Annotated in this window: 44 protein-coding genes and 3 pseudogenes; 24 read left to right on the forward strand and 23 right to left on the reverse strand. The window is 57.8% G+C overall.

Features of this window, described 5'->3' with window-relative positions; genetic code table 11:
* Positions 1-133 precede the first annotated feature (133 nt).
* The 3 pseudogenes from JS530_RS01915 to JS530_RS01925 all read left to right on the forward strand — a co-directional run.
* A pseudogene (locus tag JS530_RS01915) lies at positions 134-250 on the forward strand (DivIVA domain-containing protein); the annotation flags it as partial.
* A 21-nt stretch (positions 251-271) separates the two neighbouring features.
* Positions 272-556, forward strand: a pseudogene (locus JS530_RS01920) (DivIVA domain-containing protein); the annotation flags it as partial.
* Positions 557-774: 218 nt separating this feature from the next.
* A pseudogene (locus JS530_RS01925) lies at positions 775-1,245 on the forward strand (very short patch repair endonuclease); the annotation flags it as partial.
* Between the two features lie 96 nt (positions 1,246-1,341).
* On the opposite strand, the gene JS530_RS01930 reads toward JS530_RS01925, so the two are convergent.
* Positions 1,342-1,674: a putative heavy metal-binding protein gene (locus tag JS530_RS01930; RefSeq protein ID WP_033891422.1), complete on the reverse strand. Its 333-nt coding sequence runs from the start codon at positions 1,672-1,674 to the stop codon at positions 1,342-1,344.
* A gap of 180 nt (positions 1,675-1,854) precedes the next feature.
* Between JS530_RS01930 and JS530_RS01935 the strand changes: the two genes are divergently transcribed.
* The 4 genes from JS530_RS01935 (at position 1,855) to dcm (ending at position 6,076) form a co-directional block, all read left to right on the forward strand.
* A complete protein-coding gene (locus JS530_RS01935) occupies positions 1,855-2,181 on the forward strand; it encodes a hypothetical protein (RefSeq protein WP_214375520.1) in 327 nt (108 codons plus the stop codon).
* 190 nt (positions 2,182-2,371) lie between these two features.
* Entirely contained in the window at positions 2,372-3,202 is an 831-nt protein-coding gene (locus JS530_RS01940) for a hypothetical protein (protein ID WP_214375521.1), read from the forward strand.
* The gene (locus JS530_RS01945) at positions 3,192-4,676 is read left to right on the forward strand and encodes a Sau3AI family type II restriction endonuclease (RefSeq protein ID WP_214375522.1); all 1,485 of its coding nucleotides are present in this window, start codon (positions 3,192-3,194) and stop codon (positions 4,674-4,676) included. The genes JS530_RS01940 and JS530_RS01945 overlap by 11 nt, the downstream gene beginning before the upstream one ends.
* Before the next feature lie 131 nt (positions 4,677-4,807).
* Entirely contained in the window at positions 4,808-6,076 is a 1,269-nt protein-coding gene (gene dcm / locus JS530_RS01950; protein WP_214375523.1) for a DNA (cytosine-5-)-methyltransferase, read from the forward strand.
* A 75-nt stretch (positions 6,077-6,151) separates the two neighbouring features.
* Here dcm and JS530_RS01955 read toward each other — a convergent pair whose 3' ends face one another.
* On the reverse strand, positions 6,152-6,913 hold the full coding sequence (locus JS530_RS01955) for a hypothetical protein (RefSeq protein ID WP_214375524.1): 762 nt from the start codon (positions 6,911-6,913) through the stop codon (positions 6,152-6,154).
* Between the two features lie 642 nt (positions 6,914-7,555).
* Between JS530_RS01955 and JS530_RS01960 the strand changes: the two genes are divergently transcribed.
* Together JS530_RS01960 and JS530_RS01965 are read left to right on the forward strand one after the other, a co-directional pair.
* The gene (locus JS530_RS01960; RefSeq protein ID WP_240541036.1) at positions 7,556-8,137 is read left to right on the forward strand and encodes a nucleotidyltransferase domain-containing protein; all 582 of its coding nucleotides are present in this window, start codon (positions 7,556-7,558) and stop codon (positions 8,135-8,137) included.
* A complete protein-coding gene (locus JS530_RS01965) occupies positions 8,137-8,511 on the forward strand; it encodes a HepT-like ribonuclease domain-containing protein (protein WP_214375525.1) in 375 nt (124 codons plus the stop codon). The genes JS530_RS01960 and JS530_RS01965 overlap by 1 nt, the downstream gene beginning before the upstream one ends.
* 33 nt (positions 8,512-8,544) lie before the next feature.
* On the opposite strand, the gene msrA is transcribed toward JS530_RS01965, so the two are convergent.
* Positions 8,545-9,615: a peptide-methionine (S)-S-oxide reductase MsrA gene (msrA, locus tag JS530_RS01970; RefSeq protein WP_214375526.1), complete on the reverse strand. Its 1,071-nt coding sequence runs from the start codon at positions 9,613-9,615 to the stop codon at positions 8,545-8,547.
* 51 nt (positions 9,616-9,666) lie between these two features.
* On the opposite strand from msrA, the gene JS530_RS01975 reads away from it, so the two are divergent.
* On the forward strand, positions 9,667-10,005 hold the full coding sequence (locus tag JS530_RS01975; RefSeq protein WP_240541037.1) for a hypothetical protein: 339 nt from the start codon (positions 9,667-9,669) through the stop codon (positions 10,003-10,005).
* Positions 10,006-10,022: 17 nt separating this feature from the next.
* Here JS530_RS01975 and yddG read toward each other — a convergent pair whose 3' ends face one another.
* The 8 genes from yddG to JS530_RS02015 form a co-directional block, all read right to left on the reverse strand.
* Entirely contained in the window at positions 10,023-10,928 is a 906-nt protein-coding gene (gene yddG, locus JS530_RS01980) for an aromatic amino acid DMT transporter YddG (protein WP_240541051.1), read from the reverse strand.
* Between the two features lie 909 nt (positions 10,929-11,837).
* Complete coding sequence (locus tag JS530_RS01985; protein ID WP_214375527.1) at positions 11,838-12,353, reverse strand: Hsp20/alpha crystallin family protein; 516 nt, start codon at positions 12,351-12,353, stop codon at positions 11,838-11,840.
* Positions 12,354-12,753: 400 nt separating this feature from the next.
* The gene (locus JS530_RS10745; protein ID WP_240541038.1) at positions 12,754-13,929 is read right to left on the reverse strand and encodes a toxic anion resistance protein; all 1,176 of its coding nucleotides are present in this window, start codon (positions 13,927-13,929) and stop codon (positions 12,754-12,756) included.
* 101 nt (positions 13,930-14,030) lie between these two features.
* Positions 14,031-15,137 (reverse strand): substrate-binding domain-containing protein, encoded by a 1,107-nt coding sequence (locus tag JS530_RS01995; RefSeq protein WP_214375528.1) that lies wholly within the window; start codon positions 15,135-15,137, stop codon positions 14,031-14,033.
* On the reverse strand, positions 15,134-15,940 hold the full coding sequence (locus JS530_RS02000) for a 6TM ABC transporter family protein (RefSeq protein ID WP_240541039.1): 807 nt from the start codon (positions 15,938-15,940) through the stop codon (positions 15,134-15,136). Before JS530_RS02000 ends, JS530_RS01995 begins: the two co-directional genes overlap by 4 nt.
* A complete protein-coding gene (locus JS530_RS11030; protein WP_214375529.1) occupies positions 15,940-17,634 on the reverse strand; it encodes a vWA domain-containing protein in 1,695 nt (564 codons plus the stop codon). The genes JS530_RS02000 and JS530_RS11030 overlap by 1 nt, the downstream gene beginning before the upstream one ends.
* A gap of 262 nt (positions 17,635-17,896) precedes the next feature.
* The gene (locus JS530_RS02010) at positions 17,897-18,988 is read right to left on the reverse strand and encodes an alpha/beta fold hydrolase (protein ID WP_214375530.1); all 1,092 of its coding nucleotides are present in this window, start codon (positions 18,986-18,988) and stop codon (positions 17,897-17,899) included.
* A 110-nt stretch (positions 18,989-19,098) separates the two neighbouring features.
* Positions 19,099-21,744 (reverse strand): prolyl oligopeptidase family serine peptidase, encoded by a 2,646-nt coding sequence (locus JS530_RS02015; protein ID WP_214375531.1) that lies wholly within the window; start codon positions 21,742-21,744, stop codon positions 19,099-19,101.
* 333 nt (positions 21,745-22,077) lie between these two features.
* On the opposite strand from JS530_RS02015, the gene JS530_RS02020 reads away from it, so the two are divergent.
* From JS530_RS02020 to pknB, 7 genes are read left to right on the forward strand one after another with little or no spacing between them, the layout of a single operon-like run.
* The gene (locus JS530_RS02020) at positions 22,078-22,779 is read left to right on the forward strand and encodes an FHA domain-containing protein (RefSeq protein WP_214375532.1); all 702 of its coding nucleotides are present in this window, start codon (positions 22,078-22,080) and stop codon (positions 22,777-22,779) included.
* Positions 22,780-22,809: 30 nt separating this feature from the next.
* On the forward strand, positions 22,810-23,331 hold the full coding sequence (locus tag JS530_RS02025; RefSeq protein ID WP_214375533.1) for an FHA domain-containing protein FhaB/FipA: 522 nt from the start codon (positions 22,810-22,812) through the stop codon (positions 23,329-23,331).
* Positions 23,332-23,335: 4 nt separating this feature from the next.
* A complete protein-coding gene (locus JS530_RS02030; protein ID WP_214375534.1) occupies positions 23,336-25,000 on the forward strand; it encodes a PP2C family protein-serine/threonine phosphatase in 1,665 nt (554 codons plus the stop codon).
* Positions 24,997-26,679: an FtsW/RodA/SpoVE family cell cycle protein gene (locus tag JS530_RS02035; RefSeq protein WP_214375535.1), complete on the forward strand. Its 1,683-nt coding sequence runs from the start codon at positions 24,997-24,999 to the stop codon at positions 26,677-26,679. Before JS530_RS02030 ends, JS530_RS02035 begins: the two co-directional genes overlap by 4 nt.
* Positions 26,676-28,142: a peptidoglycan D,D-transpeptidase FtsI family protein gene (locus JS530_RS02040; protein WP_214375536.1), complete on the forward strand. Its 1,467-nt coding sequence runs from the start codon at positions 26,676-26,678 to the stop codon at positions 28,140-28,142. Before JS530_RS02035 ends, JS530_RS02040 begins: the two co-directional genes overlap by 4 nt.
* Positions 28,139-29,089, forward strand: coding sequence for a serine/threonine-protein kinase (locus JS530_RS02045; protein ID WP_214375537.1), 951 nt, complete (start codon positions 28,139-28,141; stop codon positions 29,087-29,089). The genes JS530_RS02040 and JS530_RS02045 overlap by 4 nt, the downstream gene beginning before the upstream one ends.
* Positions 29,086-31,116, forward strand: coding sequence for a Stk1 family PASTA domain-containing Ser/Thr kinase (gene pknB / locus JS530_RS02050; RefSeq protein ID WP_425350837.1), 2,031 nt, complete (start codon positions 29,086-29,088; stop codon positions 31,114-31,116). Before JS530_RS02045 ends, pknB begins: the two co-directional genes overlap by 4 nt.
* A gap of 139 nt (positions 31,117-31,255) precedes the next feature.
* Here the strand turns inward: pknB and JS530_RS02055 are convergent, their stop codons facing one another.
* The 3 genes from JS530_RS02055 to JS530_RS02065 are packed head-to-tail and all read right to left on the reverse strand — an operon-like array spanning position 31,256 to position 33,929.
* The gene (locus JS530_RS02055; RefSeq protein ID WP_214375538.1) at positions 31,256-31,900 is read right to left on the reverse strand and encodes an anthranilate synthase component II; all 645 of its coding nucleotides are present in this window, start codon (positions 31,898-31,900) and stop codon (positions 31,256-31,258) included.
* 53 nt (positions 31,901-31,953) lie between these two features.
* On the reverse strand, positions 31,954-33,114 hold the full coding sequence (locus JS530_RS02060) for a class E sortase (RefSeq protein ID WP_214375539.1): 1,161 nt from the start codon (positions 33,112-33,114) through the stop codon (positions 31,954-31,956).
* A gap of 8 nt (positions 33,115-33,122) precedes the next feature.
* Entirely contained in the window at positions 33,123-33,929 is an 807-nt protein-coding gene (locus JS530_RS02065; protein ID WP_214375540.1) for a DUF881 domain-containing protein, read from the reverse strand.
* 88 nt (positions 33,930-34,017) lie between these two features.
* Here JS530_RS02065 and crgA point away from each other — a divergent pair, with 88 nt between their 5' ends.
* Positions 34,018-34,485 (forward strand): cell division protein CrgA, encoded by a 468-nt coding sequence (gene crgA, locus JS530_RS02070; RefSeq protein WP_214375541.1) that lies wholly within the window; start codon positions 34,018-34,020, stop codon positions 34,483-34,485.
* A gap of 801 nt (positions 34,486-35,286) precedes the next feature.
* On the opposite strand, the gene JS530_RS02075 is transcribed toward crgA, so the two are convergent.
* Complete coding sequence (locus JS530_RS02075) at positions 35,287-36,015, reverse strand: rhomboid family intramembrane serine protease (RefSeq protein WP_214375639.1); 729 nt, start codon at positions 36,013-36,015, stop codon at positions 35,287-35,289.
* Between the two features lie 159 nt (positions 36,016-36,174).
* Here JS530_RS02075 and JS530_RS02080 point away from each other — a divergent pair, with 159 nt between their 5' ends.
* Entirely contained in the window at positions 36,175-36,390 is a 216-nt protein-coding gene (locus JS530_RS02080) for a hypothetical protein (protein WP_214375542.1), read from the forward strand.
* A 371-nt stretch (positions 36,391-36,761) separates the two neighbouring features.
* On the opposite strand, the gene JS530_RS02085 is transcribed toward JS530_RS02080, so the two are convergent.
* Positions 36,762-39,206 carry a glycogen/starch/alpha-glucan phosphorylase gene (locus tag JS530_RS02085; RefSeq protein WP_214375543.1) on the reverse strand — a complete coding sequence of 815 codons (2,445 nt, stop codon included), beginning with the start codon at positions 39,204-39,206 and terminating at the stop codon, positions 36,762-36,764.
* 311 nt (positions 39,207-39,517) lie between these two features.
* Here JS530_RS02085 and JS530_RS02090 point away from each other — a divergent pair, with 311 nt between their 5' ends.
* Positions 39,518-39,964, forward strand: a complete 447-nt coding sequence (locus tag JS530_RS02090) for a sterol carrier family protein (RefSeq protein WP_214375640.1) — start codon at positions 39,518-39,520, stop codon at positions 39,962-39,964.
* Between the two features lie 108 nt (positions 39,965-40,072).
* On the opposite strand, the gene JS530_RS02095 is transcribed toward JS530_RS02090, so the two are convergent.
* The gene (locus JS530_RS02095; protein WP_214375544.1) at positions 40,073-40,441 is read right to left on the reverse strand and encodes a DUF3073 domain-containing protein; all 369 of its coding nucleotides are present in this window, start codon (positions 40,439-40,441) and stop codon (positions 40,073-40,075) included.
* A gap of 133 nt (positions 40,442-40,574) precedes the next feature.
* On the opposite strand from JS530_RS02095, the gene trpS reads away from it, so the two are divergent.
* Positions 40,575-41,666: a tryptophan--tRNA ligase gene (trpS, locus tag JS530_RS02100; RefSeq protein WP_214375545.1), complete on the forward strand. Its 1,092-nt coding sequence runs from the start codon at positions 40,575-40,577 to the stop codon at positions 41,664-41,666.
* Between the two features lie 523 nt (positions 41,667-42,189).
* Here the strand turns inward: trpS and JS530_RS02105 are convergent.
* Positions 42,190-43,176, reverse strand: a complete 987-nt coding sequence (locus JS530_RS02105) for a hypothetical protein (RefSeq protein WP_214375546.1) — start codon at positions 43,174-43,176, stop codon at positions 42,190-42,192.
* A gap of 222 nt (positions 43,177-43,398) precedes the next feature.
* Here JS530_RS02105 and JS530_RS02110 point away from each other — a divergent pair, with 222 nt between their 5' ends.
* Entirely contained in the window at positions 43,399-44,958 is a 1,560-nt protein-coding gene (locus JS530_RS02110) for an amidohydrolase (protein WP_214375641.1), read from the forward strand.
* A gap of 477 nt (positions 44,959-45,435) precedes the next feature.
* On the opposite strand, the gene JS530_RS02115 is transcribed toward JS530_RS02110, so the two are convergent.
* Positions 45,436-47,076: a sodium/proline symporter gene (locus tag JS530_RS02115; protein WP_214375547.1), complete on the reverse strand. Its 1,641-nt coding sequence runs from the start codon at positions 47,074-47,076 to the stop codon at positions 45,436-45,438.
* 272 nt (positions 47,077-47,348) lie between these two features.
* Positions 47,349-49,223 carry a threonine/serine exporter family protein gene (locus JS530_RS02120; RefSeq protein ID WP_214375548.1) on the reverse strand — a complete coding sequence of 625 codons (1,875 nt, stop codon included), beginning with the start codon at positions 49,221-49,223 and terminating at the stop codon, positions 47,349-47,351.
* Positions 49,224-49,562: 339 nt separating this feature from the next.
* Here JS530_RS02120 and JS530_RS02125 point away from each other — a divergent pair, with 339 nt between their 5' ends.
* The gene (locus tag JS530_RS02125; RefSeq protein ID WP_214375549.1) at positions 49,563-52,316 is read left to right on the forward strand and encodes a phosphoenolpyruvate carboxylase; all 2,754 of its coding nucleotides are present in this window, start codon (positions 49,563-49,565) and stop codon (positions 52,314-52,316) included.
* 247 nt (positions 52,317-52,563) lie between these two features.
* On the opposite strand, the gene JS530_RS02130 is transcribed toward JS530_RS02125, so the two are convergent.
* A complete protein-coding gene (locus tag JS530_RS02130) occupies positions 52,564-53,556 on the reverse strand; it encodes a LacI family DNA-binding transcriptional regulator (protein ID WP_214375550.1) in 993 nt (330 codons plus the stop codon).
* 130 nt (positions 53,557-53,686) lie between these two features.
* Between JS530_RS02130 and JS530_RS02135 the strand changes: the two genes are divergently transcribed.
* Complete coding sequence (locus JS530_RS02135; RefSeq protein WP_214375551.1) at positions 53,687-53,890, forward strand: hypothetical protein; 204 nt, start codon at positions 53,687-53,689, stop codon at positions 53,888-53,890.
* A gap of 4 nt (positions 53,891-53,894) precedes the next feature.
* Here the strand turns inward: JS530_RS02135 and JS530_RS02140 are convergent, their stop codons facing one another.
* Entirely contained in the window at positions 53,895-55,454 is a 1,560-nt protein-coding gene (locus JS530_RS02140; protein ID WP_214375552.1) for an MFS transporter, read from the reverse strand.
* Between the two features lie 345 nt (positions 55,455-55,799).
* Positions 55,800-57,401, reverse strand: coding sequence for an MFS transporter (locus JS530_RS02145; protein WP_214375553.1), 1,602 nt, complete (start codon positions 57,399-57,401; stop codon positions 55,800-55,802).
* Positions 57,402-57,671 lie beyond the last annotated feature (270 nt).

Genomic DNA, 57,671 nt, shown 5'->3' on the forward strand with positions numbered 1-57,671 from the left:
GTTCCGGCCCTTTTGCTTTTCGCCGCACCGTTGTTCCGCGATCCGATGGCGACTTTGCACTGCATCTGACGAGTAGACTGTAAGCAGTGCAACACACGCAACGTGCACGCAAGGAACAGTGGGGGATGGCTCTATGGTCAGCGTAAAGGACATCGAGACTAAGACGTTTCAGACCGTACGATTCAAAGAAGGGTACGACGTCGATGAGGTCGACGATTTTCTCGACCAGGTGGTCGCCCGCGCAAAAGCCGGAAATCCTATGACTCCCGCGGAAATCGCCGCGCAGACCTTCCAGACCGTACGGTTCAAGGAGGGATATGATACCGGCGAGGTTGATGAATTCCTCGCCGAGCTGGCCAATGGCGTGACCGTTGCTCCGTCCGACAACAAGAGCGATACGAACAATGTGTCTGTAGCTACGGCCGCCGCGCCCTCGGTTGTTTCATCAAAGAATAACGCCAACCGCTTCGACAGTGGCTCGCACAGCGTCACTGGCAGCTCCAGCATCTCTGGCGAGGATCCGTTCTCCGGTGGCAACGCACAGGTTCCGTGGTAATCGGCAGCAACACCGACGACCGACGCTGCTGCTGTAGGCGAGACTGATCAGTATGGTGGGAAAGCCAACGAAGCGCGGGAAGAGGAGATGCGATGGGTACTGCAGGCAGCAACAGCGAGCATAAGCAGTACTCTGACGACGCATCGGTCGCATCGACGGCAACCGCGGCAGCTGCACTACCGAGGCAATCCGCAAAGCCTAGGAAATCGCGAAAGCCCCGCAAATCCACCAAACCTGAGAAATACGCGCGCGGTACGCGATCGTACACAATGTCGCACATCCGCGGCAAGGATACGTCGATTGAAGTGCTGGTGCGCAGTTATCTGTTCCGTCGCGGCCTGCGATTTCGCAAGAACGACAAGCGCTACCCCGGCCACCCGGACGTGGTGCTGCCGAAGTACCGCACAATCGTATTCGTAAACGGTTGCTTCTGGCATATGCATGAAGGCTGCACGAAGCATTCGATGCCGAAGTCGAATGTGGAGTTCTGGACGGCGAAGCTGCTGCGTAATCGGGCGCGCGACGCCGCCCAGCATGCCGAGCTTGAAGCCGCTGGGTGGCGCGTCATCGTGGTGTGGGAGTGCGAGCTCGCAAAGCCCGTGCGCGAGGAGCGGCTGGGTAAGTTGTATGAGCAGATTGTTGGCGGCAATAGCACCGAAAGCAATCCCAAACTGTTACTAGTACAGTAGTACAACTCAGCAATGCAGTGGGACTTTTACTTGCCATACTAGTAAAAGTCCCACGGTTCTTGGCTGTATTTGATTGCGCATGATTCTGAGCGGATTTCATCCTTGGCGCGCGAGCTGCACGGCGGTACCGGAGGCGGTGACCATGAGCATGGAGCCATCCGCACCAAGCACTTCGTAGTCGATGTCAACGCCGACTACCGCGTGCGCGCCTATCGCCTCGGCACGCTGCTGCATTTCGGCGATGGCTTCGTTGCGCGCCTTCGTCAGCTCCTCCTCATAGCCCTGACTGCGACCGCCGAACACGTTGCGGAAGCTCGCGCCGATATCCTTGAACATGTTCACGCCGGCGACCACTTCGCCGAACACGATGCCCTGGTAATTGGTGATGACATAGCCGTCGACCGACGGCGTGGTGGTGACAAGAATCATGGTGAGCCTCCTTTGGCTTTACGCCCTTGCGACTGTGCGATTTTGCGATTGTGTTGCGATGCCTTACCGAACACGGCAAAGAACGCGGCTTACTGCAATCCTAGTGGACAATATCCGGGGCCAAGGCATCCCGATAAAGTGTCAGTAACTGTACTGATACGAATCTGTAAGGAATGCTACATGACTCACCGACTTCTTATCGAGCTCGAATCTCGTAATGAAAAGAACGCAGTCTGGGAGAAAGCCACGGTACTGCGAACAAGCATATTCTGCCGCTTCTCCGAAGATGAGTTTGAAACCATGCTCACCAGCATAGGATTCACTGAAATCGAAAGCACTTATGATGAGACCCGCGACTACTACGACCACAACACCTACACCGGGTACTCCGGTGATTACAAGCGCTTACTTGAACAACTCAATCCAGAACTTTCGGCACTGCTGCCTCCGCCGCCGAAAGATGACGCATTCGCCGACGCGACAATCACCATCAAAATCTATTGGTGACAGGACCATCCGAACAATATGCTTTAACGCATCGCGTGAGTGGCGACGGAAGCAAATACCCCGATAGGCCTAACGCGCTTCTTGTCCTACTGGGAACAAATAGGCACTTACAGCTCGCATACATCTCCGGAGCCGCATTATCCCTACGAAATGCCGCACGAAAGCAACCGAATCAAGCAATCTTCTAGGTATGATTACTACAGCACAAGGAGTTGCAAAGGAGCAAAGAATGCCTATGCCACAAGTCAGTAATAGACCCGATGATTCATCTGCGGAAAAAGCACAGGCATCTTTTCTGGACCATTATTTTTACCCATTCCTCGAAAGATACGGATATAAGTGGAGCAGGGAGACACGGAGAAGCCAACAGATTAAAGGAATCGACGGAACATTAACACTGGCTGGAACCACACGAACTGTAGATGAAAAAGGTGCATTCCATTATATAAATGCCGAACTCGATACTTTTTCTTTCGAAATTCTGTCGAAGCAGAAGGAAAAAGACATTGGATGGTTCGTCGATGATTCTCATGTAACGGATTACTACTTTGTTACCTGGCCATACGCAAAATGCGAATTCCGAATACAAGGAAAGCGCGGAAGAGTGCATCAATGCGCCAACCAAATGAATCCGCGTCTTTTGACCGAAAAATCTTTTACGGTAATTGAAGGAATGCTGATAAGTAAGATAAGCATATTCAAAATGCTTGAGCATTATGGATGGAACCGACAGAAACTAATTGACGAGGCCAACCTGCTACGCGCCGAAAGAAGATACGGGTATTCCCGATCAGGCTGCGATGATTTTGGGTTCTTCTATTCGGCCAGCAATAATAATCAAACAAAAAATTATCACGGGAAACGATATGCGGAAGAACCAATAAACCTGCTCATCAAGAAATCAAAGCTCGCTGAACTCGCACGCGGAATATATCTAATCTGTCCCGAAGGTGTTGGCGTCATAAAAGACAACCGCATCATCCCTACAGTTAATCATCAGGAGAACGTTAATGTCAGATAAGCACTTCAATGAAACGCGATCATATTCAAGCCTCGAAGAAGTCATGAACACCTTGCACACGGCACAAGGTAAATCGTTCCGCGAGCTCGATCAGACAGGCCGCGCCTTAACCGGAGGAAATAAAGGCTCACTCGGTCAAATCATTGAGGAATCAGTCTTAAAGTATGCCATCAACTCAGATGCCGAGCCTGATATCCGCATCGGCAATACTAGCTATGAGTTGAAAGTGACTCCGCTCAAGCACATCAAGAACGGCAAACAGATTTCAGCCAAAGAACGACTCGTTATCGATATCATCAACTACATGACGCTTGCGGCCGAGACTGATTTTGAATCCTCAAAGATGTGGGCAAAGGCAAGGAACATAATCCTTGTCTACTACTTTGACGATCGCACTAACAAGAAAAAAGAGCTGCGCATCGATTGCAGAGTGCTTGCCGCATTTCTTATGACATATGGCGCGGATGACTTGGCAACAATCAAGAACGATTGGCAAATCATACGAGACAAAGTTGCATCCGGCCACGCCGATTCGTTAAGCGAATCCGACACCAATTATCTCGCAGCATGCACAAAAGGCGCCAATTCCAAACAACTGCGTAAAGCACCGGCACCTTCAGGCTCTCCTACAGCGACTATTTTCGCTAAACAAAGAGCCTTCAGCCTGAAGGCATCCTATATGACTGCAGTTGCGCGAAGGCTACTCAATATAAAGAGTGATACCGTCCGTCTGCCAATGTCGAAGACACAGATTCTCGACGAATATATCGTGAGCAGAATCGCTCCATATGTCGGTCAATCCGGCAAAGCGATTGCGGCCGCACTCCAAGTGGCAACACTTCCTTCCGCCAAAAACTACAATTCGAACCTCGTCTTCGCAATGCTTGGAGCGCCTAAATCATCGATTCAGAAAATCGAGCAGTTCTCGAAAGCTGGCATCAGCCAATTTAAAGCAGTAACCGTTTACCCTAATGGTTTACCCAAAGAGCACATGTCTTTCCCCGCCATTACCGATGAGCAATGGGCTGAATGGGCAGACCCGGAAAGCACATGGGAGGATTCATTCGTCCGCGAATTCTTCGAGACCACAAAATTCCTCATCATGGTCACAAAATCACCAGTGCCTTACAAAGCTGGTCACGATAGAGCAAAGGATATCTTCTCTGGCTCGTTCCTCTGGAACATGCCAGAAGCTGACATAGAGCAATACGTCAAGCCCGTTTGGGAAACAATGCATCGTCTACTTGTCGAACATACTCCGCTCCATTACGGAGTCCGCGGGAAAAACCTTATTCCCGGTCAATCGTTCAATAAAGTATTTCATCTTCGCCCCCATGCAAGTAAGGGGAAAGACAATGGGACCGAGAATGATCGAACCATTCTCCCCACCGGAGAAATCATTACAAAACAATGCTTCTGGCTGGATAGACGATACATCGCAAAAATCATCAAAGAGCATGATTTGCTAAAGTAGTTGTCCGCTCATTCCCCGGCGAACGGATGGCTGCGCGATGACACGGCGATTCATCAATTTGATCTCAGCCAATCATTTAGGTATACTTTGCGATAAAGTATAGAACGATCGTTCGGATCGAAAGGAATGTTGTGGCTGCTGAGATAAGGATTGCGGAGTTGTTTGCCGGAGTCGGCGGGTTCCGCTTAGGACTCGACGGCTACGGCAAACTCGGCGATGATTTCTACATGAAACCGGCAGGCCCATTCCATACCGTGTGGGCTAATCAGTGGGAACCTATGGGTCAAGAATCCAAGCAATTTGCGTGGCGCTGCTATGAACAGCACTTCGGCAAAGGTTCTTGCGTAAACGAAGACATCGCTAAAGTCCTAGAAGAAGTTGACGCCGGAGAAAGGACGATTCCCGACTTCGATATGCTTGTCGGTGGCTTCCCCTGCCAAGACTACAGCGTCGCAAAGCCTCTCGCTCTTGCAGCTGGCATCGAAGGACGAAAAGGCGTTCTCTGGTGGAGCATTAATCATCTTCTTGAGATAAGACTGCCAAAAATTGTCTTGCTGGAAAACGTCGACCGCCTGCTTAAATCTCCCGCCAGCCAACGAGGCCGTGATTTCGCCATCATCTTGTCTTGCCTGAATCGTTTGGGGTACAACGTGGAATGGCATGTAGTCAATGCTGCTGAATATGGCATGCCCCAGCGCAGACGCCGAGTGTATATATACGCAGAGCACAATTCCGAATGGGGAGACCTCGAAAAGCGACTCCTTTCCACCGGTGTCATGGCACGCGCTTTCCCCATTAGGCCTAACGAAAAAGATAAGGGACTCGTTTATTTCAGCATCGGAAATGACCCTTACGAAGTCACGCAGACCTTCGGTAAGGGACACAAGGTTAGCCTATTTCGCAATACCGGTGTCATGATTGACGGACAGGTAGTCACCATGAAGGCAGACGCGGAATATTCAGGCAGCCACATGACTTTAGGCGATGTACTAGTGCCTGCATCTGATGTCCCTGAGCAATTCTGGATTGACGAAACCAAACTCCCCTCTTGGACCTATCTCAAGGGCGGGAAGAAGGAAGAGCGCACTACTTCTGCCGGCTATACATACACCTACTCCGAAGGACCGGTGGCATTCCCCGATCCGCTCACTTCGCCTAGCCGAACAATCTTGACTGGCGAAGGCGGGACAGGAGCCAGCCGCACGAAACACGTCGTAGAACAAAACGGCAGACTTCGCCGACTAGTCCCGGACGAATTGGATCAGCTGCAAATGTTCCCGAAAGGCTGGACCGACACCGGCATGAGCGATGGGCGCCGCGCCTTCTGCATGGGCAATGCACTAGTCACTGAAATTCCTCATCGTATTGGCGAAGTAATCGCTCAAGATTTATGCAGATGAAAACGCGATAGACCGTTGCCTCATTCATTCTCATGACGTAACGATCTATCGCCATCGAACAATAGAGATATACGACTAGTTCGCCGCAGCATGGGAAGCCAGCCGGTAATGACGCTCTCCGATTTTCTTCACTTCTCCACTAGAGCCGCCCTCGGAAAACCCGAATTTGAACATGGCAATGCAATCATCGGACAGTGGCTGCACGCCAATAGCGATAGGCGTGTACCCAGGCCATTTCATCTCACACACTGCTAAAGATTGCTCCACTTGCACTATTCCGATTCTTTCCCTCTCACCTTTTGCTTCAACAGGAATAATGTACTGTTTCCCGTCACTGCCTATAGCCACATACACTTCATCCACTTCAGCTTGAGCACCATTAGGAAGATTCGTACGCAAATGGCTTTGCAACGAGTAAGTGGTTAGTCCTAAGAAAATATCTGCAAGGCGGTTATAGCGGATTTTAGCTAATAACGCCTGTTCATCATTCCTAGAAGCAGCCAGAATAATTTCAGGCGTAGCATCTGGAATCTCAGTAGTCAGAAGAGTCTGATCAAAATCAGTATATGACCAACTCGCAAGTTCGAAAGCGTAGCGGTCACTGGCTTTGGAACGTATAACCCATTTTTTGCCATCAGGGGCGGTACTCTCAATTTCCGGAATTGTTGCATGCGAACGGTAATCATAAATCGGTGCTCCTAGATTCTTAGGCACACTTACTCCTATCTCACCAGCCGCTTTTCTTATATCATCTCGAGAAAATGGAACGGATTCCATCCCTGCGCTATAAGTCGAAGAAAAGATGTGCAAGAGAATGCGCTGTCCAGCAGAAGTCATTATTATCTCCTAACGTCCACACTGACGCTTCAAACACATAAATACTATCTCACTAAAGTAGACAACGGAGCGAGGCTATACATCGAACACAACCATTCAGTTTTGGCTGGTGACTTTGGCAAGGATGCTTTATAGCATCTGGAACGACGTGGTCAGGGCAAAGAGTGGCCAATTGACTGCGCCGCACACGGCTTAACGAAGTGAGATGGCCATGGTCTGGCCTCTTGCTTCGCTAAACAGCTTCTTAACGCAGTGATCATGCCAATAATCGGCATAGCGGCTTCACTGGCACTTACAATCGACGCCGTTTCGCCAAGTAATGCCCATTTCACTTCTGCGACAATCACAAGCGAGATCGCACTGCCAAATAATGGACGGCAAACTTCACATAAACAGGTGGGACCACGCCGCCCCTGCTGCGTTTGGCGAAGCCGTTGGATCCGGAACTGTACCGGCATTTGATTGGCTAGCCCTGCGCTGCTAGTTGCGTCCTTCCGTAGGGCCACCGACGACGCGTTTTCTGCATCATTTTCTGCATCATTTTCTGCCTCATCTGCTGGTTTTCTGCCTCATTTTGCGCTGAAATGAGGCAGAAAAGGGCACTAAAGCGGTCATATATAGCATATATGCTATATTGAGTGCATGAAGACGATTGCTGAATTGCGCGAGGAACGCATGCGCTCACATATCAGCCAGAGCGAGGCAGCTAAGACGATGGGCACCACCCAGTCGGCGCTTTCACGCGCGGAACGCGAAGGCAATCCGACGCAGGATTTTCTGCAGCGTTATGAGCGCGCACTAGCGACTCTGGCCGGACATACTCTCTCACGCAACACAACCGATGCAGAGGCGAATGTAGAAGCAGGAGTCGCGAATGCCTCGCAACCCACCGCACCAGCGAACAGCACTCTAGAAATAGTTACGCTTAAACTCATCGTGTCTCGTCTTGCAGAGCGGCATCACATTGCTGAAATGTATGTATATGGATCAGTAGCACGCGGAGATGCAAGACCAGACTCGGATGTGGACCTGATCTACCGTCTCAAACCTGGAGCATCTTACTCGATCATGGAGAAACAGCAGCTCATCGATGATCTGGAATCCATGCTTGGACGAACAGTATCCCTCATCTCTTATGACTCGTTACTGCGTCATGCCAAGCGCAGCCGCGCTAGCAAACGCTTTCTCGACCACATCACGCCTGACCTCATTAAGGTGGCATAATGCAAACTACGATTCATCATCACGACCAAGTATTCCGAGATCAAAGTACGCTCATTCGCTTGCTTGATCATCTCATTAACGCCATCAACGACATCGGCGACATACCATCATCTGCAGCGCTAGAGGATAACCGCATACGCTTTAACTCCGTAGCAATGGAAATGACACAAGTACAGGAATGTGCCCGCAGACTTTCAGATAGCTTCCGCAGTACAATGCCAAATCTGCCTTGGGATGAATTGCGTGCGCTGCGCAACGTAATCGTCCATGATTATGGCGAAATCGATGTTGAATCACTGTACGATACCGTAACCAAGGATGCACCACATCTCGTTGCACAATTGCAGCCATTAGTCGATGCTATCGAAGACTAGTCACCACATATTAGGCCCAAACCATCTCAACCGCTACGACTTCTTAATGCTGTCGTCTGCCTCCGCAACCCCATCCACGGCAGGAATCCAGTCGCCGTAGCCTTGGGCCTCCATCTGCGAGCGCGGCACGAAGCGCAAGGCGGCGGAGTTCATGCAGTAGCGCAAGCCGCCACGGTCGGCCGGACCGTCCTCGAACACGTGACCCAGGTGAATCTGGGTTTCGGCGGTGCGCACCTCGATGCGGTCGCGGCCGGGGATGCGATGGTCCTCATGCTCGGTGAGCAGCGAGGCGGCGAGCGGGCGGGAGAACGCCGGCCAGCCACAGCCGGAATCGAACTTGTCGCGCGAGGAGAACAGCGGCTCACCGCTGACGATGTCCACGTAAATGCCGGGCTCGAACTCCTCATCATATTCGTTGACGAACGGGCGCTCGGTTGCGGCCAGCTGCGTGACCGCGAACTGCTCCAGCGTCAGATCCCAGATACGCTCCACATACTTCTGCCGGCGCTTCACGTTCGCGATTGCGGCGATCGGCACATGGCAGTAGCCGCCGGGATTGTTGATCAGATAATCCTGATGATGCGCCTCAGCCGGGTAGAAGTTCTTGAACGGCTCCACCAGCACGGCCGGGCGCTGCGGCTGACGGTCCACCAGCTGCTCCAACGCCGCAATATATACAGCTTTCTGCGCATCATCCGTATAGAACATGCCGGTGCGATACTGACGGCCGCGATCCTCGCCCTGCTGGTTCACGGAGAACGGATCGATCACCTCCAGGAACAGCAGCGACAGCGTGCGCAGACTCACCTGAGACGGGTCGAATACCACCTTCACCGTCTCGGCAGCATCGGTTTCACCGGCACACACCTGCTCATAGGTGGGCGACTCCACCGTGGACTGCGCGTAACCGACTGTGGTGTCCACTGCGCCATCCACGTTCTGGAAGTATCGTTCCAAGCCCCAGAAGCAGCCGCCGGCGAAGTATGCGGTCTGCGTGTTAGGCTGCGCCTGCGGTGACTGTGCGGCGACGGTCGAGCCGGCATTGGCAGCAGCCGCGTCTACGTTCGCACCTGCATTATTCGAAGTATTCACATTCTCGCTCATACGTCTCACGTTACTCTGCACAACTACTCGGCACGGAATATGCTTGAGATTATGAGCAACGCGAATAATGAAGCACATCGGTCCCCTGCAGAAACCAAGCCACAGCAGCAGCCGAAAGCAACATGGACTCGGGCATCCGGACCAAAGCAGGCACGGCTGACCATTGCGGTCACTGCTGTTGCGGTAGTGCTGATTGCGCTCGGGCTCGGCTTCTTTGTGAGCTGGGGATTGGCAGCAATCGCGGTAATCATCATGGTTCCGGGAGCGATTTCGCTGGCGATTATCGCCAAGCATCCGGAGTCGACGGGCGGGCGCAGTATGCTCGGCATCTCCAACCCGGATACGTTGCTGGATCCGCTGCGCCGACCAAGCGAGCGTCGCGGAAAGTAGTCAGAGCTGACTGCTGACTATTTGCGCGCGCTGACCACGTAGTTCAACACCGAACCAGCGGCCACGAGCAGCGCGCCGAACCAGAACGGCACCGACAGTGCAAGGCCCAGCAGCGCGGCGCTGGCACCGGTGGACAGCACCGGCGTGGCATAGGAAGCGATGGCCAAGCGTTCCATCGAACCATGCAGGATGCCGTAGCCCCAGCAAGCGTACCCGCCCGCAATCACCACGGCAGTAATCACCACAAACAGCCAAGCCTTGAGACTCGGCGCATGAGCCGGCATACCTTGGCCGGAAGCGAAGTGGATAATCCACAGCGCCACGGCTACGCACGGGAAGAATACCGAGGTACCGTCTACGCCCTTGGACCATGCCGGCGTGAACACTGCATAAATCGACCATGCAAAGGCACCCAGAAACGCCAGCACATACGGCAGCGGGTTTTGCGCGATGTGCGCGGCCGCCGCATGCCAGTCGAGCCCGGAATTACCGCCGACCGCCAGCACCACGCCGGCTGTGGCCACAATCGCCCCCGGCAGAACCTTCAGCACCGCGTGCCGGCGACGGGAGACACCGGCGGCAAGCAGTACCATCATCGTCGGCCACAGATAGTTGACCAAACTCACCTCAACCGATGCGGCATCGGTGGAAGCCAAGCCCAACGAGAGCGAAATCGAGGATTCGTAGAACACGAACAGCAGGCCACCGGCGATCAGATACTTGCGCGGGAACTCCTTGAGCGGCGCCGGACGGCGGAAAATCAGTAGCAGAATGCCGCCGAATGTGTAGATCAGGGCGGAACCGAGCGTGGCACCGAAGCCCTCGGATACGATGCGCACCGTGCCGGCCATGAAGCTCCACAGCACAATCGCCATCAAGCCTACGACCGTTGCACCCGAGGAGACTACGTGGCCGCCTGCCAAGTTCGGATGATTGCTGGCATCGCTGTTCGCGTGACTTGCATTGTTGTGTACGTTGTTCGCGTTACTTTGCGCGTTCTGTGCGTTCTGTGCGTTCTGCCTGCTCTCCGTCACCGCGTTCCCCTTGTTTTCCGCTGTTCCCGCTGTTGTTCCGTGGCCACTCTACCCATCGGACGTGTACAACGCGGGCGTACCCTGCATGGACATACGCTGTGTATGCCAGCTGCTGCATGCGCGGCATATGTTGCATACGCTGCATACGCCGCGCACGCATCGCGTACATCGCATACGCATCGCGTACATCGCATACGCATCGCACACGCATCGCATACGCATCGCATACATCACACACGCATCGCACGCATCGCGTACGCTGCCCTCGTTTCGCCTCCTCCCCTCCGCACATCGTCCGTATGTACGCGCAAATTACGGACCGTGCGCATACATACGGACGATTATGGCGGCAAAAACACCCGTTTGTACGCGCAGCCATCGTCGTTTGCGCGTACATACGGACAAACACACAGGCAAACACACAAACAAAAAATGCCGAGCGAGGTATTGCCTCACTCGGCATTTCTATTGGCTCTGTTTCCCGCCGCCCGTCATACTAGTCAGCGTAGAAAACGTAGAACGGGCAGCGCAGGAAACATCCCCTGCACAGGAACTTCAGCTCGAATCAGCCCAGTCGATTGCCTCCTCGTTCGGAGGCTGGCCCGGCGAACAACGCCGCCGGGCCATATGCTTCACAGCTGAGCTTCAGAACGAAGTTCGATGGGATTGAGCCTCAGTGCTTTCAGTCCCGCAAGAACGGACTTCGCTTCGCGAAGACTCAATCCGACCTTCGCAGATACTATCGCACCTGCTCAGGCTGAGCCTACGAACAGTCCATTGAACTGTCCGCTTAACGCATCAGCCCTCAATCGCGATCTGATGCTTGGACTCGACTTGCGGCTGAGCTTGAATCTTCGGAACCTGGATGCACAGCGTGCCGTTGTTGTAGCTGGCGTGAATGTCGGATTCCTTCACGTCGTCGCCAACGTAGAAGCTACGAGAGCAAGAGCCCATGTAGCGTTCGCGACGCAGCCAACGACCCTCATCGGAAGCGCAAGCGCACTTCTGATCGGAAGCCTGAGCGTTCTCGCCGTTCGCGGACTCAGGAGCCTTATCCTCATGCTCGCTGGTGCGAGATGCGGACACGGTCAGATAGCCGTTGTTGAGTTCGAGCTTGATATCGTCCTTCTTGAAGCCAGGCATATCGATGTCAACGTCATAGCCGTTGGCAGTCTCACGCACATCCGTGTTCATCATGTTCGCCGGCATGGCCGCAGCCACCTGGTTGTCCATGTTGCGCCAACCCTCAAAGAACGGATCGTCGAACAGATCAGAGAACATCGTGTCATTCATCAAAGCCGGAAACATTGCCATAATCGGTACTCCTCAACTAGGAGAGAACCTGTTTGGCTACCAGCCGCCAGCCCCATACAGGACCGGCAACGGTTATCGTGGCAGGTTCCGGAACCCTCTCGGGCTCTCAACCTTTGACCTTCACTTCACCCAATTCCCGGCGGCGGCAATCATTCCGAAGTTTTACCCACAGTGAAATTGCGCAGAATCAGGATTACGAGCCGCAAACAGTGTGCGCACTTGACTGTAGGAATTTCAACACTGACTGTAGGTTTTTGAACGTATTTCGTTGGAAATCCTTCAGTCAGTGTTCATTCTCCTACAGTCAACGTCCAGAATCCTTCAGTCAGCCAGGCTACGCGGAATATACGGGCGCTAACCTCGGAAACCACGCAAACAACACCTGGGAAACCCCGCAAACTCACATCTGCTGGGCGTTTTCGATCAGCGCGTTCTTCAGGTCGGACTCGATCTGGCGCATCTTGACCTGCGCGGCCTCGCGGTTGGCCTTGCCCTCCCGCTGGATCTGCACGGTTTCCTTCAGGGTGGCGATGAGCTCGGAGTTGATCTTCTCCAGCGTCTCGATTTCCACCACGGAACGCTGGTTGGCCTTCTCCGCGTCCACCGCGCCCTTGTGCAGAGCGGCCGCGTTCTTCTGCAGCAGCTTGTTGGTCACGTCATCGGCCTTGTTCTGCAGGTCCAGGGCCTTGCGCTGGTTGGACAGGCCCAGCGCGATCACCATCTGGCTCTTCCACACCGGAATCGTGGTGGAGATGGTGGTGTCGATCTTGTCCACAATCGTCTGGTCAGCGTTCTGGATGATCTTGATCTGCGGCGCGGTCTGCAGGGTCACCACGGAAATGCGGTCCAGGTCATCCAAGCGCTTTTCGAAACGGTCCAGCTTGGACTTGAAGTCCTTCAGCAGCTGCGCCTGCATCGGATCGCCGCTCTTGGCCGCCTCAGCCTCCAAGGCAGGCAGCTGGGTGGCACGGAAGTCGGCGAGCGCCTTCTTGCCGGCCAGCACGGTAATCTTCAGTTCGCGGTACTGCTGCGCGTTCTGCGTGTACATGGTGTCGTACATCGAAATGTCGGCAACCAAGCGCGACTGCGCCGCCTCAAGCTTCACGATGATCTCATCGATCTGCGCATCGACCTTCTGGTAGCGGCGGCGCAGCTTATCGATGGAGACGGCCACCTGCCCCAGAATCGGAATCTTGCGGAAGCCGCCGAGCTCGGCCTCATCGATGGTCACGAGCATGGTGTTGAGCAGTTCGCCGGCCTCGCCGGTGTCTTTGGAACGGGTTTCGGACAGGATTTCGTCCGCGAACGTGGAGGTGGCACGCTGGGCGTCCTTGCCGTAGGAGGATTCGATGCCTTCGCGCGTGAAATCGATGCCGCCGGCAATCTGTGCGATCTGCTGTTGATCGGCTTCAGGCAGCTTGGCAATCTGCTGGTCCGGGGTCAGCGCGGCTGCGGCCTGTGCCTCGGCGGTAGTGGGTACCAATGCGCCATTCGCCGCGCCAACGCCGGTGCCAAGCGCCGGGTTGGTGACTGCGTTGCCTTTGGCAAGGTCTGCGAGAGTGATTTGTGTGGTCATGTGGGTTCCTTTCGTAACGACTGTGATTGATGACGGCGGATGCTCCCCTTCGTCAGCTTGTGCTGACAGCCCCTCCACCAAGAGAAGCCAGAGCAAAAGAGCTACTGCTGTAAGTCGACGCCTTTCAGAGTGGTGATGAGCTGTTGCATGGCATCGTTGTTGGGCAGTTCGGAAACGGCTGGAACCTGCTCAAGGGTGCCGGGTACGCCAAAGCGCTTGATGGAGTCGGTGCCGGCGAAGTTGGCGGCCCGGAAGCCGTGACGCTCCCATGCGAGCTTCTGCACTTTCTGGCTCTTCAGCAGATTCAGCAACTTGGTACCTTTATCGTCCAGTGCCATCAATGTGTGTGTGCTCCACACGGTCGGCGTGGGGTAGACGACCACCACGTCATCCTTGATTTGCTTGAACGCGTCCGGCTGGTTCACTGCCAGGTCCAGCAGCTGTGATTCGTAGCCCACCATCATCGGCTTCGAGCCCACGCCGAGGGTCAGGAACTGGTTGAACGCGTCTTCCGACGAGGTTTCCATCCAACCCGACTTGGCGAAGATCGCCTTGATCTTCTCCCCGTCGCGTGCCACGGATTCTGTGGTGGCCGGCTGCCCGCCGTTCATCACGGTGGCAATCAGCGCCGCATATTCGTTGCCCGAGTTTGATTGCACCGGGTCGGTGGAGTCGATGCGGAACTGTCCGTAGCCGTTCGCATAGCCCACGTCCACCCATGTTTTGTTGTTGACCATGGCATCCACGGCTTTGGCCATGTCCATGTGGTACGCGCCGGCATCGTCCTTGGTGATTAATCCGCCGGCGACCAGTCCTTCAGCCACTGTCTTGTGCGTGTAGAGCACAATCGGCGAATTGAATACGATGTCGCTTTGCGTGGCTTTCACACCCTTGGCTTTGCCGTATTCCACCGCTGCGCGCGAAGAGGGGAACAGGTAGTCCATGCCTTTGGCGTCGGCATCCATCATGGCCAGCGATCCGGCCTTGCGGTAGTCCACGTTGAGGCCTTGTTCGGCAGCGAGCGACTTGAATTTGGCGTCGTCGAAGAGCCCGATTTTCTCGCCGCCCAGGTAACCGTTCACGGTGACTTGTTCGACGGGCGCGGCTGGCTTCGGCTGGGCTTGGCGCCACACCAAGGTGCCACAGATCACCGCCACTACCGCAAGTAAGGCGATAAGTCCGATGATTTTTGACTTTGATAGTTTCATTGCTGCTGCTCCTGCTGCCCTTCCGCCGACTGTTGTGCTGGCTTGGACTGCACTGGTTCCTTCTGAGGCTGATTCGCGTTCGCCCAGCTCAGTCGATCGAATTGTTCCAATTGATTCGATTGCTCACGCTGATTCGTCAGCTGAGGCTGCGCTGGCCTCTGCTGCGGCTGCGACTGCGGCTGCGCTGACTGCTGTGTGGCAGCATATCCATCCATGCGCGCCAGTCGCTGAATCGCATCGGAGTCAGCGGCGATGCCCAAGGTTTTCGCACTGACCGCACGGCTCAGTTCACCGGCCGCAGTCTGCTCAAGTACTTGTAATGCTTCGATGGTTTCCGTGCGCGCCTTGGCGATTTGATCGCGCGCGCCCGAGCTTTCCACATCCACGTAGGAGCGCAGCAGCTGTTCGGTCTGTTCGCCGTACACGGTGACGTAGTGGCGCAGCGTCTGATAGGCGGACGTGTCACGCGTCACATAGTTCACCAAGTCGCGCGTGGCCACAATAAAATCGTTGGACTCCGCGCGCACGGCTGGATCGCGTACTTGGGAGGTCAGTGCGGCGATTGAGCGTAGGCGAGTGTTCGCAGCGTCGATGGCATCGGCCGCCTTCTGCCCGTTCGGCAACGCGGAGGCCAGCATTTTGCCGATTCGTCGCTCAGGTTCGGTCAATGTGGAAACCGCCACATACCCAAGCCCTGCGAGCACCACGGCCACGCCGGTGCCCACAATGCCGCCGCCGGCCAGCCAGAAGCCAAAGCCGGCGAGCGCCAGCCCGGCCACGAATCCGCAGATTACTTGAAGCATCAGTTGAACCCCTTGACCTGGCGGAACACGGCGGCAAGGTCGCCGGAGCGGCCGTCGAATACCTTGGCGTTGCTGAGGGACGCGAGTGCCTTCAACTGGCTGGGGTCGGCGTCGCCGAACATGATCGAGAACACGGGCACGTCGCTGCCGTTGCGCTTGTAATCGGATTCGAATGCGCGCTTGTTGTCGGTGGTGGAACGACCATCGGTCATCAGCACGATGGCCGTGGTGTACTTGGAGGCTTCCGATTCGCTGGGCAGCTCGTTCAGCGCGGATTCGAGGCCGGCGTAGATATCGGTGCCGCCGTTGGCTTCGGTGACTTCGGCATCGTTCAGCAGCTCGGCGGTGTCGGTGCCGTTCGCCTGGATTGGTTCGTGCGCCTCGGATTCAAACGGGATGAGAATATTCACATCGCCGTCCGCCGGCTCGATGTAGGCGGCCTTGGCTTTCTTCTGATCGAGGGCTGCGTTAAGTCCCTTGACCACGCCGTCCTTGCCTTCGCCGTACATCGAACCGGAGTAATCCACCACCCATACGGTCCAGCTGGGCTTACGCAGTACGGTCTGGTAGACGTTGAGCGCGCTGTTGATCACCGATGCGGTGGGCAGCGGAATGGTTTTGAGCATGGAGGCATCGGTGTTGATGCCCCATTCGGCGCGGAAGGCCTGCTGGACCTGCGTGTCCGAGGCGTAGGTGAGCGAGCCGCCGAGGCCGGTGCGGCGACCGGCGCGCTCGAATTCAAGCTTGGAATCCCTTGAGCTCAGCGCCTTGGCAAAGGAGTCGAACGCGTCCTTGAGTTTCTGGCCACGGTCCACGTAGCCGAGCGGCGAATCGGAGACGGCGATGCCGTCGGATGGGTAGACGGCCACCAACGGATCGTGCCCAGCCTTGGTCAGGGCCTTGTCCGCCTGAATCACCAAGGATTCGTAGTTGACCATCGAATCGAAGCGGTCGGGCTTGGCCACCACCATGTCTTTGAGCCAGTCCGAGGAGCCGGAGGAGCGGTCCACGCCGGAGAGCAGTTTGGCTACGGAATCCTTGAGTTCCGCATTATCCAAATCCTGTTCGCTTAACGGCTGGTCGCCGCCGCGCAGTGCGGTCATAAAGGCCAGGTATGCGGAGGCACCCGAGTTCGATTGGGTGGCTGAAGTCATCGAGAATTTAAGATCGCCATCGCTGACTGCGCTGAGAATGTCCGCAGTGGAAACAGGCTTGGTTTTCCCGGAACTATCAGACCAGCCAAGTTTGATTGCTTTTGATTTGGCGATGCCGAATACAATGGGCGTGGTCGATGTGCTGGTGGCGTCCTTGACGATGTGCTTGGTGTCGCCCATCGAAATCCACATGGAGGATGCCGGCCAGACAGCGTCGTAGTTCTCGCCACCGGATTTGAGCTCGTTCATGATGTCGAGCGAACCCATGTAATGCATGGTGATGGTCACATTGGATTCGTCGGCTGCCTTCTGGATGGCGGTGGCCACTTCCTTGTTTTCCGATCCGGAGGCAATGCTCAATGTGGCAGTCGATTTGCCGCCTGATGGCGTGAAGGTTTGTACGTTGGTGTCGCTGATGCCTTCATCCGATTTTGATGAGCCCGGCATGGTGAACGAGCAGCCGGTCAGCGTGAGTGCGGCGGCGCATACCATTGCCGCGACTGCTGCGGCACGGCGACGAAGTGAAGAGACATTGCCCATAATTCCATTGTTCTCCCCTCGTATAAAGCAGGGTAGACCGTAAAGTGACGGGCAGGTGAACTCTCGATGAAGAACTACACACTACTACGTAGGTAGCGTTTTGAGCCCGCCCTTTTCCCGAATTTCTCTCACTGACGCAAGCTCAGTGAGAGAAATTCGGGAAAAGGGCGAAAACGGAGAGGGAGGGGCTAGGGGATTGCGCCCAGTAGGGATTGCACTCAGTATAGAGATTGCACTCAGTAGGAGACTCAGTAAGAGGCACTCAGTAAGAGGCACTGGCGATCATCGGATCGTCGTAGAAGCTCAGGATCTTATCCAGATACGGCTTGTACGTGCTGTTGGGCATCGAGAAGATCTCGTGGCGCGATTCGGGGAAACGCACCAGCGTGGCTTCGCCACCACCGTCTTTGACCAACTGGATGAATTTGTTCTGCGGCTTGTTCAGCACCCAGATATCATGCCCGGATTGGAAGAGCAGAATCGGCGTCTCCACCTCCGAGCATGCGGACGGCTTCAAGATGGCACGGTTCAGTTTCAGCGCCTGACGCACCCATTCGAACGCCGCGCAATAGGTCTGATATTCCGGGTGCTCGCAGCGTAGTTTGAAGTACCAGCGTTCGCGGGCTTCGGACGCGCCCTCATTGCCTTTCATGGAGAACACGGGAGTGAAGTCGGTTTGGCCGAACACGCGCTTCTTGCTCATGCCCAAGGTGCAGAGCGTGCCCACCAGCGCACGCGCCACGTTCAGCGGCATGCCGGTGGCGGGGGCGATCATCGGGGCGGAGAGCACCGCCTTATCGAACAGTGTTGGATACTGTTCCAGCACCGCAGCGCCGATGCCGCCACCCATCGAATGGCAGAACAGATTCAGCGGCATGCCTGCCGCGTATTGCTGGCCGATGGTCTGGGCGAACGCGGCCAAATCAGCCACATAGCGGCGCCAATCATCAATCCACACCATGCAGGGGTTTTCCACATCGCGCGCGGACTTGCCGTGCCCGCGATGTTCGAGCACGCACACCGAGTAGCCGGCGAGTAGGAAGTACCAGACCAGCTCATCGTATTTTTCGGCGAACTCGGTGAAGCCGTGGCTGATCACAATGGCACCGCGGAACGTGGCGGTGGCACCCTGCTCGCGGATGGCATCGAATTTGCCGGCGTCATAGCACAGGTAATGCAGCTGGCCGGATCGACCACCGGTGTCCAGCAGACCAGGCAATGGTTCGATGCCGGCCGCGCGTTCGGCGGCGGAGGGGTCGAACCAGCCTTCGTCACGGCACTGCTCGAGCGCCGGCAACACGGTGCTCTGCATAGTTTCGGCGTAGTTGTTTTCGTCGATCATCGTCAGCTGCATGTCCTTATTGTAAAACCTTCAACAAGTCGCAGTCGATCCTCACGACCGTTGCCTGCCCCTCAGCCAGTCTGCGGCTGATGGCTCCCCGGCAAGGGGAGCCATCAGGGCGTTCAGGCGAGCGCCTCCTTGAGGAAGTCGCGCTGGAGGGTGAGCAGGTTTTCGGCCACGGTTGCATCGTTGGTCATATGGGTGATGCCGGTCAACGGCAGGAAGGTGTGCGGTCGGCCTGCCGCCATCAACGCCTGCGAAAGGCGCAGACTGTGCGCGATGGTGACGTTGTCGTCGGCGAATCCGTGGATGAGCATCAGCGGACGCTCCAGTTTGGGCGCATCCTGGATGATGCCGTTGCGGCGATACACCTGCGGGTCGAGACCAAGGTAGCGCTCGGTGTAATGGGTGTCGTACAACGTCCAATCGGTGGGCGGGGCACCAGCGCAGGCGGCCTTGAACACGTTCGGGGCGTCAAGCACAGCGAGCGCGGACAGGAATCCGCCATACGACCAGCCGATCATGCACACCTTGTCGAGGTCGGGTGCAGGGATAGCGGCCGCGTCAGCCTCGGCAGACGCGTTGAGTTCGGCAACCGCCTCAGGCAAAGCGTTCACCGCTTCGATCTGATCGGCGAGCGTCACGTCCTTCATGTCTTCGAAAATCGCGCGATCCCATGCCGGGCCGCGTCCGGTGGTGCCACGACCGTCCGCCGTGACCACGAGGAAGCCCTGATCGGCCCACCATTGGCCTTCCCAGTAGAAGGACTGCGCGTCCACCACCTGCTGGAATCCTGGCCCGCCATACGGCTTCATCAGCACCGGCAGATTGGCGGCATGCGCGTACGGGCTTTCGGCGCTTGGCGCGATAATCGCCGTGTACAAGCGGTGCTCGCCGAGCCGCGTGAAATGCACGTTTGGCGTGAAGCCCGGCTCATCGGCATAGTTGGCGATGGTGGCAATGCCGCAATGCATGTCGCTGCCGGCAATGGGTGTCTGCGGCAGTGTGCCGTGAAGCATGGCGTCGGCCACCACGTCGGTCATCTTCGGGGAAACCACCACATGCGTCATCTCCACCTTGGCGTGTTCCATATCACGTCCGGTGATCACTATGCCGCAGGTGCCTTGGGAGGCCGTCCATACGCCGGGGCGTGTGGTAATCGGAACCGCAGCGCAGACAGTAGTGCTGCCGTAGGTACCGTCGTAGTCGAACATCACCACGTCGAAGCTGCGCGCATCATGTTCGCCTCCGCGAGCGGACCAAGCAGTCGGTACTTCGGGAGCCAAATCCGGCTCGCGCTGCACCACGGCAGTCACCGAATCATCATCCACATTGAGCACTTCGCGCACATTCCAGCCGGCCGGAGTGAACGGGCGACCGTCCACGGTCAGACGGTTCGTATCCGCTTCCATATCGTTGAGCGCGCATACCAAGCGTCCACTCGGCGTGTAGGCGGGAGTGCCGGGCACCAAGTCGATCCACTGGTCGTTCGCATGCGCTTCCAGCACGCGGGTAGCACCCAACTGCGGCACATTGCCGCCGTCCACAAGACCGGCAACCTCTCCGGAATCAATCGCATCCCCAGCGGTGATCTGCGCCCAAGCGGTAGCGACAGCATCCGGCAGCGACTCCGGTTCCTCGGCGGCGGCAACAGCCACTTCCAGCACCTGATCGGCGCTCTGGCGACGGTTCTGCACCAACAGCAGCGGATCGTGGCCTTCCGTCCAGTTCACTGCGGCCACGTACTCGTAGGCCTCGCGATCCCAATCCACATCGGCGTTGGCGGTGATGCCGGCATAGCGATCGTCTTCGTCAAAGGCCAAGGAAATCACGGTCAGGTAGACGTCGGCGTTATGGGTCAGTGCGCGCGGATAACGGCGACCGGCGGCGGCATGCTCGGGGTCGGCCGGATCGCTGATATACCAAGTCGGCTCGTCGGCGGTGTCGAAGGATTCGAACAGCACATGCTCACTATCCGGCGCCCACCAGAAGCCGTCGTACCGGTTCATCTCCTCGCCGGCTACGAACTCGGCCAGACCGATCTTCCACGTGTTCTCGGCAGGATTGCCATCCTCGTCTTCCACGCTCACGCCGTAGATGGCGGTAATGCGATCAGTGTTGGCATCCCAGTCACCGATATCCACCAGCATCAGGTACGAGCCGGTGGTGTACAGCACATGGGCACCATCCGGTGCGATGCGCGGGTTCAGTACCGGAGCGTACGTGGCCGGGTCCTCGTCCAGCCATGCGCCTGCCAGCTCGCGGGTACGGGCAACGGGAACCGTGATAGTTACCTCGGTTTCGCCGGACTGTGCAGCCTCGTCCGCAGCCTCGTCATCGGCCACTGATTCAACGGCATCCTGCCAACCGATCTCAGTCATATACAGGCGACCATTGATTGTAAAGACCACGCGATCGCCGGCCTTATCCACCGAATAGCTCACGATGCCGGTGCCGCCTTCGCGCGCGCGTTCGCGGCGGGCGCGCTCCTCGGCGGGCACGTTCTCGCTGTCCGCATCCTCGCCCAGCAGTTCGCGCGGATCGGCGAGCTTGGTTTCGTGATGTTCGCCGGCGGCATCGAACCAGCTCAGCCAGAGGGCCGTCACCAAATCTTCGGAGCCATAGGAACGCAGAAACAGCGCCGTGGAACCATCACCGATGACTTGCGCGGAGCGGGGAGCGCCGCTGGTAAAACGCAGCGTATGAGCTTTGCGGCTCGGGAAAGCCTTGATTGCGTCATTGACATTATGCTCAGTATGTTCACTCATACTTCCAACCTACGCGCCCACCCCGTCAGATGCCCCGCACGCGCCCCGCGCAACCTCACACATGTTGGATTCCGGGGAATCCGTCGAAAACAGGCACGAAAATGGCCCCCAAACGACGGATTACCCGGAAAGCAGCGAATAAGGACCCGCTGCACGACGGATTCCCCGGAAAACGTCGCACGCAGGGTGCCCAGTGGGGCGCAACGCCCACGCCAACCCTAAAATCACCCCGCATTTTTGGAAATTCTGCACCCATCAAGACGAATACGGCCAGTTTTTTGCACCATATTCCCATAGCCGCGTAGGATAGGTGACGATTAGAAAGGGAGGACTATGAGCGTTCTCGACCGTTTTGAAAAAAGCGTGGAGGGTGCAGTCAACGGAGTATTCGCCAAATTCGGCTCCAAAGACCTGCAGCCTGTTGATCTCTCCAGCGCCCTGGAGCGCGAGATCGACGCGGAGGCCATGCCGGTGGGCCGCGACCGCACGGTGGCCCCGAATGAATACCGTTTCAAGCTCAGCACCCCGGACTTCGACCGTATCGAAGCATGGGGCAGCGAGACCCTCGCCAACGAGCTTGCCGACAACCTCACCGAGTACGCCAAGAGCCAGCATTACGCGTTCGTTGGCCCGGTGGTGGTGATTTTCGAGGAAGATCTGAACCTGTCCAAGGGCAGCTTCAACCTCTCCTCCGAATCCGTGCAGGGCAATGCGGTTCCCGTCACCACCGATGCGCAGGCCGAAGACAGCCCGGTGCTTGAGGTGAACGGCAACCAGTACCTGCTCACCAAGGAGAAGACCGTGATCGGCCGCGGCTCCGGCTGCGACATCGTGATCGACGATCCGGGTATCTCCCGCAAGCATCTTGAGATCGACATCACCGCCAACGGCGTTATTGCGCGCGACCTTGGTTCCACCAACGGCACGTACGTGGAGGGTCATCAGGTGCCCGCCGCCACGCTGCTCGATGGCAACACCATTACGATCGGCCGCACGCGTATCCTGTTCTGGGCTTCGGCACAGGCGCAGGAGTAGCCCTCAGCGGTCCGCTCAAAGGTCCTTCATATGACCGAATTGACTTTCGCCCTGCTGAAGTATGGATTCCTGGTCCTGCTGTGGGTTTTTATCTGGCTGGCCGTGCGTTCGCTGCGTCAAGACATCGAAACGTTCAGCCCGCGTCCTTCGCGCTCTCGCCGTCGCCGTGAACGCGAAGTCCACAAGGTCAAGGCCGAGGCTCCGCGCACACCTGCAACTCGCAGTACCGCGGCCCCGGCTGCCGGACGCCATACTCAGCAGCCCACGTTGCTCGTGATTATCGACGGCCCGCTTGCCGGCAGTTCCGTGCCGCTGGCCGAATCCGAAATCACCTTGGGCCGCGCCGCCTCGAATACCGTGGTGCTTGACGACGAGTTCGTATCCTCCCACCATGCTCGCGTCTACATTGATCGTGCCTCCGGCCAATGGGCCATCGAGGATCTGCATTCCACGAACGGCACCGTGGTGAACCAGCAGCGCATCAATCGCCCCACCATTCTTCCTGCCCGTATCCCCGTGCGCATCGGCGCCACAACCTTCGAACTGAGGTAGCCGCATGCCTAATTCCGCCGCTTCTCAACCGCTGTTCTTGTATTCCACCACCGTGTCCGACGTGGGTACCGTGCGCGCGAATAATCAGGATTCCTCGTTCGCCGGCGAGCATCTGATCGCCATTTGCGACGGTATGGGCGGTCACGCGGGCGGCGATACGGCATCCACCATCGCCATCCGCTCACTGGCTCATATCGAGCAGGATGATACCGGTGGCGATGTTCAGGTCATCGCCAAGATGATGGAAACCTCGGTGATGGCCGCGCACGATGCCATCGTGGGCAAGGCCAAGCGCGAACGTAAGCTCGCCGGCATGGGTACCACAGTGACTGCCGTGGCCTTGGTCGCCGGCTACTGGGTAATCGCCCATATCGGTGATTCGCGCGCCTATCTGCTGCGCGACGGCCATCTGAGCCGCATCACTAGTGATCACAGCTATGTGCAGCATTTAATCGATACCGGCCGCATCACGCCGGCCGAGGCTAAGAATCACCCGCAGCGCAATGTGGTGATGCGCGTGCTCGGTGACTTCGACATCGATCCGCGTCCGGATATCTCCATCCGCCGAGCCCATCCAGCCGATCGCTGGCTGCTGTGCTCGGACGGCCTGTGCGGCGTGCTCGAAGACTCCACCATCGAAGAGACGATGACCACGCTCTCCGATCAGGGCGAATGCGCGCAGAATCTCGTGCAGATGGCGCTGCGCGCGGGCAGTACGGATAACGTGACCGCCGTCATCGCCGATGCCACGCTCGCCTTGGATGCCAATGCATTCGATTTGCCGCATCAGACGCCGCTTGTAGGCGGTGCCGCCGGCAACAGTTTGGAAACCATTGCGGATATCGTGAACGAACCGGTGGCCACCGCGCCGGCGCTGCGCGTGGATAACTCCCCCGCCCAGCGTGCGGCCGCGCTGATGCAACCGGCCAGCGCTCACGAGAACACTCCGGCACCGGCCACGGCCGAACCTACCGGCGCACGCGTGGCGCAGCCGTCCGCAGTGCGCGAGGAGACCGGCGAACGCTCGAATCCGGATACCGGTGAGATTCCGGTAGTGCAGCATTCTGATGGTCGACTCTCCGCAGACCCCAACGATCCGGCGGTGGCGCAGGCCATCCGCAAGGAGCAGGCGCAGCAGACCCGTGCCACGCGTGTCAAGAAGCGCCGCGTGCGCCTCGCCATCTTCTTCACAGTGCTTGTGGTGGTCGCCGCACTGTTTGGCATCGGCGGCGGCACTTATCTGTGGAGTCAGACGCGCTACTATGTGGGCAACAGCAACGGCAAGGTTGCGATCTACCAAGGCGTGCCCACCAATCTGTTCGGCATGGAACTCTCCCACGAGGTGAGCAGCACCACGATTTCGCTGTCCGAACTGCCGCAGACCTGGCGTGACCAGATCAATCAGGGCATTGCCGTGGATTCGTTGGACGAAGCGCAGTCCCACGTGGGCATTATTCGCACGGAGATGAACAAGTTCAAGAAGCAGCAGGAAGCAGACGCAGCCAAGAAGTCTGACTCGTCTGACTCGTCCAGCTCCAGCTCGTCCGACTCCAGCTCCGATGCCAACAAATCGGACAGCACTGACTCCTCAACGTCGTCCGATTCCTCCTCTTCGGATAAGCCCAGCATCGGCGCGGCGAACGACGCTGCCACAGGGGGCAATCAATGATCGTCACCCGTTTACGTCAAATCGGCCTGCTGCTCATCGCCATGGCCATTGGCGCGATCGCATTCATTCAGATGTTTGAGCGCACCACGGAATCCTGGCCGGCCAGCTACACGATGCTGCTGTGCATTCCTGCCGTACTGTATCTCGTGTTGTGGGGGCTAACCGTCAAATTCCAGCCGTATGCCAGCCAATCCATCATGCCGTGCGTGCTGCTGCTCACCGCCATCGGTGTAACGATGATTGCGCGCATCGACCAGAGCATGACCACCCAAGTGGGTCAACGACAGCTCATGTGGCTGTGCATCGCACTGGTATTAAGCGGCCTGATCATCGTGTTTCTGAAGGATTACCGCGTCCTGCGCCGCTTCTCCTACGTGTCGATGGTGGTCGGCCTGGTGTTGCTGCTCTCCCCGATGCTGCCGGTGCTCGGCCAAGAGGTCAACGGCGCACGCATCTGGGTGAAGATTCCCGGCTTGGGCCAGTTCCAGCCCGGCGAATTCGCCAAATTGTTCCTCGCGTTCTTCTTCGCCGCATACCTGTTCGATCACCGCGATCAGCTGGCGGTAGGCGGTAAGAAGATCCTCGGTCTGCAGCTGCCGCGCATCAAGGATCTGGGCCCGATCATCGTGGTATGGGTAGCCTCGATGGGCGTGTTGATTATGCAGCACGATCTGGGTACGTCGCTGATGTTCTTCGCCATGTTCGTGGCGATGCTGTACGCGGCAACCGGCCGCAAAAGCTGGATTGTAATCGGCCTGATTGCCTTCGCCGTAGGCGCGGTGCTTGCCGCCAGCGTATTCAGCCATGTTGGCCAGCGCGTTGACGCTTGGCTGCACCCGTTCAGCAACGAGCAGTACAACAAGCCGTACGGCGGCTCCTGGCAGCTCGTCACCGGCATTTTCGGTCTCGCATCCGGCGGCATGGTAGGCACCGGTCTCGGCCAAGGTCATCCGTCGCTGACCACCTTCGCCAATTCCGATTTCATCTACACCGCATTGGGTGAAGAGCTGGGATTGACCGGCGTGCTGGCGATCCTCATGCTGTACCTGATCATCATTGCATCCGGGTTCATCGCCGCCATGAAAATCAAGGATGGCTTCGGCAAGCTCCTGGCTTCCGGCCTCGTATTCACGATGGCATTCCAAGTGTTCACCGTGGTTGGCGGCGTGACGCTGGTGATTCCGCTCACCGGTCTTACACTGCCCTACATGGCGGCCGGTGGCTCCAGCCTTATCGCCAACTATATTCTCGCGGCACTGCTGATTGTGATTTCCGATGCCGCCAATCAACCCGAGCCGGAGCTCACCTCCGAATCCTTCCAATACGAGGCGCTGGCGGTACTGCGCGACAAGGAACTTGAGGAGCGCGCCCGCGCCACCGAACCCATCGCCCGCCCGCGCACCGTTTCGGCCGCATCCGCGAACTCCTATGATGTGCCTGATCTGTCCGACGACATCATCGATCGGACGCATCAGGCGTCAGAGAACACCAGTTCGTTGCAGGCCATCGTGGATACCACGCGTCACGCACCAGGCGCCAACGATTTCGAAGCCGAGGCACGCACCACGCCGACTGGCATGCTGCCAACCTTGCCGTCAACGCCGCCGAATCCACCCGCCAATACCCATCGTTCCACTCGTAAACATCACGGTCCTAGACATGGAGGTGCACGCGCATGAATAAGTATCTGCGTCAGCTGTTCACCGCCGTGGTGTGCCTGTTCGTGGTGTTGGGACTCTCCTCGTCCATCATCATGGCGATTCGCGCCAACTCGCTCAACAGCGATACGCGCAACGCCCGTGCGCTCTACCATCAGCTGGGCGCCTATCGTGGTGCGATTCTAGCCTCGGACGGCACGGTGATGGCGCAATCCGAACCGGTCAATGACGCATTCAAATACCAGCGCACCTACTCGAACGGCCCCCTGTACGCTCCAGTCACCGGCTTCTTCTCCATCAATCAGACTGCTGATCGCGGCCTTGAAGCATCCCGTAACATGCTGCTCAGCGGTGAGGCCGATTCGCTGATCTGGCAGCGCGCCAAGGCCATGCTCACCGGCAGCAGCAATCAGGGTGCCTCCATCGAAACGTCCATCGATCCCAAACTGCAGCAGGTGGCGTACGATCAATTGAGCTCGCGCGACGGCGCTGCCGTGGCCATCGAAGTGAAAACCGGCCGCATTCTGGCCATGGTGAGCACACCAAGCTACGATCCGAACCAGCTGGCCACCCACGATACGGACAGTGCCTCCAAGGCCTACAACGATCTGGCCGCCGGTGAGAACAGCCCGATGATCAACCGCGCCACCTCGCAGCTGTATCCGCCGGGGTCCACGTTCAAAACCATTGTGGCGGCAACCGCATTGGAAACCGGCAACTATCAGACCGATACCGAGATTCCTGCCGGTGCCACCTATACGCTGCCTGGCACGAGCACGCAGCTGCCCAATGCCGAGGTGCAGGGCAATGGTACTGATGGCAAAATCACTCTGCAGAACGCCATCGCCTACTCGTCCAACACCGCGTTCGCTCAGCTCGGCGTGGCTTTGGGCGACGATCAGGTCAACGATATGGCCACCTCGCTCGGTTTCAACAGCACCATCACCATCGATGGCACCACGTCAACCGGCACGCCAATGACCGCCACCGCATCCTCCTTCCCCACCGACGTTACCGAAGACAAGGTTGCGCTGGCCTCGATCGGCCAGGGTGACACCAAGGCCACGCCGTTGCAGATGGCTATGGTGGCGCAGGCCATCGCCAACGATGGCAAACTACTGCGTCCTACGCTGGTCGATCGCGTGCGCGCCTCGGATTTGTCGGTTATCAGCCAAACCAATCCGCAGACCATGGGCAGAGTGTTCAGCAAGGATACGGCCGACAAGCTGACCACGATGATGGAAAGTGTGATTACGCAAACCTATCCGTCACTGGCCATTAACGGCATCTCCATTGCCGCTAAAACCGGTACCGCGCAGATCGGCGAGGGCAATTCCAGCATCGATGGTTGGATCATCGGTTTTGCGCCCGCGGATGATCCTCAGATTGCCGTGGCGGTTATGGTACACAACACCGATCTACTCGGTTCGCTCGCAGCCGGCCCGATTATGCGCGCGATGATTCAGGAGGCACTGCAGCAATGAGACTGATTGAAGGACAGCTTATTCATCGCCGATACCGCCTGGACGCACGTCTGGCTCAAGGCGGCATGGGAGAGGTCTGGAAGGGCTACGACATTCAGCTCGGCCGGCCGGTAGCCATCAAGGCGTTACGCTCCGATGCCACGAATGCCGAGGCCAAGTTGCGCAGACTGCGTGCGGAAGCGCATAATTCCGCCAATCTTGCGCATCCGAATATCGCCGCGCTGTTTGAGTACTACGAGCATGATGGCATTGGTTTCCTCATTATGGAATATGTGCCTTCGCGCTCTCTGGCCGACTTGTTCCATGAGAAGGGTGCGATGGAGCCCACCGAGCTGCTGCCGATTCTGATTCAGACGGCGCGCGGCCTGTTCGTGGCCCATTCGCATGGCGTGATTCACCGTGACGTGAAACCCGCCAACATCATGGTGTCGGACAGTGGCGAAGTGAAGATCACCGACTTCGGCGTGAGCTACTCCACCGGTCAGGGGCAAATCACCCAGGACGGCATGGTGGTGGGCACCGCCCAGTACATCTCCCCCGAGCAGGCGCAAGGCAAGCAGGCCACGCCGCAATCGGATATTTATTCGCTGGGCGTTGTGGCGTACGAGGGATTGTCCGGCCATCGCCCATTCACCGGCGCCACTCCGGTGGATATCGCCGCCGCGCACGTGAACAATCCGGTGCCGCCATTGCCTGACTCAGTGGACGTTCAGCTGCGTGAATTCGTCATGTCCATGCTGGCCAAGGATCCGCTCGACCGGCCGAAGGATGCGCTGGTGGTGTCCCGCACGCTGGCCCGCATCGAACGCCGACTGCTCGACCAGCAAACCGAAATGACCGATCAGACCATCGTTACCAAGGGAATGCGCATCCCCCGCAGGGTGATGAGCACGCCACGAATCGTTTTGGATACTCCTGCTTCACGATTGGGAGGAAATAAGCAATGAGCAACATGCCTAACGCACTGGCCGGAGGCCGCTACCAGCTTGGCCAGCTCATCGGACGCGGCGGCATGGCCGAGGTCCGCATCGCGCTTGACACCCGTCTGGGGCGTACCGTGGCCGTGAAGATCATGCGCGCCGAACTCGCCAATGATGAAATCTTCCTTGCCCGCTTCCGCCGTGAAGCGCGCTCCGTAGCGCAGATGAACAACCCGAATATCGTCAACATCTATGATTCGGGCGAGGAAACCATCACCACCGATGCCGGCGACACCGAGCGCCTGCCTTACATCGTGATGGAATACGTCAAGGGTCAGACCCTGCGCGATATCATCAAGGTGAACGGTGCACTGAGCCAGCGCGACTGCGAACAGGTGATGCTCGGCGTCTTAAGCGCCCTCGACTATTCGCATCGTATGGGCATTATCCACCGTGATATCAAGCCCGGCAACATCATGATTTCCGAGCAGGGCGTGGTCAAGGTCATGGACTTCGGCATCGCCCGCGCATTGGATGATTCCGCAGCCACCATGACCCAGTCGCAGGGCGTGGTGGGCACCGCACAGTACCTCTCCCCCGAGCAGGCGCGCGGCGAGGCCGTGGACATGCGCTCCGACCTGTATTCCGCAGGCTGCGTGCTCTACGAGATGCTGACCGGGCGCCCGCCGTTCACCGGCGACTCCGCCGTGGCCATCGCCTACCAGCACGTCTCCGAGGTGGCGACTCCGCCGAGCGCTGTGGTACCGGGCCTGCCGAAGATGTGGGATTCCATCGTGGCCAAGGCTATGGCGAAGGATCGCCAGAACCGCTATGCCACGGCCGGCGAGTTCAAGAACGACATTCTCACCTACATGAACGGTGGCGTGCCGGTGGCCGCCGCGTTCAACCCGCTGACGGACCTGTCCAATGTGAAGGCTCGTAAGGAAGCCGAACGCGAACAGCCCACTGCCGCGATTTCCCAGCCAACTCAAGCATTCAACCCGGTAACCGGGCAGTTCGAACAAGTGCCGCCGACCAACGCGGCCCAGCAGAATGCGCTGAAAACACGTGCCGAGCAGCGTGCAGCCGCGGCTAAGGCCAAAAAGAAGAAGCAGATCATCATCGGCTCGATCATTGGCGCCATCGCTGTTATTGCCATTGTGGTGGGATTGGTGTTTGCGCTGGGCGGCTCCCACAAGAACACCGCCGAGATGGTCACCGTGCCGGAATGCACTGCCACAACCTCCAAGGACGGCTTGGAGGCCAAGCTGAACGCATTGGGCCTCAAGATGGTGGAGAAGCAGGATACCGATTCCACCGAGGCGGAAGGCACCTGCACCAAGATGAGCCCGAAGGCCGGCAGCAAGGTGGCCAAGGGCTCTAGCGTGAGTGTCTGGTTCTCCGCCGGCCCGCAGTCCGTCTCCGTGCCGGATGTGAAGGGCATGAGCCAGAGCGAGGCGCGCGCCAAGCTGGAAAAGGCTGGATTCAAGGTGAGCTCTTCGGTCAAGACCGAGGACAGCGCCGACATCGACAAGGATGAGGTGACCCGCACCGATCCGGCCGCAGGCTCCCCAGCCACCAAGGGATCCACCATCACGATTTACGTATCGTCCGGTATGACCAGCATGCCGAACCTCGTCGGGCAGTCCAAGGATGCGGCATTGTCGCAGTACAACGGCAAGTTCAACTTCGTGGTGGAAACCGAAGCCTCCGATTCGGTGCCGTCCGGCTCCATCACCCGCACGAACCCTGCCGCCGGCTCGACCATTGAGCAGGGCAGCACGATTACCATCTGGGTGTCCACCGGCAAGGAGAAGGTCACCGTGCCGTCCATCAGCGCAGGTACCGATTACGCCACCGCCAAGCTGCAGCTGGAAGCCGTGGGACTGGTCGCGGCAACCAACGGACCCACCGATAGCAGCGCTGTGGTGGTCAGCATCGACCCCGGTGCCGGCAGCCAAGTGGATAAGGGATCCACGGTGACCATCACCACCAAGGCCGGCGCATCCGGCAACGGTAACGGCACCAACAATGGCGGCGCCACTGGCGAGTAATCGCCAAGCCACCTCCCTCATCAGAGGGAGGCAAGAATGAGGGAGCCGTCAGCCTTAAGGCTGACTGAGGGAGACCTCACAACGACGAAAGGCACCAGCTTTCACGCTGGTGCCTTTGCTTTATTACAACCAGTACCGACTACTTCGTTACCTTCGGCTGCAATCCTGCGGACTTAGCCACAGCGTTCTCCTGCCCGCACACCTTCAGCCAATTGGCCAGCAGACGGTAGCCATCCTGTGTCATCACCGATTCGGGGTGGAACTGCACCGCATACATGCGCTTGCCCTTGACCTTCACGCCCTGCACAATGTGGTCGCCCACGGTCCACGCGGTCACCACCAATGTATCCGGCACGGAATCAGGCTCCACGGCCAGCGAATGGTAGCGGGTGGCAGTCATCGGATTGGCCACCCCCTCGAAAATCTCATCATCGATATGTTCCACTTGGCTGGTCTTGCCATGCATAATCGTGGGCGCATGGTCCACCGTGCAGCCATACACTTCAGCGAGCGCCTGCAAACCAAGGCACACACCGAACATCGGCACATCCTGAGCCGCGCACAGTCGAATCATATCCTCACTGGCACCGGAATCAGCCGGAGCACCAGGTCCCGGGGAGATCAGCACGCCGTCGTACCCATCCAGCACACCGGGGGCGGCGGGATCGATGGCATCATTGCGCACCACGTCCACCGTGGCACCAAGGGTTTTCAAATAGCCCACAATCGTATATACGAACGAATCGTAGTTGTCCACCACCAGAATGTGCGCGGAATCGGTCATACTGCTCTCCTTGAAGTCGCTTTGCCTGCCATACTACTTCAGGTGCGCCGGCTTTACTCCGGTACGGCCACGAAGTTCGACATCTGATTGAGGAATGGAATGTTCGCGGCACTCCACGGGAACACCCATTGGAACAGTGCGGCGGCCGCGGCGAACAGCAGCAATGTCAACAGCAGCCAGCGAATCGGCGCGACACCGGGCTGCAGACGCAGCAGCGTGCCGTAGATGCTGGCATCCGGGCGGCGGCGTTCGCCCAGTTTGATGGCCCGCAATACCGGCCAGCGCCATGCCACGGCGGCGGCGATGAACAGAATCAGCCATGCGAGGAGCGCTGCGAATACCACTTTGTCGAGCGAACCGATGCGCGAAGCCAGCGAGGGGGAATCATTGATGGCGAACTTCACATTGCCGGAAGCATCGGTAGTGGCCAGTTCCTTCGGCACGCCATCGGAAACTTTGGCCCAGTAGGCAAGTTCGCCATAGCTGATCCAACGATGCGTCGGCGTGGTGTACTTCGGCTCGCATGTGGTCATGGTGATCATGCGCTTGGTGGGTTCGGCGTTCGGATTCTCAGGGTTGGCGGCGATGACGCGCACTTCGGTGGGCAGCACGATCTCGTAGCGCGTGTAATGGTAGACATACCAATAATCCTTGGTGCGCACGATGATGGCATCGCCCTCCTGGAGCTTGTCCACATCACCGAGCGGCTGACCATAGCCGTTACGGTGACCTGCGAGCGCAAAATTGCCTAGCTGACCGGGCAGCTGCGATGTTTGGTAATGCCCGAGTCCGTGGCGATTAATCTGTTCGAGCGTAGTGCCTTCCACCAGATTGCGGTGCCACTGACTACCGAAGCGGGGAATGTACACCTGCGCGATCAGGTCGCCGTACTTGGGGTCTTTAGGCTGTACCGGCGGATCGCCCTGCTGTGCTTTGGCTATAGCGGTGCTGCCGTTGCCATCCGAGCCCGGAGCCGACCATTCGGCGGATTGCGTGGTCTGATTCTGCGCCTGTTCGGCTTCAACACCGGTCCACCACATTTGCCAGACGATATACAGCGCGCAAATCGCCGCTGCGGTGAGCAGCAGCTCGGCCAGAATGCCTAAGGCCTGCCAGAGCGGACCTCGACGTGTCTGCATGCCGGCATTGGTGCCGACGCTGGTGACTGCTGCGCCCCGTGCCTGTGAGGTGCGGCCATGTGCTCCATGTCTCATAAACGCTGTTACTCCCCGCCCTTGGTTTTCGACGTGTCGACCGTGGCGTATTTGAACTGCTGCAGCAATGCCGTGGTGGCCTCAAACTGCAGATTCTCTTTGTTTTCCACCTTATAGCCAATGCCGAATGCGCTCACATACTGCTTCAAGATCGTAATGGCTTGGGAGTCGTTGAGCGCTTTGCGCATCGACGCCGGGTCACCGATGGCGGAGATGGTGAAGGGCGGCGCGTATTTCTTACCGTGGATGGACAATACATTGCCCGAGCAAATCACGGCGGAATTAAACAGCACGCGCTGATCCATGATTTTCATGGACTCTGCTCCACCGGCCCACAACGCGTTCACCACCGATTCCACATCCTGCTGATGAATCACATAATCATTGATATTGGCCGTGGTGCCGTTGTCGTTCACCGCGTTCTCCCAGAGCGGTGAATCATCCAGCGTTACTGTCAGGCCCGGTCCGGAAACCGCGGGGAGCATCAGGCTGGCGTCACTGTTGGCGTCCGTGCTGGTCTCGGCATTGGAGCCGCTATTCGAATTGCCGGTGCCGTTCTTGTTTGAGCCCGTTGCGCCCAGCGCGTCAGTAAGATTATTAACCTGCTTTTGCAGATCATTCACATCATTCTGCAGCTGGGAGACCTCGGCCACACTATGTTCCACAAGGTCGGCGGTGTCATTGTTCACCGTGGTGGTGCGGTTCACGCGCACATTGGTGCTCAGCAGGAATCCGGTAAGCGCAATGACCACGAACGCGGCGGCACCACTGAGCCACGAGCGGCGTGCGCTATGTTTTCCTTGGTGCCTGGCCATAATAATCCCGTCTTTCACACGGTGTGTTCACCGGTTTCGAGTCTAGCCACTATTATGACTTTTAGCCTACTGAATGGAGAATACGCTGATGGCTGACGAAGAGCTGCACGAAAACGACTCGCAGGACCAGAAGGACTGGCAAAACGAGGTTTCCACCGATGACGCTAAGGCCAGCAAGGCCGATAAGGACGCCGCTGAGACCGCTGCCGAGGAATCCGAGGAGGATGAGACCTACGGCGTCGATATGGATCAGGTGCAGGCTGTGCTGAACGCCACCGCCGACAAGTCCACCCTGACTCCGCAGATGCAGCGCATGATGAACCGTCAGGCTGAGAACACCAAGCGCGTTGAGGAAACCATCAAGGGCACCAAGTCCAATCCTCGCTGGTTCGTGCCGGTGTTCTGCGCCTTCATGGTCATTGGCCTGATTTGGTGCGTGGTGTACTACCTCTCCCCGTCCGGCGCATGGCCGATTCCGAACATCGGTGCATGGAATCTGGCTATTGGCTTTGCGCTGATTATGATCGGCTTCCTGATGACGATGGGCTGGCGCTGAGTTCGCTGCTCACAATCTCGGGTTCGTTCCAGATTGTTGTGTTGATAACCGACTTCCCGTATTGGGGAGTCGGTTTTTTGTTTGCCGCTATGCACCCCGTATCCGATGGTGGGGTTCCCATCACGGTGTATAACTACCGCCCTCATGGGGATTTATCCCCAACTATCCACCACTTATCCACGAGTTATCCACACGCTTATCCACACAATGTGGATGAATTACATCACTGTAGTTTTCCACAGAATGTGGAAAACTTGGTGGATAACTCGTGGATAACCCGTGGATAACGGGGATTGAACAGTGCATAAGTCGTGGATAACTGTGCATTGTTGACGATTCAGCCCGTTCTATGTACTTTTAGGTTGGTAGAAAACACTGAGTTATCCACAATGCGCCACCGAGGACTTATACACAGCTGTCACCACCGACTTTCGAGTTATCCACATTGATATCGAGTTATCCACCGTCTTTTCCACAACTGTGCACAACTATCCACGAGCGCTTGTGGACGACTTGCGAGCACCCCTATATCTAGCGTTAACGCGGTTAAATCATCCCCATATCTCGTAAGTGCCCTTTACCGGCATGTGGATAACCGCTGCGGACGATTCGCAGCGGCTCATTTTTCGAGAACACAGCACTCTTCGAAAAAATGCGCCACTGACCTTGTCTGAGTGGCTGTTATTTTCGAGATTTCCCTATACCTCGTGAAAATACGCCACTGAGGGTGACTCAGTGGCGTATTTTCACGAGGTCAGGGCTTCTTTCGAAAAAAGAAGCCGCTGAGGCGTATCGATACGGCTACATAGTCGGGTTGGCGAGGTTGCACAAGAGGATCGCCGCCACCACAAGCATGGTGACCGACCATCCATAGACCTGCATGCGCCATGCAAGGCTTTTATGCCGCCACATGGGCAATCCACTGGTGAGCAGCCATGTCAGCACACCGCCCACAATAAAGCCGCCCACATGGGCTTGCCAGGCCACACCGCCCACGACGAACGGCAGGGCGAAGTTAATCACCATCCACACCATCATCGAGCGGATATTCGCTCCAATACGGCGATACACCACCAAGATCGCGGCGAACAGGCCGAAGATCGCTCCCGACGCACCATATGCGGCCATACGCCACCCTTGCGAGGCGGGAGCCGCCACAGCCCACATCATCAACCCCAACGCGCCGCCGAGGCCGGAAATCACGTAGAGCCCGAGAAAACGCCAGTGCCCCATCAATCGCTCCAGCACTACGCCTACGGAATACAGGGAAATCATGTTGAACAGAATGTGCATGATCGTATCCGGCGCATGGAGAAACATCGAAGTGATTGCCGTCCACGGTCGAGCCACGAGCGTCATTGGAGACAGCATACCTTGGTAGATCAGTAGCGATTGCAGCATCGGCGAGATGAAACCAATCAGAATCTCAATCAGCCATATCACCGTGCACAGGGCGATCAGTGCCCAGGTAATAACCGGACCGCCGCGTTCCCATTGACGTGCGACCTCTTGTTTGGATGGTACATGCATGCCAACCACTGTAACGGATTCGGCCGTGGTGAAAGCCTCTGGCAAATCGCCCGAGTCGTTCAATCCACCCAATCGACACATTCAACGGCTTAGAATAGGGTGCAGGGTCGGTCGTGAATGGGCATGCCGGCCGACGATCCCTCAAGGAAAGGAGCCGTCATGGAGAATCGTTCTTCTAACGGTTGGAAGTTCTTCGCACTGCTGTTCGGCGCTGCATTGGCTGCACTCATCGGCCTGTACATCTACAAGCAGCAGAACCCGGATTACGATCCGTGGGAGGAGCCGTGGGAGAACAGCTCCTCTCCGGTGGAGCTGGGTCTGAACAAGGCTGAAGATAAGGGCGAAGAAGAGGAGTCCGAAGCCGCTGAAGCCTGATTTCAGGTTTTCCAACAATACGAAAAGTCCCCTGCAACTCATGATTGCAGGGGACTTTTCGTATGTTTTTGGGGTTTACGTTCCGTCAGTCAACGAGCTGCAGCTGCGCCTTAATTCCATCAAGGGCGAGCAGAGCGAGCTCGCTGGGCGGATAATGCGTGCGGCCTCTAGGCGCAGAAGGCGAAGGCGTACAAAGGTACGTCGAGCCTTCTGCAACGACGAGGACGCTCCATTATCAGGCCAGCGGACCGGTCTCCCAGATGTGCGGAGCCGTCAAGCAAACAGTCCGGTGGACTGTTTGTAGGCGACGCCGAGCGACGACAGTCGCGAGGTAGGAACCAGCACGTATCTGGCGTACTGGTTCCGAGCCGTCAGGCGAGCGGACCAGTGTGCCAGATACGTTCCAAATAATCCTCAATGGAGCGATCGGAGCTGAAGTAGCCGGAGTTGGCCACGTTGAGCAGGGCCTTGCGGTTCCACTCGAGCGGATCGCGGTAGAGCTTCTCAATCTCAGCCTGAATGTCGGCGTAAGCGGAGAAGTCAGCCAAGGTCATGAACCAATCCTTGGTCAGCCAATCGGAGACCAGCGGAGCGTAGGCGTTGCGATCACCGTTGGAGAAGGTGCCGTTGGCAACGAGGTCGATGGCCTGCTTCAGGCGAGGATCAGCCTCGTAGTACTTGGCCGGATCGTAGCCGTCGGCGTAGAGCTTGTCGACTTCCTCCACGGTCATGCCGAAGAGGAAGAAGTTCTCGGCACCGACGCGCTCACGAATCTCGACGTTGGCGCCATCGAGGGTGCCGACGGTCAGAGCGCCGTTCAGAGCGAACTTCATGTTGCCGGTACCGGAGGCTTCCTTACCAGCCTGAGAGATCTGCTCGTCGAGCTCGGTGGCCGGAATCAGGTTCTGGGCCATCTCGATGTTGTAGTTCGGGAGCATGTGGACGGCGAGCTTGCCCTTGACGTCCGGATCGTTGTTGACGACCTTGGACACGTTGTTGATCAGCTCGATGGTCATCTTGGCCAGGTAGTAGCCCGGAGCTGCCTTGGCGCCGAAGAACACGGTGCGCGGCAGGATCTCGTCGGCGGACACGGTGCCGTTCTTGATGGCGGCGTACTTGGAGATCACAGCCAGGATCTTCAGGCTCTGGCGCTTGTACTCGTGCAGACGCTTGACCATCGTGTTGAACAGGGTGTTCTCGTCGATGTCGAGACCGTAGTGATCCTTGGCGAAGCCGACGAATGCGTGCTTGTTGGCGGCCTTGACGGCAGCGAACTTCTTGACGAACTCGTCGTCCTTGGCCAGCGGAGCCAGACCCTTGAGCATTTCAAGGTCGGAGATCCACTTGTCGGTGCCGAGGCCTTCGGTGATGAGGTCGGAGAGCGCCGGGTTGGCGAGCTTGACGAAGCGGCGAGGAGTCACACCGTTGGTCACGTTCGTGAACTTGGTCGGGTAGGCGTCGGAGAAGTCCTTCAAGGTGACGTCCTTCAGGAGCTGGGAGTGCAGCTCGGCCACACCGTTGACGTGGGAACCGCCGTAGGTGGCGAGGTAGGCCATGCGGACGGAGTCACCGGTGTAGATGCGCATGCGCTCGATGGTCTCGTCGGCGATGCCCTTGCCCTTGAGCTCGTCTTCGAACTGCTCGTTGATCTTCTCGATGATTTCGAGATGACGCGGCAGCAGTTCGCCGATGAGGCTGGCCGGCCAAACCTCGAGGGCTTCCGGCAGCAGGGTGTGGCAGGTGTAGTTGAAGGTCTTGACGGTGATATTCCAGGCGGTATCCCAGTCGTAGTCGTACTCATCGATGAGGATGCGCATGAGCTCCGGGATGCCGATCACCGGGTGGGTGTCGTTGAGCTGGAAGGTGATCTTGTCCGGGAAGGTGGTCAGATCCGGCTTGTCCTGGCCCGGGTAGAAGACGCGGATGGCGTCGTGCAGGGAAGCGGAGACGAAGAAGTACTGCTGCTCAAGACGCAGTTCCTTACCGACCTTGGTGGAGTCTTCCGGGTAGAGAATCTTGGAGATGTTCTCGGCCTTGACCTGCGGCTTGACCGCGTCCATGTATTCGGAGCGGTTGAAGGCGAGCAGATCGAACTCGTCGTAGCTCTTGGCGGTCCACAGACGCAGGGTGTTCACACGCTGGGACTTGTAGCCCGGCACCAGGTAGTCGACCGGGACTGCGCGCACGGACCAAGCCGGCTTCCAGACCTTCTTGCCGTTCTCCTCAACGACTTCGCCGCCGAAGGAGACCTTCTGGTCGCGGTTGTAGTCGATGTGGCCCCACGGCTCTTCGTTGTTCAGCCAGTAATCAGGGGTTTCGACCTGCTTGCCGTTCTCATCGAAGGTCTGCTTGAAGATGCCGTACTTGTACTGGATGCCGTAGCCGAAAGCCGGCACGCCCAGAGAGGCGAGGGAGTCGATGAAGCAGGCGGCGAGACGGCCGAGGCCACCGTTGCCGAGGCCCGGCTCGTATTCGGCGTCGATGATGTCTTTCGGCTGGAAGCCCAGAGCCTCAACGGCCTTGTCGAACTGCTCGGTCAGGCCGGCGTTCAGCAGGGCGTTCTCCAGCTGCTTGCCCATCAGGAATTCTGCGGAGAAGTAGCCCACGGCCTTGGTGTTGCCGTTGACGGTATCGGCCTGAGTCTTGAACCAAGAGTCGGCGAGGTGGTTGCGCACGGCCTTGGAAGCGGCAACGTACACGTCGGCGGCGGTTGCCTGCTCGGCGGTGACGTTCTGGGTGTACTTGAGTTGTTCACGAATCTCGTCAGCGAACTGGTCCGCGGTGACGGGAGATTTTGGTGCGGTAATTTCGGTCATTCTGACTTTCCTTCCGGGATAAGTGCCCGAGATTATTATGCCGCGCGTTGGGTATCGCGGCACCAACGTAAGCATGAACTCTCTGTAACGTCTTCGACATCAAGGCGTGCATACGTTCTCATAACGAGGCTATCACAAGCCCCCCTCATACGCACATCAGCACATATGTCATCGTTTTCATGGCGTGGTCATACACAAGTTACGCGTCTGCCATGCGCCTCGCCATACGCGCCGGAAGCGTTGAAGATCGCAGCCGGCATGGCACATGGACGGCACATGGACGGCACATTGTGCAGGCAACCCGGCGTGCCATGATGGAGTGCATGGCAGTCCTTCTTGAGAAAGATCTGGGGCGCGGCCGTCTCGCCTTCGAACAGTGGCGTGCGGCGGCGCGTGAATCATTGGCATCATTACCGCCCACGGCACCCGATGCCGCCATCGGCATCAATCCAACATTGCCGCGCAGCGTGTGGGCCATGGCGGTGCGCTACTCCCTGATGCTGTTGGAGCGGCGAGCACCCGGCCCCGGCGTGGAAGTGCGCGTGGCACCGTGGGGAGCAATCAAGATTCTGGATGGGCCGGAATCGGATCCGCATAATCTGACGCCACCGGACGTCATCGAACTGGATCCGGATGTCTGGCTGCGGCTCGCATGCGGCATCACCACTTGGGCGCAGGAGAAGGAAGCCGGCCACATCAGCGCGGTCGGCGAACGCGACGACTTAAGCGATTTGCTGCCGCTGACGCGTCAGCCATAGCGCGCGAGAGCGCTCAAGCACAGCCGTACCCAGCAATCAGACTCAGTCCAGCACAAAGAAAAGGCACCCGCTAGACGCAGGTGCCTTGAAGTATGGTCTTGCCACCGATCACTGCTTGGGCTTGAGGGCGCTCGGAATCGGGCGAGGCTTCGGCATCGGAATCGGCTTATGCGGGACTGCCGGCTTGGCCGTAGTCTTCGGGAATTCGCCACTGGTTGCCTTGGCCGCAGCTTCGGCAGCCCACTTGGCGTATTCGTCGAGATCATCGTCCTCGACGGAAGCCGATGCGGAATCAGCAGATTTCGCATCAGTGTCCACATACTGATCTTCAACGTCGGCAAACGGGTCAACCGAACCGGTTCCCGGCTCTTGCTCGCTGAGTTCCTTGGCCAGCTCATCGTAATCCGTGTCGGTGGTCAGATACTTCAGCTTACGGGCAATTTTCTGCTGTTTTGCTTTCTGACGTCCGCGGCCCATCTGACCCCCTGAAATTACTGTGCTGTTCGATTCATCAACTTACGAGAGTACCACCTCATATGTGCATGTTCGTTGTCGGCTCACACTTTTACCATAAAAGCGTTTATTTTAAGGCTATTTCAAAGGAATCCGCATGACCGACGAGCAACAACTGACAGCGGCAGGCAACGAGATGAGCGCAAGCTTCCTCGCAGCGAAGAAGCGTTCCGACGAGACACTTGCCAAGCTTGAGGCCAACCCCTCGTCCTTCACCATGCTGACCGGCGACCGTCCGACCGGCCGCCTGCACCTGGGCCACTACTTCGGCTCCATCCGCGAGCGTGTCGCCATGCAGGAGCGTGGCGTGAACACGAACATCATCATCGCCGACTATCAGGTGATCACCGACCGTGACACCACCGAGCACATCCAGGACAACGTGCTCAACCTCGTGCTCGACTACATGGCTGCCGGCATCGACCCGAACAAGACCATGATGTTCACCCACTCCGCCGTGCCCGCCGAGAACCAGCTGCTGCTGCCGTTCCTCTCCCTGGTCACCGAAGCCGAGCTGCACCGCAACCCGACCGTGAAGTCCGAGATGGAAGCCTCCGGTCATGCACTGACCGGCCTGCTGCTCACCTACCCGGTGCATCAGGCATGCGACATCCTCTTCTGCAAGGCCAACGTGGTGCCGATCGGCAAGGACAACCTGCCGCATGTGGAGATCACCCGCACCATCGCCCGCCGTTTCAACGAGCGTTACGCCAAGAAGAACCCGGTGTTCCCGGAGCCGGCAGCCATCCTGTCTGACGCACCCGAGATTCCGGGTCTCGATGGCCGCAAGATGAGCAAGTCCTACGGCAACTCCATCATGCTGGGCGCCACCGCCGAGGAAACCGCCAAGCTCATCAAGAAGAGCCCCACCGATTCCGAGCGCCGCATCACCTTCGATCCGATCGCGCGCCCGCAGGTCTCCGCCCTGCTGACCACCGCAGGCCTCGTGACCGGCCGCGACCCGAAGGAAATCGCCGAAGAGATCGGCGATGCCGGCGCCGGCGCACTGAAGCAGTACGTGATCAAGTCCGTCAACGAGTTCCTGGCACCGCATCGCGAGCGCCGCGCCGAGCTCGCCAAGGACATGGATTCCATCCGCGACATTCTGCACGACGGCAACAAGCGCGCCAACGCCATCGCCGAGGAAACCCTCGATCAGGTGCGCGAGGCCATGGGCATGAAGTACTGATCCTTTTGGTTCATTTTCCGCCACCGTTAAGGGTTCGAGACTGATTCCGCTTAGGAAGGGTCTCGAACCCTTTTTCATGTCTGCCTCTGTCTGCCTCGTATCTGTTCCGTGCCAACGTGAGCGCAGGATACGGATAGACCCGCACACCCCCGCGTCCATCCAATGCACAATAAAGTTGTACACGCTCTTTGCCGACACCCTCTGCCCTATCTGCGCTACAAGGGGTTGATTTGAGCCGTACCGGAGGTCGATCTGCGTTACAAGGGGTTCCTCGCCAAGTATGTAAACCGCAAAAACGGCGGAATGACGGTGCCATGAGTGTCTGCATACGACGTATGCAGACACTCACCAACCCCTTGTAGAGCAGATAGATGTTCCGAGAAGCCAAAATCAACCCCTTGTAAGCGAGAAAGCAGCCAAAATCCATTGTTGACGGTGATTGCTTGGCGCGAAGTCTGTTGGAACAGAATCTAATCGGCCTCTACTGCGCTATTTCATCTTGCTGCAGCCCACAGCAAGGCGCTTATTGGCCATCGACGCCGCTTGCAGGAAGGAGTGGCGCGAAACACAGTCGCTTATACAGTGGAGCCCGCTTTATAGTTCTCGCATCACAGATTTGACGTATTGTTTTACGCGGCGTGAGCTGCACACGTTTTCCGGTCACCTCTTGTATTTTCTCCGCGATTCGCCTCGCAAGAGCCTCTTCACGATCTTCATGGCCGATATCCAATTTGGTGACCTGAATGTATTTCCATTTGGCGTCTTCTATATCTTGACGGCGTTTCGTATCTCCCAGCCATTGCCTCGCATGATGCGAGCCTTCGTATTCGATGCAGATTTTATACTCCGGATACGCAAGGTCCAGATAGACGGGCTTACCGCTGCCGCCAAGAAATATGAGGTAATTGACCTGCGGCATATCAAGGCCATAGCGTACGGGCACAAGCCGTGTGCGCGTTTCCATCGAGGAGTCTGTTCCGCTGCGCGCAACGAGCAAAGCACGGCGGCAATTGTTGTATCCGCGAAATAGTCGGGTGTTCGTCCCCTCGTTTTTGGCCTCCTGTACTTGTTGGTACACGCTATCCAAATACATCGCGAGATCATCGGTAGTAGTTCGTCGCAGCCGTCTATCGCGGCGCATCATGGAATCCACTAACACTATGAGTTCTTCCAGATCCAAGTAGCCGGACAGCATTGCCCATGTGCAAGCCGGCGATGTACAGGTGAATTGGCCGTCAACAGTGACTGTATCTATTGAAAATGGCCATACAACTGCGGTGATTCCCTTTACGCGTCGTTTGGCATTGGGATGGGGTACCGCTACGACAGTTGATTGCATAATACGCTGATGATTGCTTGCGATTCTTGGCATTTCGACAGACAACAGTTCGAGCGCTGTGGTCAAAGCGTATGGAGCTCTCCATGCCGTTCGCTTGTGGATTGCCGCGCAAACGTCCATGCGCTGGTATTTCACCGTGGTCAATTCGGTCAATGTAAATGAATCACCCATAACAACCACCCCTTCGTGATGTGTTCGGCACTGTGGGTATGAGTGTAGAGGCATACGCCCGTGTTTGTCTACCGCCCTCTTTTTTCGGTGGATAAATGTGGATAACTAGGTGGATAACTAGGTCTGCGGGTCTTGAATCCCCCGAAATGCCGCTCTGTACACATCAATACACGTGATGATTGCATGAGCATGAGCGCACACTGACTCCAGTTCAGTGGCATGATGACGATTATGGGTAGCTTGCTTCATATCGTCAATGCCGGTGTTCCTGGGACGGAAGACCGCGTGAATATTGCCGTGCGGGATGGTGTTGTTGTCGGCGTGCGTCCGGCTAATGAGGGTACTGCGGACGCTGATGCCCGAATCAGCGCAAGCGGGCTAAATGCGAATGCAGATGAAACCACGATTGACGCAGATGGACTTTGGATTATTCCCGGCTTGTGGGACTGCCATACGCATTTCACGCAGTGGGCCAAAACGCTGGGGCGCTTGGATCTGATTGGCGCGCGTTCAGCCTCTGAAGCGATGGCCATGCTGCGGACGCATCTCGATGAACGTCGCGCTGCGGGCACGCTTGACCCCAATGCATTCGTGGTGGGCATGCGCTTCCGCCACTCGCTATGGTCCGATGATGAACAGCCCACGCTTGCCGCCATCGATGCAGTGACCGGCGAGCAGCCGGTGGCGCTCTCCAGCGCGGATATGCACTGCGGTTGGGTGAATTCCGCGGCCGCCCGACGCCTCGATGTACATGTGGACGAACACACCGGACTTGTTGGCGAGCTCGAATGGTTCGACGCCTATACCCAATTCGACAAGGCGCCCGGCGCCGCCGAAGAAACCGACCGGCTGTTGCGCGAAGCGGAGCGAGACGCAGCCTCCAAAGGCATCGTAGGCATTCGCGATTATGAGATGGCCGAGAACATCGATACGTGGATTGGTCGCTTCGCAGCCGGCATCAACACACTGCGCGTCGACGCCGGCGTATACCCCGAGCGAATGCAGGATGCCATTGCTGCCGGCTGGCACACCGGCAAACCGCTACCCGGCAGCAATGGCCTAGGTCGTGTAGGCGCGATGAAACTTATTTCCGACGGCTCCCTGAACACCCGTTCCGCCTACTGCTCCACCTCATACTCCGGCATTGAACCACCGACCTACGGCACGTTGAGCTACACGCCGCACCAAATCGAGGATTACATGCGGCTCGCCACCGAACATGACTTCGATATTGCTTGCCATGCCATCGGTGATGAAGCGAACACCATTGTGCTCAATGCGGCGGCGGCAACCCATGCACACGGTTCCATCGAACACGCGCAAATGCTCAAGCCGGTTGATATTCCACGATTCGCCGAACTTGGGCTCACGGCCAGTATCCAACCGCAGCATGCAATGGATGACCGTGACGTCATCACACGGTTCTGGGCCAACCCAGCCGGTATCCCGTACCCGTTCCGTGCGCTGTACGATGCCGGCGCGAAGCTCCGCATGGGTTCCGATGCGCCTGTTGCGCCACTTGACCCGTGGCTTGCCATTTCCGCTGCCGTATTCGGCACGGAAAGTTCGGACCGTGATCCATTCCAGCCTGAGCAGTGCCTTCCGGTCACAACGGCACTGGCTGCATCAACGGACGTTGGACGAGACCGTCTTGAAGCAGGAGATCCGGCAGATATGGTGTTGCTCGATGCTGATCCGTATGCAGCAACCACCCCGGAAACCATGCGTGCCATGCCGCAGCATGTGGCGATGACTTTCGTGGCTGGAAAACGCGTCTATTAACGCATATGGGGATTGCCCGCATGCGTCATTTAAGCCGACTCCAGGTCTGAAGAAAGACTATCTCGCTTACAAGGGGTTGATTTTCGTCTTCCGGAACATCTATCTGCTCTACAAGGGGTTGTTGAGTGTCTGCATACGTCGTATGCAGACACTCATGGCACCGTCATTCTGCCATTTTCAAGGCCTTGATACTTAGCGAGGAACCCCTTGTAACGCAGTTAGACCTCCGCCGAAGCCAAAATCAACCCCTTGTAAACGAGTTAGTCGCATACGCCGGAGCCATGCCCATGAGCCCATACCCATGAGCCCATGAAAAATACCGAAGAGCAGCGCACCCCGCAAACCTCGCGTATGTCCAGATCTAAATCGATATCTTGAGGAACCGGAGCATCTCGATTGAGTTCAATTGGGGCTAATAGCGAACGCAGCTCTGCCGATAATGCCTCAATGACCTGCCAGCTTTACCGCCCCATGCGCCTACTTTTCGCCGCGAACCTCAGCCTCCATGGCTTCCATCGGCTCGTCGACCAGCACAGAGCCAGAAGGCAGTGTGCCGGGCAGCGGGTCATCCATGTAGTGGTCGAATTCGTAGAGCATTCGCTCATTGGGCTTCTCCGTGAGCAGCGACACCACCACGATGCACAGCAGCGAAATCAGGAACGCGGGCAACAGCTCGTAAATGGCGAAGATACCGCCCAACGGCTTCATCACGTTATGCCAGAGCAGCACCGCAGCCGTGCCGGAAAGCATGCCCGCCACTGCGCCGGCCTTATTGGCCCTGCGCCAATACAGCGAGCACAGCATGAGCGGGCCGAAGGATGCACCCAGACCGGCCCACGCGTAGGAAACCACTTGGAAGATCGAGGAGTTCTGATCGTAGGCCACCAGCACACCGAAGATGAACATGAGCACCAGTGTCAAGCGCGCCACGATCATCACCTGACGGTCGGAAGCCTTTTTGTGGAACAGACCGCGGAAGATGTTCTCGCCCATCGCGGATGCGCCGATGATCATGTAGGAGGAGCTGGAACTCATCGAAGCGGCGAAAATACCGGACACCACCACACCGCACATGAAGCTCGGCAGCAAGGTCTGCGCCAGCACGATGAAGATTGTTTCGGCATCCGTGGAAGTGAGCAGATGCGTCGGCATCATGGCGCGTCCCACCAAACCGATGCACACGGCGCTGGCCAGTGAGAGCACGCACCACAGGGTGGCAATAATACGGGATTTGCGCACTTCCTCAACGCTGCGAATCGAGAGGAATCGCACCAGCACTTGCGGCATGCCAAAGTAGCCAAGGCCCCATGCCAGCATGGAGACGATGGTGATGATGCCGTATTCGCGCGGCTCTCCGAACACTGCACGACCAGCCTCAACCAGCTGGCGACCACTCTCCGGGTCAAGCTTGGGAGACGCCACATGGGTGCCGGAAAGGTAGCCGGGAATGGACTGCAGGAATGCCACGGTGTTTTCGATGCCGCCGGCATTCGCCACGGTGCCGATGAACACCACGGCGAGCGCGAAGAACATCAAAAGCCCCTGGATGAAGTCGGTCATCACCACGGAAAGGTATCCGCCCACCACGGTGTAGACGAACACCACAAGCGCGCCGAGAATCATCATCAGGTGGTAGTCAAAGCCGAACAACGTAGCGAACAGCTTGCCCACGGTCACAAAGCAACTGCCCACATACACGCTGAAGAACACGAGGATGATGATCGCGGCGATGGTGGAGATCACGCCTTTGGTGTCGTGGAATCGCTTGGCGAAGAAGTCCGGGATGGTGATGGCGTCGCCGGCCACCACCGAGTAGCGGCGCAGGCGGCGCGCCACGATCTTCCAGTTGAGATACGTGCCGATGGCAAGGCCCAACGCGGTCCACAGCGGATCGGCGGCACCAGTGAAGTAGGCGAGGCCCGGCAAGCCCATGAGCAGCCAACCGGACATGTCCGAGGCTTCGGCGGATAGCGCGGTCAGCCAGGGTCCAACACCGCGGCCGCCGGCGAAGTATTCCTTGGAGGATGAGTTGGATCGCTTGGAATACACGAATCCGATGGACAGCATGGCCGCAAAATAGATGACCATGGCCAGGAGAATCCAGAAATCGCTTGCCACACTAACCGCCTTACATCAGGGAAATGGCTCTGCCCTTTTCGTTGGATTCCTTGGCCGGGAAAGCCGTCGGCACCAGCCGGCTCAAGGGATTATCGGGAAACAAGTCACCAAGCAAATGCCGGTATGACTGTGTCGGAGAGCCTTTGCAATAAATCTTTCTCTGAGGCTGACCTTCCCTGAACACACGGACAAAGCGCCACCAATGAGACGATTGTGTCTCAGAGTGTGGCGCTGTATGTGATTCTGCGAGATTTGGAGGGTGCTGAAATGTCTTAAATGTCGTAGCGCCAGGACTTATCGGTGATCACACGGGCCATCGCCAAACCGATTGGAAGGCAGATGATGACCATGAACGCCTTGAACGCCCAGTCCAATGCGGTCAGCGTATCGAACGAGCCCAAGTGGAACATGGCCTGATACATGTACAAGCCCGGCACCATGATCACGATGGACGGCACGGTCAGGCAGATGCGCGGATAGCCGAAGTGCGGTGCCAACCAGCCCTTGCGCACAGACGAGCGCCAAGCCGTGGCGAGCAGACCGGCCAGCAAAGCGCCGATGAACGCGCCCGCCTCGGCTGGCACGCCATGGTCGACGATCTCCAGTCGCAGCGTATCGGTGATGGCACCGATGGTAGCGGCGACGAGGCACATGCGCTGCGGCGAATTGAACATGATGGAGAAGCCCCAAACCCCGAGGAAAGCAAACACGAAGCGCAATGCACCGTTCACCCACACATTGAGACCAAGCGGTTCGAATCCGGTCGGGTTGAGGTGCACGATCGAAGCCACCATCCAGCCGGCGAGTGTTGCCATGAGCACGATGCACAGGAAGTACGCCAATCGCTGGATGCCCGAGGGGAAGTCGATTTTCGCCATATCGAGGCCGCTGGTAATCAGCGGGAAGCCGGGGATAACGAACAGCATGGCGCCGATATACGCCGTATCGTGCTGCAAGGCGATCGAATCGAACAGGCCAATCAAACGCAGGGTGCCAGTGCAGGCCAGCGCAGCCACGGCCACGCATACGAAGGTGACGAAGAACTGGTTCAGATGATGCGCGAACAGCCGGCGACGCAGCCAATGGCCCAGGCCGGCGCCCACAAACGCGCCAATCATGTCGTAGGGGCCGCCGCCCAGCAGGAACACGAAGGATGCGCATGCGATGGCAGATGCCAAACCGGCAAAAGCCGGTGAGTACAGCGGCTTGCGATGCTCGATCATGTCGAGTCGCTCATGTGCCTGTCGCACGGTGATGCCGGGCGCGTTCTTCGGCTTGCCCTCGGTGTCCACGTAGTCGAAATGTTCGGCATATTCCTTGGGCGGCTTTCGGTTGGCGAACTTGCGCTTGCGCTGTGCCGCTGATTCTTTGGTTGGCGACTGCGGCGCTTGGCTCTGTTCAGCGGCACGCGCCGCTTCACGAGCCTGCTCGTCCGCAGCGCGGGCGGCCAAGGATTGGGTCATTGCCGATTGCGACCAGTCCTTTTCGTGCACGTGCAGCTGATGTGCGCGCGGGTCGCCGGGATCGGTGTGGCGGCTGGCGTCTTCAAGCGCGTCAAGTACGGCGTCTTGGCCGGGCTTGGCATCGTCGTGTTCAGACTTCTCTTCTTTGCGTAGCTGCTTGGAGAGGTCAGCGGAGACCTGCGAGGCATCCTTCGCATCGAGATGCTGCATCAGCCCTTGGGAGACTTCAGGCTGCACATGGTACATCGATTCTTCGCCAAGGTTCACGCTGAACCAGTCGGCATAATGCTCGAGCAGCCAGATGCGCTCGGTGTTCACGCCGGTGGTCGGCAGGTCGATGACTTCGGTGATGCGATCCTTGCCGTCGGTGCAGGCTGCTTCGATGTCGGTCAGGTTCACGTCGGCGCGCACGTGCACGCCCAATGGGTAGGCGATGCGGTGCATCATTTCGCGTACGCGGAACGAACCGGTGCCTGCGCTCAAATCCAGCAGACCGACGCGTACGATCACACTGGCTTTGGCGGCAATGCCTGCCTCGGCGATGGGCTTGTCCCAATCGCGCTCGATGTCTTCCATGTCCAGCGGAATGGAGTGGGTATGGAAATGCTGAACGGCAATGGCCCCATGTTCATTGGGCTTGTGATGCTCCTGATGTGATTCGGTATGGTTCGTCTGCTGTTCCATGTGATTCCCGATCGGTTCGTATTTCGTATGGCATACGCCTGATTAACGTCGATTGACGGCTTTCCCGAGCAATCAAGGTAGCGCGCCGTCTTCCCCGCATACCCCGACCCTTATCACCATGTCCACGTTATGGACATGAACCAGTCGACATGCGGCTATTGCGCAGGCCGAAAATGGACTTCGTAACCTAAATGGCGATTACCCAGCGATACACTATTGCCCACACAACAACCACGTTGAATATGGGCTGTGGGCTCGCAACGATTGGCCTCAACAACCGCGGAGGAGCCGCGGACGACCAATAGACCGAGCAACCTAATATTCGGCAAAGGAGGTTATATGGCAACATCCGAAGAACAGATCACTCCGGCTGACGCTGCCATCGTCACCACCGGGACCGGCCGAAAGGGCCCGGAGGAGCATGATCTTCCCCAAAACCTCAAGTACGACATGGATCTGTGTCTGCGGATTCTGCGTGACGTACTGGGCGAATACAACCCCGAGCTGCTCGCCACTTTCGATACCGTGCGTAACTACGCGGTCGAGGCCAGCGCTGAGCACTTCGGTGGCGTTGAGGATCCGAACCCCGGCCATGATGGACTGAAGGCCGCCGTCGAGGTCATCGACAAGATGAACCTGCACGACGCCCAGCTGCTGGCCCGCGCGTTCGCCACCTACTTCCATCTGGCTAACCTCTCCGAGGAGAACTACCGCGTCTCCGTGCTGCGTCAGCGCGAAAACGAAGTCACTGACGATCAGGCCTATGACCCGGTCAACGAAATGACTTCCGCCTACCATCAGCTCATCAATGAGATGGGTCCGGCCAAGGCCAAGGAGCTGCTCGACAAGCTCGAGTTCCACCCGGTCTTCACCGCCCACCCCACTGAGGCTCGCCGTAAGGCAGTGGAAGGTAAGATTCGCCGCATTTCCGAACTGCTCGAAGAGCACAAGATTCTTGGCGGATCGGACAAGAAGGAGAACTGCCGTCGTCTGTACAACGAGATCGACGCCCTGTTCCGCACTTCTCCGATCGCGCTGAAGAAGCCGACTCCTGTTGAGGAAGCCGACACTATTCTCGACATCTTCGACAACACCCTGTTCCACACCATCCCCAAGGTGTACCGCCGCTTCGACGACTGGGTCCTTGGCGATAAGGCCGGCTTGGTGCCGCCGGTATGCCCGGCGTTCTTCCACCCCGGCAGCTGGATCGGTTCCGATCGCGATGGCAACCCGAACGTGACCGCCAAGGTCAGCCGTCAGGTGGCCCGCAAGTTCTCCGATCATGTGCTCGCCGCCCTCGAGGAAGCCACCCGCACTGTGGGCCGCAACCTCACGATGGAGGCCGAGACCACACCGCCGAGCTCTGCGCTGCGCATCCTGTGGAGTCACCAGAAGGAAATGAGCGAACGCCTGACCGATAAGGCCGCCCTGATTTCCACCAAGGAACTGCACCGCGCAGTCATGCTGGTGATTGCCGATCGTCTGCACTACACCATCGAGCGCGACGCCGATCTGATGTACCACAAGTGCGAGGACTACATCGCCGATCTGAAGACCGTGCAGCAGTCCCTGGCTGATGCGGGCGCCAAGCGTTCCGCCTACGGCCCGCTGCAGGATCTGATCTGGCAGGCCGAAACCTTCGGCTTCCACATGGTGGAGATGGAGTTCCGTCAGCATTCCGTGGTGCATTCCCGCGCCCTTGCGGATATCCGCGAGCATGGTCTGCACGGCGAACGCGGCGAGCTGCAGCCAATGACCCATGAGGTGCTCGACACCTTCCGCGCTTTGGGTTCCATCCAGAAGCGCAACGGCACCAAGGCCGCACGCCGCTACATCATCTCCTTCACCAAGAGCGCGCAGAACATCAAGGATGTCTACGAGCTCAACCGTCTGGCCTTCGCTCACCCGGAGGACGTGCCCACCATCGACGTGATCCCGCTGTTCGAGCAGCTTGAGGATCTGCAGAACTCGGTGGATGTGCTCGAGGAAATGATCAAGATCCCCGAGGTGCAGGCTCGTCTCAAGGCCACCGGCAACAAGCTCGAGGTCATGCTCGGCTACTCCGATTCCTCGAAGGATGCCGGCCCGACTTCCGCAACGCTTGCTCTGCACTCCGCTCAGGAGCGCATCGCCAAGTGGGCTGAATCGCACGATATTGACCTGACCCTGTTCCATGGCCGCGGCGGTGCCGTTGGTCGTGGCGGCGGCCCGGCTAACCGTGCAGTGCTGGCTCAGCCGGTTGGTTCCGTGAAGTGCCGCTTCAAGCTCACCGAGCAGGGCGAGGTTATCTTCGCTCGCTATGGCAACCCGGTGCTCGCCATCCGTCACGTGGAGTCCGTGGCCGCGGCAACCCTGCTGCAGTCCGCTCCGAGTGTGGAGAAGCGCAACACCGACATGACCGAGAAGTACGCCGATATGGCGCACGCACTCGATGATGCCGCTCACGAGCGCTTCCTCGATTTGCTGCACACGCCTGATTTCGCTCAGTGGTTCTCCACCGTGACGCCGCTGACTGAGATTGGCCTGCTGCCGATCGGCTCCCGCCCGGCTAAGCGTGGTCTCGGCGCCAAGTCCCTGGATGATTTGCGTACGATTCCGTGGATCTTCTCCTGGGCTCAGGCTCGCATCAACCTGGCCGCTTGGTACGGCCTCGGTACCGCATGCGAGAAGTTCGGCGATCTGAAGACGCTGCGCGAAGCCTACGAGGAATGGCCGCTGTTCTCCACCTTCATCGACAACATCGAGATGTCCCTTGCCAAGACGGACGAGCGCATCGCCAAGATGTACCTCGCTCTGGGCGACCGCGAGGATCTCAACGAGAAGGTGCTGGGCGAGATGGAGCTCACCCGCAAGTGGGTGCTCGATATCGTCGGCGACAAGTGGCCGCTGCAGCACCGTCATGTGCTCGGCCAGGCCATCCGTATTCGCTCTCCTTACGTGGATGCACTGTCCGTCACTCAGGTGCTGGCCCTGCGTTCGCTGCGTAAGAAGGTGGATAAGGAAGAACTCAGCCAAAGCCAACAGGCCGGATTCATCTATCTCATCCTCTGCACCGTCTCCGGCGTCGCCGCAGGCCTGCAGAACACAGGCTGATCTACAAGCGCAAACTATAGAAGGAAGCCTCGCTCAATCGAGCGGGGCTTCCTCGTTTTTTACCGCCTCGCTTGCGACGGATTCCCCGGATTCCGTCACATTCCAGACCTATTTGCGCTACTTTCCCCGGATTTCGTCACAAAAGGTACGTTTCACGGGGCGTTCCACGACGTTTTCCCCGGAATCCGGGGTGGTGAGAGATGCGGAGAGGGTACGGAGAGAACGTGCGCGAGTCCGCCGCGTGACGTTACCTCGCGGTGGATTCGCGCTCGATGAGCTTGTAGCCCACGCTCACGGTCTGCGGGAAGAACTCCTCATCAGGGTGTTCAATGCGGCGCATGAGCATGGTCAGCGCCGTGTTGGCCATGCCTTTGAAATCCGTGGCCACTGTGGTCAGTGTCGGTACGGTGTAGGCGCCTTGGGCAAGACCGTCGAAGCCAATAACGAGCACATCATCCGGCACACGTACGCCGCCATCAGCAAGGCCACGTAGCACGCCGATGGCGATGCCGTCATTCAAGCAGTACAGGCCATCGTATTTGGTTCTGCTTTTAGCCAACGCATGACCGGCTTCGATGCCGCCGTCAATCGACCATGCGCACTTGATGAAGTCTTTTTTTGCGTCGAATTTCAGTCCCGACTTAGTGATTTCGTCGACGGCGGCATGCATGCGGATATCGCGCGAACCGGGAATGATGGCTCTGCTGGGATCACGGTTATCGCCAACGATGCCAATGCGTTTGCAACCCCGCTCAATCAGATGGCGTACTGCCACGCGAGAACCGGTGTCGCTTGGGGCGTTCACGGTGTCGATTTGCAGGTTGGTGTCGTAGTTTTCCAGCAGCACGGCGGGATGATGGCGCAGAATATCGACGGCACGGGGCGCGTTGATGGCAATGATGCCGTCCGAGAAGCTGTACGAGAGGTCGTTGTCGTCGGTGAGATAACGGGAAAGCTCGATAAGCATATGGGAGCCGCGCTCGTGCACTTCTTCGGCCACGCACATGGCGAGGTTCGAGAAGTAGTCGCCTTCAATGCCGGAGGTGAGGAAAGTGATGGTATCGCTGCGGCCGGAACGCAGGGAACGGCCGGAAAGATTGGTTTTGTAGCCGAGTCTGCGGGCCGCGTCTTTGACGCGCTGCATGGTCTCCGGTTTGACGTAATCCTTACCGCGCAAAGCGGCAGAAGCGGTGGTGGCGGTAACGCCCGCCAATTCACCAACGTCTTTCAACGTAACCATGACTAATCATCTCCCTGATGATGCATGAATCTCAGCTCAACCTTATCGTTGAGATGATTTCAGCGTATCCTATAACCCCGATAGGTTGGAAGAATGCGTGTGCCTCCTCACTGCGGAGGAGGCACACGCGATGGAAGGAAATAATACAAGGATTGAGTTGCGCCGCAGGGTGGAGAAGGGAGGTTGGTTTGCAGTAAACCATCCCTGCGGCGCAGGTGTTCAGCAATTTCGGATGGGTTCCGATGGACTATTGGAAAGCATTGCTGAAGAACGTGACGAGCGAAGCCGGCAGGATTGGCGTACCTTATGGACACCGGCTTCGCTCGAAGCGTGAGCGATCAGGCCTTGTTGGAGACGTTGATCACGTTGTTGTGGCCCCAGCACTTCTCGTACGGCATACCGGCGAGATCCTCAACGACCTTGCGGGTCTCTTCGGTAACGTCGTCCATCGAACCACCGTTGCGCAGGCGGGCGGACTCGCCCACGAGGATGTCGTGCGTCTTCTCGTTCAGGTGCATGCGGTAGGTCAGCAGGATGCCGACGAGGGCAAGCACGACCACGGTACCGCAGTACATGTAGAGCAGCACGTTGACCACGAGCGGGGACTGGGTCTTGACGTCGGCGCCGGACTGGAAGCCGACGGCCTGCAGGATAACGCCCACCAGGATGGTGACCACGGTGTTGACGATGACTTCGAGCGTGGACTGGATGCCGGCGTACTGGCCTTCACGACGCTTGCCGGTGACGAGCTCATCCACATCCGGCACGAAGGACTGCACGTAGGTCTGCGCGTTCACGATACCGGAGTTACCGAGGGTGAACAGGGTAATCAGGATGGTGAAGACCAGGGTGACGGTGGCCTTCGGCATGGATCCGTGGGTCAGACCCAGGATGAAAATGCCGACGAACAGGATGATGGTGAACCAGGAGCCGAGACGGTAGGCACGCATACCACCGAGCTTGGTGATCAGGGTGGCCCAGATAACCACGCAGACCATGCCGAACAGGAAGCTGAAACCGGTGGACAGGGAGACCTCAGCCGGGGTGAGCAGCAGCACGAACATGATGAAGTAGGCGTTGATCTGGCCACGAACGGTACGGAAGGTCATCTGGGAGAGGAAGATGCCCAGGTAGTTGCGGAAGGTCTTGATGCGCAGCACGGACAGGAAGTTCCAGAACACGGAGACCAGACGGCCGAAGAAGCCAACCTTCTCGGCTTCACCCTTATCGGCGGAGGAGATATCGGTGGTCTCGTCGTACGGACGTTCCTTGATGCACAGAGCGCCAATCACCAGCAGCACGGTGCCGAGCACGGCGTAGATCATAGCGATCTTGAAGTATGGCTCCCAGCTGTCGGCACCCCAGATCTTGAACAGGTAGGCGTTGAACATGGACAGGGCGAAACCGCCGACGCCGCCACCGATCTGCTGGACGGCCACGAGCTGAGCACGATCCTTGGAATCATCGGTCATTTCGGAAGGCAGGGAGTAGACCACCGTGTTGATGCCCGGGTATACGCCGTAGTAGATGATGTTGATGAGCAGGTAGAACCACACCGGCATGTTCGGCACCCACAGCAGCACGTAGAAGATGAGGTTCAGCGGTGCGGCGATGAGCAGCGTGCCCTTACGGCGGCCGACCTTACGACCGAAGGACGTGGAGTACATACGGTCGGAAATGTAGCCCCAGATCGGGGTGATGAAGCCACCAACAGCCTTGCCGACGGCGAGCATTGTGGTGACAATGCCGATGGAGATGGCAAGCGGCTGGGTGTAGTAGATCATCTGCCAGGTCATGACCATCGTGGTCATAGTGAACGACAGCGGCAGCAGGGCGTAGGTGAGCTTCGTCACCCACGACAGCTTGCGGCCCACTGCAGGCGATGCCGAGTTGGACATTGGATTTCTCCTATTCTCCAAGAAATCGACGCGATGAGGCACGGCGCAGGGCCATTACTACGGAGCTGCTTTCCGGGTGGGGGACTTCGCCGTCCATCCCCGGCTCATCTACTTCAGAACCTTATCGTTGAGATTCTGAAGCTCGATTTCGTTGCTTGATGTTTGCAAAACAAACCTTATCACAAATCTCATCGTTGAGATTATTTTTGCGATTTTGGCGTGTCGCAGCTCACCGAGGCAGTGCCGCCGCCCTGTGGCTACGGCTTACACGACATGCAAAAAGGCTCCCCTCAACGAGGGGAGCCTTCGAGAGCTACGCGATTACAGGAGTCCAGAAAAGCGCAGTCAGCCTTTATGCGTCACGTTAATCACGTTGTTGTGACCCCAGCATTGCTCATAGGGCATGCCGGTCAGGCTTTCGACCAGCGTGCGCGTTTCCGGCGTCACCTCGGCCATAGAGCCGCCGGAGCGCAGACGATCGATCTCATCGAGCAACAGCTCATGATTCTCCCGGTTGAGCTTCAGTCGGTACGTGAACGCGATCCCCACCAGGCAGATCACAATCGGCACAAATGAGAACAGGCACGCCAGCGCGAACACCGTCTGCGGCGGCTGCGATTGCGCGCCCTCCACGAATCCGGTTGCCTCCAGCACCAGGCCGATCACTATCGTCTCCGCGGAGGAGAAGATGTCGTCAATGGTCGAGTTAATGGCGGCATACTGCCCTTCTCGGCGTTTTGACGTGATGATCTCATCCACATCGGGGATGAACGTATACGTGTACTGGGTGGCGTTCACCACACCGGTGATGCCGAAGTTCATAAACAGACCGAGGCCTATGTACAGCACGGCACGCGTACCGGTCGGAATATGGCTGGCGGTCATCGCCAGTGCGAACATCGCCAGGAATACGAAAATCACTTCGATGCCGCCCAAACGGTAGGCGCGCGGGCCGCCGATCTTCGCGGTGATCCAGATGAAGAAGCCCACGCAGGCGATGCCGAACAGCAGATTGACTCCGGTGGCAAGCGAAACGGTCTGTGGATCAAGCAGCAGCACGAAAATCACAAAGTATGTGTTGAGCGTGCCGCGCACCGTGCGGAACATCTCCTCGGAAAGGTATAAGCCGAGATAATTGCGGAATTCCTTGACTTTCAGCACCGAGAGGAAGTTCCACACCACCGAAACCAACCGTTTGCCGACACTGATATGCGCCGCGCTGCCATCGCCGGAAGCTCCATCCGCAGCGGATACGTTGGTGGATTCGCTGAACGGACGCTCCTGAATCGATAGGAAACCGAGCATCAGCACCGCGGTGCCGAGGATGCCGTACAGCAGTGCCATGTTGAAGTACGACTCCCAGTTGTCCTTGCCCCAGATGGTGAACAGGTACACGTTGAGCACCGACAGGAAGGTACCGCCGATGGCGCCGGCAATTTGGTTGACACCGACCAACTGCGCGCGCTGGCTTGGATTCTCGGTCATTTCGCTGGGCAATCCATACTGCACGGTGGTGATGCCGGCGAAGAACGCCCAATACAGCAGGTTGGCGAAGAAGTAGACGGCGATCGGCAGATTCGGAATCCACAACAGCAGGTAGAACACGAAGTTCGCGGGGATGGCGAAGATCAGGATCGAGCGTCGTCGGCCAAAGCGGCGGCCGAGCGCATTGTGGTACATGCGGTCGGAAATGTAGCCCCATACCGGGCCGATCACCGAGGCCACAATCTTGCCGGTGGCGATGAGTACCGCCGTGACGGCCATCGATACATTCAGGAACGTGGTGAAGTAGAACATCTGCCACGTCACGATCATCGTCTGCATGACATATGACAGCGAGAACGTGGCGTAGCCGAGCTTGGCTTTCCAAGACAAGGCGGCATCCACCGCCTCAGACGCCATAGTGGCGCGATGAATACGATTCCTGCCGTTGCTCGCGCGCGACATCGTCGCTCTCCTTTCTGCGGCATCGGGCACGGCATCGTGTCCCTGATGCATCAACGATATATACGGCTGCTGGCCGGCGTATCCGCGTCATCGCGACACGCCGCTCACTTGTGCTGCCTCAAACTCTATCATCGTTAAGATTTATGCGCCATATACGGCGTTTTGAACCCTACAAAAACCGTGATTTGTTCTCAATCTTATCGTTGAGATGTTATGATGTGTTTCGTCAAAGACGAACCCGTCTGGCTCCCTCACTGAACACCATCACTG

It is taken from the genome of Bifidobacterium colobi (genome assembly GCF_018555455.1).
GTDB classification, from domain to species: Bacteria; Actinomycetota; Actinomycetes; order Actinomycetales; family Bifidobacteriaceae; genus Bifidobacterium; species Bifidobacterium colobi.

Excerpts from the sequence above, each read along its gene's own strand:
- JS530_RS02010 (WP_214375530.1), bottom strand. The coding sequence starts at position 18,988 with ATGCAGCTGACGATGATCGACGAAAACAACTACGCCGAAACTATGCAG.
- JS530_RS01975 (WP_240541037.1), top strand. The coding sequence starts at position 9,667 with ATGAGCAACGCGAATAATGAAGCACATCGGTCCCCTGCAGAAACCAAG.
- trpS (WP_214375545.1), top strand. The coding sequence starts at position 40,575 with ATGACCGACGAGCAACAACTGACAGCGGCAGGCAACGAGATGAGCGCA.
- JS530_RS02110 (WP_214375641.1), top strand. The coding sequence starts at position 43,399 with ATGACGATTATGGGTAGCTTGCTTCATATCGTCAATGCCGGTGTTCCT.
- JS530_RS02015 (WP_214375531.1), bottom strand. The coding sequence starts at position 21,744 with ATGAGTGAACATACTGAGCATAATGTCAATGACGCAATCAAGGCTTTC.
- JS530_RS02095 (WP_214375544.1), bottom strand. The coding sequence starts at position 40,441 with ATGGGCCGCGGACGTCAGAAAGCAAAACAGCAGAAAATTGCCCGTAAG.
- JS530_RS02105 (WP_214375546.1), bottom strand. The coding sequence starts at position 43,176 with ATGGGTGATTCATTTACATTGACCGAATTGACCACGGTGAAATACCAG.
- JS530_RS02085 (WP_214375543.1), bottom strand. The coding sequence starts at position 39,206 with ATGACCGAAATTACCGCACCAAAATCTCCCGTCACCGCGGACCAGTTC.
- JS530_RS02080 (WP_214375542.1), top strand. The coding sequence starts at position 36,175 with ATGGAGAATCGTTCTTCTAACGGTTGGAAGTTCTTCGCACTGCTGTTC.
- JS530_RS02035 (WP_214375535.1), top strand. The coding sequence starts at position 24,997 with ATGATCGTCACCCGTTTACGTCAAATCGGCCTGCTGCTCATCGCCATG.
- JS530_RS01960 (WP_240541036.1), top strand. The coding sequence starts at position 7,556 with ATGAAGACGATTGCTGAATTGCGCGAGGAACGCATGCGCTCACATATC.
- JS530_RS11030 (WP_214375529.1), bottom strand. The coding sequence starts at position 17,634 with ATGGGCAATGTCTCTTCACTTCGTCGCCGTGCCGCAGCAGTCGCGGCA.
- JS530_RS02020 (WP_214375532.1), top strand. The coding sequence starts at position 22,078 with ATGAGCGTTCTCGACCGTTTTGAAAAAAGCGTGGAGGGTGCAGTCAAC.
- JS530_RS01945 (WP_214375522.1), top strand. The coding sequence starts at position 3,192 with ATGTCAGATAAGCACTTCAATGAAACGCGATCATATTCAAGCCTCGAA.
- JS530_RS01965 (WP_214375525.1), top strand. The coding sequence starts at position 8,137 with ATGCAAACTACGATTCATCATCACGACCAAGTATTCCGAGATCAAAGT.
- JS530_RS02065 (WP_214375540.1), bottom strand. The coding sequence starts at position 33,929 with ATGGCCAGGCACCAAGGAAAACATAGCGCACGCCGCTCGTGGCTCAGT.
- JS530_RS01930 (WP_033891422.1), bottom strand. The coding sequence starts at position 1,674 with ATGATTCTTGTCACCACCACGCCGTCGGTCGACGGCTATGTCATCACC.
- JS530_RS02060 (WP_214375539.1), bottom strand. The coding sequence starts at position 33,114 with ATGAGACATGGAGCACATGGCCGCACCTCACAGGCACGGGGCGCAGCA.
- JS530_RS02055 (WP_214375538.1), bottom strand. The coding sequence starts at position 31,900 with ATGACCGATTCCGCGCACATTCTGGTGGTGGACAACTACGATTCGTTC.
- JS530_RS01995 (WP_214375528.1), bottom strand. The coding sequence starts at position 15,137 with ATGAAACTATCAAAGTCAAAAATCATCGGACTTATCGCCTTACTTGCG.
- JS530_RS02030 (WP_214375534.1), top strand. The coding sequence starts at position 23,336 with ATGCCTAATTCCGCCGCTTCTCAACCGCTGTTCTTGTATTCCACCACC.
- crgA (WP_214375541.1), top strand. The coding sequence starts at position 34,018 with ATGGCTGACGAAGAGCTGCACGAAAACGACTCGCAGGACCAGAAGGAC.
- JS530_RS01940 (WP_214375521.1), top strand. The coding sequence starts at position 2,372 with ATGATTACTACAGCACAAGGAGTTGCAAAGGAGCAAAGAATGCCTATG.
- JS530_RS02025 (WP_214375533.1), top strand. The coding sequence starts at position 22,810 with ATGACCGAATTGACTTTCGCCCTGCTGAAGTATGGATTCCTGGTCCTG.
- JS530_RS02140 (WP_214375552.1), bottom strand. The coding sequence starts at position 55,454 with ATGTCCAACTCGGCATCGCCTGCAGTGGGCCGCAAGCTGTCGTGGGTG.
- JS530_RS10745 (WP_240541038.1), bottom strand. The coding sequence starts at position 13,929 with ATGACCACACAAATCACTCTCGCAGACCTTGCCAAAGGCAACGCAGTC.
- JS530_RS02125 (WP_214375549.1), top strand. The coding sequence starts at position 49,563 with ATGGCAACATCCGAAGAACAGATCACTCCGGCTGACGCTGCCATCGTC.
- JS530_RS02000 (WP_240541039.1), bottom strand. The coding sequence starts at position 15,940 with ATGCTTCAAGTAATCTGCGGATTCGTGGCCGGGCTGGCGCTCGCCGGC.
- JS530_RS01985 (WP_214375527.1), bottom strand. The coding sequence starts at position 12,353 with ATGGCAATGTTTCCGGCTTTGATGAATGACACGATGTTCTCTGATCTG.
- JS530_RS02120 (WP_214375548.1), bottom strand. The coding sequence starts at position 49,223 with ATGGAACAGCAGACGAACCATACCGAATCACATCAGGAGCATCACAAG.
- JS530_RS02045 (WP_214375537.1), top strand. The coding sequence starts at position 28,139 with ATGAGACTGATTGAAGGACAGCTTATTCATCGCCGATACCGCCTGGAC.
- JS530_RS02145 (WP_214375553.1), bottom strand. The coding sequence starts at position 57,401 with ATGTCGCGCGCGAGCAACGGCAGGAATCGTATTCATCGCGCCACTATG.
- JS530_RS01935 (WP_214375520.1), top strand. The coding sequence starts at position 1,855 with ATGACTCACCGACTTCTTATCGAGCTCGAATCTCGTAATGAAAAGAAC.
- pknB (WP_425350837.1), top strand. The coding sequence starts at position 29,086 with ATGAGCAACATGCCTAACGCACTGGCCGGAGGCCGCTACCAGCTTGGC.
- JS530_RS02040 (WP_214375536.1), top strand. The coding sequence starts at position 26,676 with ATGAATAAGTATCTGCGTCAGCTGTTCACCGCCGTGGTGTGCCTGTTC.
- JS530_RS01955 (WP_214375524.1), bottom strand. The coding sequence starts at position 6,913 with ATGACTTCTGCTGGACAGCGCATTCTCTTGCACATCTTTTCTTCGACT.
- JS530_RS02090 (WP_214375640.1), top strand. The coding sequence starts at position 39,518 with ATGATGGAGTGCATGGCAGTCCTTCTTGAGAAAGATCTGGGGCGCGGC.
- msrA (WP_214375526.1), bottom strand. The coding sequence starts at position 9,615 with ATGAGCGAGAATGTGAATACTTCGAATAATGCAGGTGCGAACGTAGAC.
- JS530_RS02135 (WP_214375551.1), top strand. The coding sequence starts at position 53,687 with ATGGAAGGAAATAATACAAGGATTGAGTTGCGCCGCAGGGTGGAGAAG.
- JS530_RS02075 (WP_214375639.1), bottom strand. The coding sequence starts at position 36,015 with ATGCATGTACCATCCAAACAAGAGGTCGCACGTCAATGGGAACGCGGC.
- JS530_RS02130 (WP_214375550.1), bottom strand. The coding sequence starts at position 53,556 with ATGGTTACGTTGAAAGACGTTGGTGAATTGGCGGGCGTTACCGCCACC.